Source organism: Streptomyces sp. NPDC101152, from assembly GCF_044768275.1.
Classification (GTDB): Bacteria; Actinomycetota; Actinomycetes; order Streptomycetales; family Streptomycetaceae; genus Streptomyces.
Genome location: NZ_JBIWPO010000004.1, coordinates 57,672 through 114,147 on the forward strand (window position 1 = coordinate 57,672; position 56,476 = coordinate 114,147).

Below are 56,476 nucleotides of genomic sequence, written 5' to 3' on the forward strand. Positions count from 1 at the left end.
CCCGCCACGAAGAGCATCCCCGCCAGCGCCTCCAGACCCGGCGCGAACAAGAGCGGTGCCGTGGTCACCGCCATCGCGCCGACGCCGAGCAGCAGCCGCCGGGTGAGCGCCCCCCGCGGCCCGATCGCGCCGAAGACCGTGCCCGCCACGCCCGAGCCGAGTGCGTACACACCCAGCAGCAGGCCGGAGAGCGCCTTGTGGTGGTGTGCCCCGGCGAACGCCACCGTCGCGACGTCCACCGAACCATAGGACGCGCCCACCGACGTCAGCGCCAGCACCAGCAGGACGAGTCCCGGAGTGCGCAGCGCCGAGCCCCTGGCGCGCCTCGGCCCGGGGCACACCGGCGGTTCCGTGCGCCGCTGGCCGGCGAACAGCAGGACGCCGACGGCGAGCAGGACCGCGGCGGCCAGCGGCCCGGCCCCGGCACGGACACCGGTGGACAGCGTGATCGCCAGGATCGGGCCGACGACGTAGATCACCTCGTCGAGCACCGACTCCAGCGAGTACGCGGTGTGCAGCAGCCGTGGTGAATCCCGGTGGATCTGCGCCCAGCGGGACCTGACGAGCGCGCCCATGCTGGGCATGCAGCCCGCGACCGCCGCCGTGACGTACAGCGTCCAGTCCGGAGCCGCGTACCGGGCGCACAGCAGCAGCGCACAGATGGCGGCGACCGTCACGGCCGTCGCCGGGAGGACGACGCGGCGCTGACCGTGACGGTCGACGAGCCGGGAGATCCGCGGTCCGATCGCCGCGCTGGCGAGCGCCTGCGTGGCGGAGACCGAGCCGGCGAGCCGGTACTCGGCGCCGAGCTGCGACAGCATGGTGACGATGCCGACGCCGATCATCGCCAGGGGAAGGCGCGAGATGAAGCCCGCGGCAGAGAAGAGCAGACTCCCTGCGGGAGAGAAGATCCGGCGGTAGTCGGAGAGCATGAGACTCCACGCTCCGTCAGGAGCCGGTCGTCGCTGGAGGATCCGGTCCGGTTTCCGCTCCCGCCATTCTCGCGCAGGGCACGGTGACACGCGACGCGAAAGGGCGTCCGTCCATCTCTCCGTGCACGTGCGTGAAATGGCGAGCCGGGTTAGCTTGATGAAGGACACGTCGATGTCTCGGCGAGAAGGAGCCCGCACCGATCGGCCGCGCGCATACCGGTGCCCGTGTTCACCGGCGAGGCATGCCGATATCCCGACTCGGAGAATGCTCGCCAGCCGGTCCCGCGGGTTTCCCCGCCGTAGCCCGGTGCCGTTCGCCCAGCTCCGTCCGCCCGACAAGTGTTTTTCTGGGAGGTGAGTTGGGGTGAACCCGCGATTGCGAAGCCAGACCGCGATGGCCGTGGTCAGCGCTTGTATCGTCGTACTGACCGCGTTCTACTACGCATTTCCGGACCAGCGGATGATCTTCGTCGCCATGGGGGCGACCGGCGTCATCGGCATTCTTCTTGGTGTCTTTCTCAACAATCCGACGCATCGACTCCCCTGGCTGCTGCTCGCCACGGGAAACTTCTCCTTCGCCGCGGGCGAGGCCACCCAGATCATCCTCATCCAACTCAGACAGACCGCGTTCCCGTCGATAGCGGACGGCTTCTATCTCGCGGCATATCCCCTCTACGCGGCCGGACTCCTGGGCTTCGTCCACTGGCGCACCGGGAGGCGCGACCGCGGGAGCCTCGTCGACGCACTGACGCTGACCGTGGGCCTGGCACTGCTGTCGTGGCTCTTCCTCATCGAGCCGTACGCCCACGCGCCCGGTCTCACCTGGGTGCAGAAGGCGTTCTCCATGGCCTATCCGCTCGGCGACATCCTCGTCCTGGCGATGCTGCTGCGCCTGCTCGCCGACCGTGGCGGCAAGAGCCCCTCGCTCATGCTCCTCACCGTGGGCACCGTCGGTCTGCTGAGCGCCGACGTGGCCTACGGCCTGATTCAGCTGCACGGGACGTGGCGCACGGGCACCGCGGTCGAACTCGGCTGGGTCGTCCTGTACGGCGCGTGGGCGGCCGCCGCACTCCATCCGTCCATGCGCTCGGTGACACAACTCGTGCCATGGCGCGCCGAGAGCGGTATGGGCGGCCGGCTGAGCCTGCTCACCCTGGCATCGCTCATCGCGCCGGCCCTCCTCCTGGTCGAGGCGGTGCGCGGGGAGAGCTCCAACACCGGCGTCATCGGCGCGTTCTCCGCAGTGCTCTTCATTCTCGTGCTCTACCGCCTGGCGGGCGTGGCGTCGACCCACCGGCAAGCGGTCGGCCGGGAGAAGGTGCTGCGCATCACGGTGTCGTCGCTGGGCGGAGCGAACGATCTGAGCGATGTGGCAGCCGCCGTCCACTCCGCGGTGACGGAACTCGTGCCGCACGGTCCGCCGCGTTCCGCCCTCGTCATCGTGCCGGACAACGCCCTCTGGGTGAACGGGACTCACAGCGCAGGCGAGCCCGTGTCCGAGCAGGTGACCGCGACCGTACGGGAACTGGGCGCGTCCGGTGAAAGCCGCCTGGTGGCCCTCGACGGGGTGGGACCCGATCTCGCCGCCCGCCTCACGGGCCGGCACGAGCAGCAACCCCACACGGGCCCCGCGCTCGTCTGCCCGCTCATCTCGCAGGACCACCCCTCGGGCGAGCCGCTGATCGGGGCGCTGATCCTGGCCGGGCACGAGCAGGACCTGATCGTGGTCCGCCAGACGCTGGCGACCCTCGCCGCGCAGGCGGCACTCGCCGTGGCACGGATCGCCCTTGCCGAGGAGGTCGATCAGCGCAACAGCGAAGCGTACTTCCGAACGCTGGTGCAGAACGCCTCCGACGTCATCCTGATCCTCGACGACGAGGACCGGGTCCGTTACGCCAGTCCCTCCGCCGACCAGATACTCGGTGTCCCGGACCTGGAGGGCACCCACCTCATCGATCTGGTGCCGCCGCAGGACAGTCACAGGGTGGTCGAGACGCTCGGCCGGATACGGAGCGGCGAGTACCAGAACAGGCGAGAGCACTGGCGCATGGCCCGCGTCGACCGGGCGTCCATCGAGGTCGAGGTGAGGTGGAGCGACCTGCGCGAGGAGGCCACCGTCGGCGGTGTGGTGCTCACCCTGCGGGACGTGACCGAACAGCGCAAGCTCGAACGCCAGCTCACCCATCAGGCGTTCCACGACTCGCTCACCGGCCTGGCCAACCGCGTGCTCTTCCAGGAGCGGGTCAACCACGCCCTGGTGCAGGCTCAGCGCGAAGGCACGGTGGTCGGCGTGCTCTTCATCGACGTGGACGACTTCAAGGTCGTCAACGACATACACGGCCACGGTGTGGGCGACGAACTCCTGGTCGCGCTGTCACTCCGGCTGCAGACCGCCGTCCGTGTCTCCGACACCGCCGCGCGCATCGGCGGCGACGAGTTCGCGCTCCTGGTGGAGGGTTCCGCCACCCAGGACGGCGTGGAACGGCTGACCGAGAACCTGATGAGGGTGTTCGCCGAGCCGTTCCGGCTCAGCGTGGGGCCGGTGAGCTCGTACGCCAGCGTCGGCGTCGCGACCACGGAGGACAGCGTCGACTCGGTCGAACTGCTCACCCACGCCGATCTCGCACTGTACGCGGCGAAGACGGCGGGCAAGCGTCAGTGGCGCCGCTATCGCCCGGAACTGCAGAGCGGCATGGCCGAACGTGCCAAGTTGCAGGAAGGGCTGGACAGTTCGTCGATCGAGACGTCGTTCCTGGTGCTCTACCAGCCCATCGTGGAGCTGATCAGCGGTCGGATCAGCGGCTTCGAGGCACTCGTCCGATGGCCCCACTCGCCGCACGGCATGGTGCTGCCGGAGCAGTTCATCACGCTGGCCGAGGAGAGTGGGCAGATCGTCCCGCTCGGTGCCTGGGTGCTCGGGCAGGCCGCGGGCGAGGCCGTCCGCTGGCGGAGCTCCGTGCGACGCGAAGTGACGGACGGCCACAAGGCACCTTACGTCAGTGTGAATGTGTCGCCGCGTCAGTTCCGGGACGAGAAGTTCTACGACGTGATCCGGCGCGCTCTGGATGTCTCCGGCATCGAACCGTCGTCCCTCGTACTGGAACTGACCGAGAGTGTGCTGCTGTACAACGACGAACGTATCCTGAGGGAGATGAGTTCGCTCACCGACCTCGGGATCCGCATCGCGATTGACGACTTCGGAACGGGCTACTCGTCACTGAGCTATCTGCGTGAGTTCCCGATCTCGATTCTCAAGATCGACAAGTCGTTCGTCGACGAACTCGGGCGCTCGCCCGAACAGTTCGCCCTGGTCGAGGGCATCACGCATCTTGCGGACACGCTCGGCCTCACGGTGATCGCCGAAGGAGTGGAGGACGTGAGACAGCAGGAGTTGCTGATCTCCATGGGCTGCCCGCTCGGCCAGGGGTATCTCTTCGCCGAGCCGGTCAGCGCCGAGGAGGCGGAACAGCTCATCCTCGCGCCGCCGCTCGGCCGTCTGGCCGCACTGCCCGCGATGCCCGAGGAACAGAAGCCGTGACGGCCGAGGCCGTCTCCCGCGCGAGGCGCAGGTCGTGCTCCGCAGAACGTCGCGCCAGGCAGGAGGCCCGAGGTGATGGGACCTGAGCACCCGTCGGCAGAGTCGGCCGCACCGTGTGTCGTGCTGCGCAACGACGAGGACCAGTATGCGATGTGGCCCGCCGAGCGCCAGACTCCGGCCGGGTGGTGCCAGGTCGGCGGGCCGGCGTCCACCGCGACGTGTGGGCGCCTGGTCGACCGCCTGTGGACCGACATGCGGCCGGCAAGCGCCCGCGCCGAGCGGCGGCCCCCGGGCTCTGGGCCGCCTACCGTGCCCGAGCTGGTCCGGGATCGGGCACGGCGCGACCCGTCCGCTCTCGCGGTGCTCGCGGACGAGGACTCGCTCACCTACGCCGAGCTGACCGGCCGCGCCGACCGACTGGCCCACGAGCTCAGGGAGTCGGGCGTCGGCCCGGAGGCCGTGGTCACCGTGTGCCTCGACCGTGTGCCCGAGCTGATCGTCGCGCTGCTGGCGGTGCTGAACTCCGGCGGCGCGTTCCTGCCCCTCGACCCGGCGACTCCACGGCAACGGATCGCCGGACTGGTCGGGGAGACCCGTTCACGCCTCATCGTCACGAGCCACGAGCACACTCCCCTCTTCACCGAGTGCGAGGCGCGGATCCTCCACGCCGGGGCCGCCGGGGAACCGGCCACGAAGACGGAGCGACCACGGCCTGCCTCCGGCCCCCGGCCGGACGACCTCGCCTACGTGATCTACACCTCCGGATCCACCGGACCTCCCAAGGGTGTGATGATCACCCACCGGTCGCTCGCCCACTCCCTCACCGCGGTGGCCCGGGCATACGGACTGACGTCCGCGGACCGGGTGTTGCACGCCGCGGCGCTCGGCTTCGACACCTCTGTGGAGCAGATCTTCGCCACGCTGATCAGCGGCGCGACGCTGGTCCTCGCGGGACCGGGGACGTGGGCGCCCACCGACCTGCTGCACCGCCTCCCGGAGCGCGGGATCACGGTCGCCGACCTGACCCCCTCCTACTGGCAGCAGACCGTCTCCGCCGCCGGCCGTGGCGAGAGCCTCGCGTCGCTGAGGCTCGCCATCGTCGGTGGTGAGATCGTCACCACGAAGGACTGCCGCGCCGTTCTGCGCCGGATCCCCGGCGCGCGGCTCGTCAATGCCTACGGGCTCACCGAGACCACCATCACCTCCACGCTCTGCGAGCTGAACGAGGAGGTGCTCACCGCGCCGGACACCGCCGTCGCCCCGGTCGGCAAACCCCTGGAGGGGACTCATGTCCACCTGCTCGACGCCGAACTGCACCCCGTCCGGCCGGGCGAGCGCGGCGAGATCTACCTCGGCGGCCCTGGACTGGCGCGCGGTGTCTGGCGGAAACCCGCCCTGACGGCACAGCAGTTCCTGCCCGACCCGAGCGGCTCCGCGCCGGGTGACCGGATGTACCGCACCGGGGACCTGGGCCGGCTGCGCACCGACGGCAACCTGGAAGTACTGGGCCGGGTCGACGACCAGATGAAGATCCGCGGGTTCCGGGTCGACCCGGCCGAGGTCGAGGCAGCGCTCGTCTCCCGCCCGGAGATCGGCCAGGCGATGGTGGTGGCCCGAACGCGCGACAACGGCGACCGGGACCTCGTCGCGTACTACACGCCGGCCTCGCCATCGGCCGGCGGCGAGACGGCGCTGCCCGCACGCCTGCGGTCGGCACTCGCCGAGGTCCTGCCGGGCTACATGATCCCGGCAGCCTTCCATGCGATGGAACGGCTGCCCGTCGCGCCCAGCGGAAAGCTCGACCGCAAGGCCGTGCCGCAACCCGGGACGGCGGCGACCACGGGCGGCGACGCCGACGAACGTCCGGTGCCTCAGGGAATGGCCCAGTTGTGGGGTCAGATCCTCGGAGTGGACTACGTCCGTCCGCACGACGACTTCTTCGAGTTGGGCGGCAACTCGCTGCTGGCCATGGAGATGCTCGCCCGGACCCGCGTCATCTTCGGCATCGGCGTCACCCAGATCCGCGACCTGACCCGGTCGTTGCTACGGCAACCGGTGCTCTCCGCGTTCGCCGAGTCGGTGCGCCAGGCACGTGCCGGCACGCTGGCCCACCCGGAGGGCGGGAGCGTCGACTTCGCCGCCGAGACCGATCGGCCCCTTCCGACGGTCGGCCGCGACGGGCCGGCTCCGCGCTCCCAGCCCCCCGGGGACGTCCTGCTCACCGGCGCGACGGGCTTCTGCGGCGCGCACATGATAGACGAGCTGCTCCGCAGGGCGACGGGACGGATCCTCTGCCTGGTCAGGGCATCCGACGAGCGGCAGGGCATGGAGCGGATCCGTGCCAGCCACCGGCGGTACGTCCTCAGCGATGTGTCCAGCACGCGTGTCCAGGCGGTCGTCGGCGACCTCGGCAAGCCCGGACTGGGACTGTCTCCTGGCCGGTTCGAGGAGCTGGCATCGAGTGTTGACGCCGTCTACCACTTCGGTGGCCAGGTCAACTTCATCTACCCGTACCACGAGTTGCGCGCGGCCAACGTCGACGGCACCTACGAGGTCATCCGGCTCGCGGCCGGCCGGGCCGTCCCCGTTCACTTCGCCTCCAGCATGGCCGTGCTCGCCGGATTCGGGCCGGCCGGGGTGCGCGAGGTCACGGAGAGCACCCCCCTGCGGTTTCCCGAATATCTGTCGGTGGGTTACGTGGAGACCAAGTGGGTCGGCGAGGCGCTGCTGAAGGCGGCGGCCGACGCGGGCCTGCCGGTCGCCGTCTACCGCCTGATGGACGTCACAGGCAACAGCGGAACCGGCGTGATGAACCCCAGCAGCGAGATGGCCGCCCTCATCGACTTCATCGCGCGAACCGGGCTGTGCCCCGACATCCGCTTGCCGCTGGACTTCCTGCCCGCCGACTGCCTCGCCCGTGCCATCGGACACATCTCCACCCACCATCCCGCTCGCGGCGAGGTCTACCACCTCACCAACCCCCGTTCCACGCTGCTGGACTCGCTCGCCGAGCGCCTGCGCCTGCGGGGCTACCCGATCCAGAAGATCCCGTACGCCGAGTGGATCGCCATGCTGGTGAGGTATGCGGCCGGGCACCCCACCGACCCGATGACCGCGTTCGTCCCGCTCTTCGTCGACCGGTGCGCGCGCGCCGACATCACCGTGAGCGAGATGTACTTCCAGGGCGTTTTCCCGGAGTTCTCCCGCAGCAACGCGGAACGTGCCCTCACGGGCGCCGGGATCGACATTCCTCCGGTGGACGCGGAGATGTTGGACCGCTCCATCGACTTCCTCCAGCACGACGACGCCCCACCGGTGAAGCGGCGAGATCGCGGAGGGAGGGGGTGGTGAGCCGATGCCCTGACTGGGAGTCGCTGGACGTGCTGAAGGCAGCGCCCGACGGTCCGGTGGCGTTCTCCGCCGACCTCAGCCCCGCCGGCCTCCTGGCGGCCTACCGCGCCGGGGTCTATCCGTTCCCGGCAGCCGACGAATACACCCGCGCCCTCAACGAGATGGTGTTCGCCGATCAGGTCCAGGCGGGCCGCATACGGCTCGTCGGGGAGGAATCAGCCGATCCCTACGCCGTTTCCTGGTGGTCTCCCGATCCCAGGCCGGTGCTGCCCGTCTCGGCCACCCACCTCGGCCGGAGCCTCGCCCGGCGGGTGCGCAACCGGCTGCCGTGGTCGACCAGCCTGGACCGGTGCTTCGAGCGGGTCGTTCGCGAATGCCGCACCGGCCGCGCCCCCCTGTGGCTCACCGACGAGCTGATCGAGAGCCTGGTCCGCCTGCACGATCTGGGTCATGCGCACAGCGTGGAGATGTGGGAGGACGGTGAACTGATCGGCGGCGTCTTCGGCCTTCAGATCGGATCGGTCTTCAGCATGGACTCCATGTTCCACCACCGTCCCGATGCCTCTAAGGTCGCGGTGACCGACCTCGCGGCGCGCTTCGCGCAGGCCGGCGGCGCGCTGCTCGACGCACAGCGGGACGGCCCGCACGTCCGCGGCCTGGGCGGCGTTCTCGTACCGCGAGAGCAGTACCTGCGACACCTCCGCCGCACCGGGAGCGACCGCTTCCCGATGTCCACCGCCACCTTGCCCGTCAGCCGCCTCGCCCAGCAGACGGGATCGCGCTGACCGCATTGACCCGAACGAGGGATGCAAACTCATCCGATATGGGCCATGCCCGCACCCAGCCGTGCCACCCGCGCACGCCGGCGCGTTACCGATGCATGGATGACAACGTCACCACCGGATGTCTCTTCCTCGAGTGGGGCGAACAGCCGCCGTACCGGGAACGGCCCCTGGCGGGCCAGGAAGACCCACCCATCTACGCCGCCCTGGCCAGGGAGTGGCGTGCCCGTGGCCAGATGGTCCCGGGCACGTGGGACGCCCGGTGGAGCGCCCTGGTCTCCGCGCATTCCGCGACCGGGCGGCACCGGCGCTCGATCAGCGTTCCCCCTCCGGTCCTGTGGGTGGGTGGCGCCGAGCTACCTCTCGTGAGTCGCGGCGAGATGGTACCCACCCCCTGATCGGCACGCCGGAAGACGACACCCTCGCCGACGTCAGCGGGCCCGTCCGGCGGTGCGGTTCGAAGCCAGGGTGACGGGCGAGTCGCAGGTAGGGCAACGCCGCTTGGTGCCGGCCTGTTCGGCACACCTTCCCAGCGCCTGTTGCAGGGCCAGGTCCACGGCCGCGGGGACGAACAGCGAGCCGGCGTCGTCTGGCGGGACCAGCCAGCGCAGTCGCCCTGCCGTCCGGTGCGGTGGGGGCACCGTGATCCACGCACCCTGGCCCAGGTACCGGATGCCGGATCCGATCCAGCGGCCCTCCGGATCAGGCGGGAGGAAGAAGCCCACCCTCCGCGAGGCGGCGTCCGCCAACGTGGGCCCGGGCGGCCGGGGGAGGCTCAACAGGGTGTCCAGGGCCGGTACGCCGAGTTCCTCCGGGACGCTCAGCACGTCCCAGAACCGTCCGCAGGCCAGCACGGCGATCCCGGTGTCGCCATGCCACTGCCGCTTGCACGCCCTCGGGTCGATGGCGGCGGCTGCGAGCCACTCCATCGCCTGCTGCGTGACAGTCCGCATGCGTTCCTCCCCGATCCGACGACCCTCGACACAGAGCGGCAATCTCGCCTCCCGCCAAAGGACGCTCGTACCTGACAGATGCATGGTGTTGTACATATCCACGTTAGGGAAGGGGTGGCGAACCGTGGCGATTAACTCCGCGGTGTTCGGCGACAGGACAGATGTTCTCCATGTACAACCCGAATATCGCATCAGCGCCGACCCCGATCATCAACTTGTCCAGAAATCCCACCACCGCGTCAGGACCAGCATTCCGATGATTCCGATGTGCAGCAGCGGCAGCACCGATGCGGATTCACCGAGGAACGCCCGCAACGGGCCCGGCGCAGGCAGGAACGAGTTCCGCACATTGAACGCAATCACGTACCAGAACACGAGGATCGTGGCGACCCACGCCAGAACGCACCACAGGCACAGCGCGCCGATGCGGTACAGCGACTGGAACTGCAGCCACGACACGAACCCGATCCCGAACAGACATCCCGCGTTGAAGCTCAGCCAGTACCAGCGGGGGAACTCCGCGCCGGCCAGCAGGCTCACGCCCACGCAGATCACGATGCCGTAGGCCACCAGGCCCAGCATCGGGTTGGGAAATCCGAAGACCGAGGCCTGGGCACTCTTCATGACGGAGCCGCAGGACACCACGGGGTTCAGACTGCAGCCCGGCGTGAAGTTCGGGTTCTGTAGCAGCTTGAACTTGTCGATCGTGATGGCCCATGAGGCCGTCAGCCCGCCCGCCCCCGTGAGCACCAGCAGGAGAGCGAACCCCCGGCCGGCACCGATGGTTCTCGCCATCAGCCGCGCAGGCTCCTGGCCGGCACAACGATGTGCGCCGCCTCTTGGAGGGTCTCCTCGGCGCCCGCGAACGCGGCCAGCGCCCCGGCGTCCACGGGTTTGCCCGGCGCCGCCGCGGGCCAGGCGCGGGTGGTGAACACGAGGTAGGCGAAGCCGCGTTCGGCAACCGCCTCCAGCCACTCGGGCGGCGCGGCGCACTGGGCGTTGAACTGCTGCAGACTGACGACCGCCTGGTTGGCCTCGACCAGCAGGCCGACCGGCAGGTTCGGCCTCGTGGCACCGTCGACGAGGTCGCCGCCCACCGGGAGGCCGCTGCTCTCCAGCCACTGCCGCACGGCGGCGGAGGAGGCCTCGGGACCGTCCGCGGCATCACCGAGGGGGTAGACGAGCAGGTAGGGCATGGCACCGTCCGGAGCCTCGCCACTCCAGGCCAGTACGACCAGAGTGCCCAGGTCGGCAAGGCGGAAAGGGCGGGTTTCGCCGAGGGTTGAGGTCACTGCTCGACCTTATCCGCGCCGCACGGACGGCCCGGCGTCCTCTCACCCGGCCGGACGACAGCCCGAAGTCGGTCCACACGAACGAGGGACGCCTCTCGACGCCCCTCGCGCACCGTCCCGGACAGGGCCGGTGCCGAGCGGCATCACGTCGTTTTCCCGACCAGCCCCTTCCCATCGGCAGACCGCGGCAGGAAGAAGACAGCCGTTGCGTCGGCAGGGAGATTCCGGCGCAACGGCTGTGGGGCCGCTGTCCGGGTCGGCTTACGTGGTGGGCACCATCGGCGCCGGTAGAGCGGGCAGACTCGGGGTGGGCAGGCCGGACGGGGTGGGAGTGGGCAGCATGGCGGCCAGGTAGTTGGTGAGGGCCGTCACCACGTCGGTGACCGCCGCGGTCACCTGGCTGGGATCCCCGGAGATGACGGCCTTCTGGAGGGCGTCCAGCGCCTTCTGCAGGGCGGCGAGGGCGTCACTCGCGGCGTCCTTGGCCTGCGGGTCCGCAGCAGCCCTCGGAGTCATGTCGGCAACGGCCCGTTTCGCGGCATGGACGAGTCGGGCCGCCTGGGCAGCGGGGAGTTGGCCGTTGTCGGCCTTGAGTGCCGTGTCGAGCAGGTGGGCGACAGGGGTGAACGCACCGCCGAAGTCGCCAAGGCTCTTGACCCGCGCGAGGAGTGCGTCCGCACCAGGAGCCTGCGCTGGGGACGCAGCATGGCTGCGCCCCGGGATGGAATCTGCCGCCATGACGGCCGGGCCGGTGACACCGGCCAGGAGAGCAGCGCAGAGTGCGGTGGTCGCGACACGTCGCTTGGACAGACCTCGCATGGAAGTTCCTTTCGATGGTGCGTCGGATCTTGTGCCCACCCTTCAGCCGCCCATCTCCCTCTGCAACCGATCAGGCACGCGACGCAACCATCCGTCTCGTGCAGCGTTGCTGGTGAGATCCCTCGTTGTGGGCCGACCCGGTGACAGGGCGGTCCGCCCGTCCATTCGGGGCACCGCGAGCGCGCCCGAGAACACGCGAACCGGCCGTCCTTCCGTGCGGAAGGACGGCCGGCAATGAAGTGCGCCGCGACGTCAGTGGTTGGTGCAGGTGTTGCCAGACGCCGGGTTCAGCAGACCGATGACGCTGACGGTGTTCCCGCAGGCGTTGACCGGCACGTGAACGGGGACCTGGACCACGTTGCCCGACAGGACGCCCGGGGAGTCGGTGGCGGTGCCGTTCGCGCCACTGTCGGCGGCGGCGAAGCCGGCGGTGCCGACGGCGACCGCGGCGGCGACGGAGGTAAGGACCAGGCCCTTCGCGATACGCGACATGGAGAGGTGCTCCTTGGGGGTTGAAATAAACATCCGGGCGGATGCCCGACACTGTGTCAACGCGTGGCTCCTGTGAGGGTTGTGCCGCCAATGGAGTGATCTGCCAGAGGACCGGCCTTCACAGGAGCAGGACCGAACCGAATGCGGGCCCCGTACATCACCGACGGACTGCGACGGGGGTACGCGGATCTCGCTCACGGATCTCTTCACGACCGACCGACTGCGGGTGCCGGGCGCCATGGCGTCCGGCACCCGGGTGTCAGCGGCGGCCCGCTACTCGACCGCGCCGGTAGAGGATCAGCCCGCCCGCGATCATCACGGCACTGACGGCCGAGCTCGCCAGCATGGCCTCACTGCCGGTGTGCGCCAGGCTGGGACGTGCACCGACGACGGCAGCAGGCTCGGCCTTCAGCGCCTGGGGGGCCACGTCGTGCTGCGACTGGACGGCGGGGGCCCCGGACTGCTGCCCGCGGGTGGGCGCGGGCGACTGCGGAGCCGGAGTGCGGCCGACTTCCGGGGTGTGCGCGGGCGACACGGGAGCCGGAGTGCGGCCGACTTCCGGGGTGTGCGTGGCGATCACCGGGGAAGGCGTCTGCCCTGGCACCCTGGGCGTCTGCGACGAACCGGTGTCGCCGGAGCCCGCCTGCCGTGGGATGTCCGGCGTGACTTGCCTGACCGGATTCGACTGGACGTCGCAGGAGTTGCCGAACGCGGGGTTCAGCAGGGCAAGGACATCGACGGTGTTACCGCAGACGTTGACCGGTACGTTGATCGGTGCCTGCACGGTGTTTCCGGAGAGGACGCCGGGCGAGTTGCTGGTGGCACCGTCGGCGTTCGAGTCGGCGAGCGCGGGGCTGCCGCACAGGGAGAGAACGCTCGTCGCGGCGGCGGCCACGACAACTCCTCTACTCAGGGTCTGTCGCAATCTCGTTGTTCTTCCTGCTTGTACAAGTGGGAGAAGCCGGCCCTGGAACGAGAAAGTGGGTGTCCAAGGCCGGCCATGACGCGGCTGAGCGGCTGGTGTGTCAGGCCGTCAGTGGTTGGTGCACGAGGAGCCGAACGCCGGGTTCAGCAGGGCAAGGACATTGACGGTGTTACCGCACAGGTTGACGGGAACGTGCACGGGGACCTGGACCACGTTGCCGGAGAGGACTCCCGGAGACCCGACGGCGGAACCGGTGGCGCCGGCGTCGGCGAAGGCCGGACCGGCCACGCCCAGGGCCATGATTGCGCCGGCGACGACTGCAGCGCTCTTCTTCATGAACTTTCCCTTCTCTCCGGTCATGCCTCTATGGCGGATGAAACCGAGCGAGCACAGCTTGACGGGCTCGCACCATGACCGGCAGTTGTAGAACGAGGAATAGACATCCGGGAAACTGTGGAACGCGAACCGCCGAGGAATTCACTCGAACGCTCCGGCAGCGGCAGTTCATCAGGCCGGACCGTTCAAGGCCCGGACAGGCGTGGAACGGCAGAGTCCGGAGACGTGTTCCGGCGATTTTCCGATGTGGGCCGGTGGAGTGAATCGGAGGAACCAGGCGTGCCCGGGGCAGTTGAGCAGAACGCTCCGGTGGACGGGGTTTTCGGAAGGGAACTGCAAGTGATCAAGAAGGTACTGGCAACCACCGCGGTCGCCGCTTCGGTCGCAGGCGCCTCCGCCACCGCCGCGCCCCAGGCGCTGGCCATCGGCAACGACACCGGAACGACCTCCACCAGCGGAACGGGCGCTACCCAGACGTTCGGCAACACCGCCACGTACGGCACCATGAGCCCTCAGATGGCGCTCATCCAGGGTTCGTTGAACAAGCCCTGCATCGGCCTGCCGGCCAAGGTCAACGCCGGTTCGCTGGTCGGCGTCGTGCCGGTCACGGTCCAGGACATCCCGGTCCTGTCCGCCCCGCAGAACCAGCAGTGCGTCGAGACCTCGACCCAGGCCAAGGGCGACGAACCCCTGTCGCACATCCTGGACGACATCTCGGCCCTGTCCGCCAACGGCACCAACAACGGCTGATCCGTCCCTGTACCGCCTCGGCGCGCACGCCGCCTGCACGGCGTGCCGTTTGACCGTGAGGGACGGCGTCAGCTCTCCGTTGGCCTAGGACACCACGTCCTTGCGGGCGAAACCCCGGAAGGCCAGGGCGAACAGGACCAGCGCGTACGTTATGGAGATGGCCGTGCCCTGGATCATGCCGGACCACTCCGCGTGCGGCTGGACGGCGTCCGCCCAGGCGTACTGCCAGTGCGCGGGCAGGAAGTCGCGCCAGTGGCCGAGGGCCGTCACCGCGTCCAGGACGTTGCCGACGATGGTCAGGCCGACCGCGCCGCCGACCGCGCCGAGGGGCGCGTCGGTCTTCGTCGACAGCCAGAACGCCAGCCCCGCGGTGACCAGTTGGGACACGAAGATGTACGCCACGACCACCAGCAGGCGCTGGGTCGCCGTGCCGGTGCCCAGCTCGCCGCCGGTGGGGATCTGCAGCGGACCCCAGCCGTAGGCGGCCGTGCCGACGGCGACGGCGACGACCGGCAGCAGGATCATCGCGGCGAGGCTGAGGCCGAGCCCGACGACGAGCTTGGACCACAGCAGGCGGGCCCGGGGCACGGGAGCCGCGAGCAGGTAGCGCAGGGAGGACCAGCCGGCCTCCGAGGCGACCGTGTCCCCGCAGAACAGGGCGACCGGGATCACCAGCAGGAAGCCCGCCGACACGAACAGGTTGACGGCGGCGAAGTTGGCGCCCGACGCCGTCGCCGTGTCCATCAGTGTCACCTGGCCGTTGCGGTCGCTCGGGTTGCCGCCGATCGCGAACGCGATCAGCAGCACGAACGGCAGCACGGCGAGGATCCCGCCCATGACGAGCGTGCGGCGGCGCTTCAACTGCCGTACCAGCTCCACCCGCAGGGGCAGGGTACGGCCCGCCCGGTAGCCGGAGGCGGTCTCGGTGCGCTCGACGAGCGTGCTCATGCGGAACCTCCGATCAGGGTGAGGAAGGCGTCCTCGAGCCGGCGGTGCGGGCCCACCGACTGGACGGGCACCTCGAGCCGGACCAGCTCGACGACCAGGCGCCGGGTGCTGCCGTCGGGGTCGAGCCGGACCAGGAGGCCGCCCTCGGCGGACACCGCCGAGGCGACGCCCGGCAGGGCGGCGACCTTCTCGACGACCGGCTCCTCCACGGGCGCGGCGGTGCCGACGAGCACGGTGTCGCCCGAGCCGACGATCTCGCCGACCGGGCCCGCCTGCACGAGCCGGCCCCGGTCCATGACGACCAGGTGCGTGCAGGTCTGCTCGACCTCCGCGAGGAGGTGGCTGGAGACGATGACCGTGCGGCCGGCGGCCGCGTAGCGGATCATCACCTCGCGCATCTCGCGGATCTGCGGCGGGTCGAGGCCGTTGGTCGGTTCGTCGAGGATGAGCAGGTCGGGCAGGCCGAGCATGGCCTGGGCGATGGCCAGTCGCTGGCGCATGCCCTGGGAGTAGGTGCGCACGGCGCGGGCGAGCGCGTCGCCGAGGCCGGCGATCTCCAGCGCCTCCTCCAGGTGGGCGTCCTCGGGCGGCCGGCCCGTCGCCTGCCAGTACAGCTCCAGGTTCTCCCGGCCGGACAGGTGCGGGAGGAAGCCCGCGCCCTCCACGAAGGCACCGACCCGGGAGAGCACCGGGGAGCCGGGGCGGATGGCGTGGCCGAAGACGCGGATCTCGCCGCCGTCCGGCTTGATCAGGCCCATCAGCATGCGCAGGGTGGTCGTCTTGCCCGCGCCGTTCGGCCCCAGCAGGCCCAGGACCTGGCCCTTCTCGACGCGGAACGACAGGTCCCGGACCGCGTAGCGGTCGGCCGAGCCGGCGTACCGCTTGCTCAGGTCGGTGATCTGGAGCGGTACCTCGGCGAGTTCCGGTGCGGGCGGCGGCGCGGTGGTGGTGCGGCGGCGGCTGGTCAGCAGGAGGGCGAGGGCGATCACCGCGCCGGCCAGCGGGAGCCACCACACCCAGGACGGCAGCGGGGCGGCCGCGGTCCTGACGCCGGGGGCGGTCGGCACCTTCAGGTCGCCCTTCAGGGAGACGGTGTACGTCGCCGGGGCGGACGGGGAGGCGTACCCGAGGTCGGTGGAGGCGAGGACCAGGCGCAGGCGGTGGCCCTGCTCGACCGCGTGGTCGATCGCCGGGAGGGTGATCGTGACGTCCTTGCCGGCCCTGGCGCCCTCGACGCGGACCGGGGTGACCAGCTGGGAGGGCAGCACGGGGGTACCGCGGCCGGGTCCGACGTCGTACACCTTGGCGAACAGGACGGCGTCGTCGCTCGTCGACTGCACGTGCACGGTCACCGTCGGCGACCCGGTGATGCGCAGGGAGGTGGTGAGGGGGGCCGAGTCGAAGTGCGCGTACTGGCCCGGGAAGTCCAGTGAGATCCCGACGCCGAGGGAGGACAGCTGGGCGAGGCCGCCCGCGCCGCCGATGCCGGGCAGGGCGGAGACGCCGGGCGGGGTGGCGCCGGGCGGGTTGTCGAAGCGCTGCTGTGTGCCGCGCAGGGCGACCGGGTGCTCGCCGCTCCGCAGGCCCGGGTACGTGGTGTCGGTGGCGCCCCGCAGCCGGGCTGCGCCGCTGGTGGTGTCGACGCCTCCGGTGCGGGTGACGCGGAAGGCCGGCCCGGTGTCGGTGCCCTTGTGGCCCTTCAGGTACCGGTCGAACCAGGCACGCACGCGTGCCTGCGTACGGCTGGTCTCCATGTCGCCGCCGTCGTGCCCGCCGGCGATCCAGTCGACGTCGACGGGGGCGCCGTTCGCGCGGATGGCCTGGGCGGCGGCGTCGGACTGGCCGAGCGGGAACAGGGAGTCGGTCTGGCCCTGCATCAGGAGGGTGGGCACCTTGATGCGGTCGCCGACGGCGGACGGGGAGCGAGCCTCGAGGAGTGCGCGTGCCTGGGGGTCCGGCTTGCCCGACTGGGCGACCCGCTCATACATCTGGCACAGCTGCGGTTCGAACTTGGCGCAGCCCCCGCCGGAGTTGACGAAGATGCCGGCCCACAGCTTCTTGAACACGCCGTTCGGGAACAGCGCGTCCGCGAGGTTCCAGTACGTGATCTCCGGGGCGATGGCGTCCACGCGGTGGTCGTGACCGGCGGCGAGCAGGGAGATCGCGCCGCCGTACGAGGCGCCGGCGACTCCCACGCGCGGGTCGCCGGGCTTGTCGAGCTGCACCTCGGGCTGCTGGGCGAGCCAGTCGATCAGCTTGGAGACGTCGGCGACCTCGCCCTGGGGGTCGTTGAGGCCGATCCTGCCGGTCGACCTGCCGAAACCCCGGGCGGACCAGGTCAGGACCGCGTAGCCGTCTCTGGCCAGTTCCTGGGCCTGCCCGCGGACGTCCTGCTTGCTGCCGCCGAAGCCGTGCGCGAGCAGTACGGCGGGCCTGCGGCCGGCCGGGCCGGAGGTGAAGAACGAGGTGTCGACGCGGACGCCGTCGATGGCCATGATGCGGTCGGTCTCGTGCACCTTGGGCTTGCTGTCCGAGGCGACGGCCGTCCACGTTCCCGCGCCCGCGAGTACGACGACGGCGGCCCCGGCGGCCAGTAGCCGTCGGGGCCTCCGCAGCAGCCCTCGCGGGTGGGGCAGTCGAAGATCCATGACTTCAACGGTACGGGGCGTTTCCGACAGTGGGGGCAGCCCCTGGGGGGAACTGTGGATGACGACGTACCGCAGTTGGTGTACGGCTACCAGCTCGATCGGTCCTGTGGTCTGCCGGGTGCGGGGTCATGGGGGGTTGGTCGCGCGCACGCGGCGGTAGCCGCATATCGATACAGCCCCGCGCCCCTGGAACGCCCCTTCGGGGCGCTCAGGGCTGTGCGTCCTCCGGGATCGACACGAGCCACCTCGTCTCCCTGCGCGGGCGCAGGTACAGCGCCCAGTACAGGGTCGCGGCCGCCGTGATGCCGCCTGTCCAGAGGAGGTAGCTGGTTTCCTGCTGGGTCAGGATGTAGGCGAGGACGGCGATGAGCAGGATCGGCATCGCGGGCCACAGGGGCATGCGCCAGGCCGGGGTGGCCTTGTGGGCGCCTCGGCGGCTGAGAAGGGCGGCGATCGCGACCAGGAGGTACATGCCGGTCACCGAGACGCCCGTGACGCCGTACAGGGTGTCCAGGTTGACGAAGCAGAGGAGGGCGCCGGGGACGCCCACGGCGAGGGTGGCGACCCAGGGGGAGCCGAAGCGGCCCAGCTTGGAGAAGAGGTTGTTGACGGGCTCGGGCCAGGCCTTGTCGCGGGCCGAGGCGAACAGGACACGGGAGTTCTGGATGACCATGACGATGCCCGCGTTGATGATCGCGAGGGCCACGCAGAGGCTGACGAAGGTGCCGACCGCGGAGTCGGACCAGGCGGTGACCATGGAGCTGATGTCGCCGCCGGTCAGTTCGGAGATGTTCGAGGCGCCCATGGTGATCGCCGCGACCGGCACCAGGATGACCACCGTCGAGATGGCGAGGGTGGCCAGGACCGTACGGGCGACGTTGCGGCGCGGGTTCTCCAGTTCCTCGGAGAGGTAGACGGCCGTCGAGAAGCCCTGGGTGACGAAGAGGGCGATGGCCAGCCCCGACACCACCATCATCGCCGTCACCGTGTCCGCGTGGCCGTGCGCGCCCGCCACCTGCATCGAGGTGAGGCTGCCGAGGCCGCGGTGGCTGTGGGTGAAGCCCAGCAGGGCGACCACGCCGGCCGCGATGACCTCCAGGACCAGGAAGATGCCGGTGATCCAGGCGTTGGCGCGCAGGTCGAGCAGGCCCGCGAGGGTGGCAAGGAGCATCACGCCGGCGCCGGTCATGGCCGGGTCGAGGTGGACGACCGGGGCGAGGTAGTCGGCCGTGCCCATCGCGATCACCGGCGGGACGATCATGACGACGAGCAGGGAGAGGACGAAGACCAGCCAGCCCGCGAGACGGCCGGCCATCGTCGAGACCATGGCGTACTCGCCGCCCGCGCTGGGGATGAGGGTGCCCAGCTCCGAGTAGCAGAACGCCACGGCGATACACAGGAGGGAGCCGATGGCGATGGTCAGGGCGGTGGCGGTGCCCAGCGTGCCGAACAGGTCGGGGACGACCACGAAGAGCGTGGAGGCGGGGGTCACGCAGGAGAGGGTGAGGAGGGTTCCGCCGACGACCCCGATGGAGCGCTTGAGCTTCTGCGGGCCGTGAGGCGCGTCGACGACGGTGTCGACGGGGCGGAGCGTGTCGGTCATGCGCGGTTCCGATCGCCAGGAGCAGGGGATTGCGCTGAATGGAATCCCAACGAAAACCGGCACGTCAATAGTCGTTTACCTACGAAATCCGTAGATCGAAGGGCCCGCTGATCGCGAATACAGCACACTGGTGCGGGAATTCTTCGCCTTTCGCCTGTACGGGAACCGTAGGCCGCGCGCATAAAAAACGGGGCCGTCCGCGATGCGGACGGCCCCCGACGCCTGCGTCAGTGGTTGCGCGGGAAGCCCAGGTCGACGCCGGCGGGGGCGTCGGCCGGGTCGGGCCAGCGGGTGGTGACGACCTTGCCTCGGGTGTAGAAGTGCGTGCCGTCGTTGCCGTAGATGTGGTGGTCGCCGAAGAGGGAGTCCTTCCAGCCGCCGAAGCTGTGGTAGCCGACGGGGACCGGGATCGGGACGTTGACGCCGACCATGCCGGCCTCGATCTCGAGCTGGAAGCGGCGGGCGGCGCCGCCGTCCCGGGTGAAGATCGCGGTGCCGTTGCCGAACGGCGAGGCGTTGATGAGGGCCACGCCCTCCTCGTAGGTGTCCACGCGCAGGACGGTCAGCACCGGGCCGAAGATCTCGTCCTGGTAGGCCTTCGCGGAGGTCGGCACCTTGTCCAGCAGCGAGATGCCGATCCAGTGGCCGTCCTCGAAGCCCTCGACGGTGAAGCCGGTGCCGTCGAGCACGACCTCGGCACCCTCCGCGGCGGCACCGGAGACGTAGGAGGCGACCTTGTCGCGGTGGGCGGCGGTGATCAGCGGGCCCATCTCGGAGGCGGGGTCGTTGCCCGGACCGATCTTGATCTTCTCGGCCCGCTCCCGGATCTTCTCCACCAGCTGGTCGCCGATCGAGCCGACCGCGACGACCGCGGAGATGGCCATGCAGCGCTCGCCGGCGGAGCCGTAGGCGGCGGAGACGGCCGCGTCGGCCGCCGCGTCCAGGTCGGCGTCGGGCAGCACCAGCATGTGGTTCTTGGCGCCGCCGAGCGCCTGTACGCGCTTGCCGTTCGCAGAGGCGGTGGTGTGGATGTAGCGGGCGATCGGGGTCGAGCCGACGAAGGAGACGGCCTTGACGTCCGGGTGCTCGAGGAGGCGGTCCACGGCCACCTTGTCGCCGTGGACGACGTTGAAGACGCCGTCCGGCAGGCCCGCCTCGGCCAGCAGCTCGGCGAGCCTGACGGAGGCCGAGGGGTCCTTCTCGGAGGGCTTGAGGACGAAGGTGTTGCCGGTCGCGATCGCGATCGGGAACATCCACATCGGAACCATCGCCGGGAAGTTGAACGGGGTGATGCCCGCGACCACGCCCAGCGGCTGCCGGATCGAGGCCACGTCGACACGGCTGGCCACCTGGGTGGACAGCTCACCCTTGAGCTGCACGTTGATGCCGCAGGCCAGGTCGACGATCTCCAGGCCGCGGGCGACCTCGCCGAGGGCGTCGGAGTGGACCTTGCCGTGCTCGGCGGTGATCAGCTCGGCGATCGCGTCCCGGTTGGCGTCCAGCAGCGCGCGGAACTTGAAGAGGATCTCGGTGCGCTTGGCCAGCGAGGACTGGCCCCAGGTCGCGTAGGCGTCCTTGGCCACGGCCACCGCCGCGTCCACCTCGTCGACCGAGGCGAACGCGACCTTCGTGGTCACCGCGCCGGTCGCCGGGTCGGTGACCGGGCCGTAGTTCCCCGACGTGCCCTCGGCGGTCTTGCCGCCGATCCAGTGGTTGACGATCTTCGTCATGCCCAGTTGCTCCTTCACAGATGGCGGCGTCGGGTCGAGACGTGCCGTTCGTACAGCTCACGTGCCTTGACCGCCGACGGCCTGGTCGCGGTCTCGGCCACAGGTACATCCCACCAGGCCTGCGCGGGAGGCGCCCCCGACACTGTGTCTGCCGTTTCGGTCTCGACGTAGACACATGTGGGCGTGTCGGCGGCGCGGGCCTCGGCGAGCGCCTCGCGCAGGTCCGAGACGGTCTTCGCGCGCAGCACCCGCATGCCCAGGCTGGCGGCGTTCGCGGCCAGGTCCACGGGCAGCGGCGCCCCCGTGTACGTGCCGTCGTCGGACGGGAAGCGGTAGGCGGTGCCGAACCGCTCGCCGCCCACCGACTCGGACAGGCCGCCGATGGAGGCGTACCCGTGGTTCTGGATCAGCAGGACCTTGATCGCGACGCCTTCCTGCACGGCGGTCACGATCTCCGTCGGCATCATCAGGTACGTGCCGTCGCCGACCAGGGCCCAGACGGGCCTGTGAGGTGCGGCCAGCTTCACGCCGATCGCGGCCGGGATCTCGTAGCCCATACAGGAGTAGCCGTACTCCAGGTGGTACTGGTCCCGCGAGCGCGCCCGCCACAGTTTGTGCAGGTCACCGGGGAGGGACCCGGCCGCGTTGATGATCACATCCGTCTCGTCGACGATCGCGTCCAGCGCACCCAGCACCTGTGGCTGCGTGGGCCGCACGTCCGGCTCGTCGGCCTCGTAGCAGGCGTCGACGCGCTGCTCCCAGCGCTCCTTGTCCTCGGTGTACTCGGCGACGTAGGAGGCGGGGACGCGGTGGTCGTGGATCTCCAGGGCCTGGGTCAGCTCCTCGAGGCCCGAGCGCGCGTCGGCGACCAGCGGGGTGCCGGCCAGTTTGTGGCCGTCGAAGGGCGCGATGTTGAGGTTGAGGAAGCGGACGCCGTCGCCGGTGAAGAGGGTTCCGGAGGCGGTGGTGAAGTCGGTGTAGCGGGTGCCGACGCCGATCACCAGGTCGGCGGTGCGGGCGAGTTCGTTGGCGGTGGCCGTGCCGGTGTGGCCGATCCCGCCGACGTCCTGGGGGTGGTCGTGGCGCAGGGAGCCCTTGCCGGCCTGGGTGGAGGCGACCGGTATGCCGGTGGTCTCCGCGAACTCGGCGAGGGCCTCCTCGGCCCGGCTGTGGCGGACCCCGCCGCCGGCGACGACCAGCGGGCGGCGCGCGGACCTGATCGCCCGTACCGCGGCGGCGAGTTCGGCCGGGTCGGCGCCCGGACGCCGGACGGTCCAGGTGCGCTCGGCGAAGAACTCCTCGGGCCAGTCGTACGCCTCGGCCTGGACGTCCTGCGGGAGGGCGAGCGTCACGGCACCGGTGTCGACGGGGTCGGTCAGCACGCGCATCGCCTGCAGAGCCGCCGGTATCAGGGCCTCCGGCCGGGTCACACGGTCGAAGTACCGCGACACCGGGCGCAGGCTGTCGTTGACCGACACGTCACCGGCGTACGGGACCTCGAGCTGCTGGAGGACCGGGTCGGCGGGGCGGGTGGCGAAGACGTCGCCCGGCAGGAGCAGCACCGGGAGGTGGTTGATCGTCGCGAGGGCGGCGCCGGTCACGAGGTTGGTGGCGCCGGGACCGATGGACGTCGTCACCGCGTGCGTGGACAGGCGGCCCGATTGACGCGCGTAGCCCACCGCCGCGTGCACCATGGCCTGTTCGTTGCGGCCCTGGTGGTACGGCATGTCGTCCGCGTACTCGAGGAGCGCCTGGCCGATGCCCGCCACGTTGCCGTGGCCGAAGATGCCCCAGGTGGCCTGGATCAACCGCCGCCGCTCGCCGTCGCGTTCGGTGTACTGGGCGGACAGGAAGCGGACGAGCGCCTGCGCCACGGTCAGCCGGATACTCATCGGTACCCCTCCGTATGGTCCGGGTGGAAGCAGATCCGCCACTCCCGCGTCTCACCCGGTCCCGCCATGACGTTGAGGTAGTACATGTCGTGGCCGGGCTGGGCGATGGACGGGCCGTGCCATCCGTCGGGAACGAGGACGGCGTCGCCGGAGCGGACCTCGGCGAGGACGTCGGATCCGCCCTCACGGGAGGGAGATACGCGCTGATAGCCGAAACCGTTCGGGCCGTCGATCTCGAAGTAGTAGATCTCCTCCAACTCCGCTTCCACGCCCGGCCGGTGCTCGTCGTGCTTGTGCGGCGGGTACGAGGACCAGTTGCCGCCGGGGGTGACGACCTCGACGGCGATGAGCTTGTCGCAGTCGAAGGCGTCTGCGGAGGCGAAGTTGCGCACGTGGCGCAACTGCGTGCCGCTGCCGCGCTCTTCGACGGGGACCTCCGGCGCGGGGCCGTAGCGGGCGGGGAGTCGTCGCTCGCACTTCGCTCCTGCCAGGGCGAAGCGGCCTCCCGCGCCGGAGGCGATCTGGACCCGGGCGTCCAGGGGGGCGTACGCGAAGTCGGTGGCCGACGCGAACACGCTTTCCCTGCCCAGGAGTTGGAACTCTTCGGTGGTGCCTTCGGTGGAGCTTCGCACCGTACATCCGCCCTCCAGCGGAAGCACGATCCACTCGCTGTCTCCGGTGGTGAAGGTGTGCGTACCCCCCGGCGGCAGCTCCACGATCCGCAGGCTGCAGTACGCCCAGCCCGCGCGCTTGGGGTCGACGTCGAACGCGTAGTTCCCGTCGGCGGTGGTACCCCGCGGAATGTACAGTCCGTCGCTGCTCATGCGGCCCTCACAGCAGTCCTACGGCGGTGTCCACGGCGGCGGCCACATCGCCGTCCGCCGGGTACAGCAGCGAACGGCCGACCACCAACCCCCGCACGGTGGGGAGTTGGAGGGCACCGCGCCACTTCTCGTACGCCCCGTCCTGATCGTCGCCGACCTCGCCGCCCAGCAGTACGGCGGGCAGCGTCGAGGTCTGCATGACCTCGGCCATGTCGTCGGGGTTCTCGGTGACGGGGAGCTTCAGCCAGGTGTAGGCCGACGTCCCGCCCAGGCCGGAGGAGATGGCGATCGACCGGGTGACGGCCTCCGCGGAGAGGTCGTTCTTCAGCCTGCCCTCCTCGGTGCGGCGGCTGATGAACGGCTCGACGAAGACCGGGAGTCGGCGCGCGGCCATGTCGTCGATGGCGCGGGCGGTGGACTCCAGGGTGGTCAGGGAGCCCGGGTCGTCGTAGTCGATGCGCAGGAGCAGCTTGCCGGCGTCGAAGTTCAGCCGTTCGATGTCCTCGGGGCGGTGGCCGGTGAAGCGGTCGTCGAGCTCGAAGGCGGCGCCCTGCAGGCCGCCGCGGTTCATGGAGCCCATGACGACCTTGGACTCCAGGGCGCCGAGCAGCAGCAGGTCGTCGAGGATGTCGGCGGTCGCGAGGACGCCGTCCACGCCGGGCCGGGACAGCGCCAGGCAGAGGCGTTCGAGCAGGTCGGCGCGGTTGGCCATGGCCAGCTTGCGGTCGCCGACCCCGAGCGCGCCCCGGGCCGGGTGGTCGGCGGCGACGATCATCAGGCGACCGCTCGCACCCACCAACGGACGCCGGGCACGCCGGGCGGCGGCCTCCGCTATCGCCTCGGGGCGGTGGGTGCGCAGGCGGACCAGCTCCGCCACGTCGACGCTCACAGCACGGCTCCCGCCGTGAGCGCCGCCTCGACCTCGGCCGGGGTCGGCATGGCGGAGGAGCACTCCAGGCGGGAGGCGACGATGGCGCCGGCCGCGTTGGCGTGCCGCATGATCGTCTCCAGGTCCCAGCCGGCCAGCAGACCGTCGCACAGGGAGCCGCCGAAGGCGTCCCCGGCGCCGAGTCCGTTGAGGACGTTGACCGGGAGGGGCGGCACCTCGGCGGACTCGCCCTTGCTGTTGACGGCGAGGACGCCCTTGGGGCCCTGCTTGACGACCGCGAGCTCCACACCCGCGTCCAGCAGCGCCTGCGCGGCGGCCTGCGGTTCGCGCACGCCGGTCGCGACCTCCACCTCGTCCAGGTTGCCTACCGCCACGGTGGTGTGGCGCAGGGCCTCTTTGTAGAAGGGGCGGGCGACTTCGGACGGGTCCTTCCGAGCTGCGTCTTTCCAGAACATGGGGCGCCAGTCGAGGTCGAAGACCGTCGTACCGGACTTGGCGCGGTGGGCGAGGGCCGCGAGGGTCGCCGTGCGGCTGGGCTCCTCGCTCAGACCGGTGCCGGTGACCCAGAAGATGCCGGCCTCGCGGATGGCGTCGAGGTCCAGTTCGTGGGCGTCGATCTCGAGGTCCGGCGCCTTGGGCTGCCGGTAGAAGTACAGCGGGAAGTCGTCCGGCGGGAAGATCTCGCAGAAGGTGACCGGCGTGGGCAGTCCCGGTACCGGGGTCACCCAGCGGTCGTCGACACCGAAGCCCTGGAGGGCCTCGTGCAGGTAGGCGCCGAAGGGGTCGTCGCCGGTGCGGGTGATCACCGCGGTGCGGCGCCCGAGGCGGGCGGCGGCCACCGCGACGTTCGTCGCCGAACCGCCGAGGAACTTGCCGAAGCTCGTCACCTGCGGCAACGGGACGCCGGTCTGGAGCGGATACAGGTCCACACCGATCCGCCCCATGGTGATCAGGTCGTACGCCATCGACTTCCCTTCGTTGCGGCTCTCCCCGCGTTTGTAGTCCCGGGCAAGGAGCCCTGTCAATGTTTTGTCCAGACATTCGGACGACACCTTGACAGCGCTTACCGGCGCCCGGAAGCTGACCGGCATGACCTCGTTGTCCCCCTCCCCCGCCACTTCCGCCCTGTCCCGCATCCGGATCGGATCGGCGCCCGACTCCTGGGGCGTCTGGTTCCCGGACGACCCGCAGCAGGTTCCCTGGCAGCGTTTCCTCGACGAGGTGTCGCAGTCCGGGTACGAGTGGATCGAGCTCGGTCCGTACGGCTACCTGCCGACCGATCCCGCCGTCCTCACCGAGGAGACCGCGCGCCGTGGCCTGAAGGTGTCGGCGGGGACCGTCTTCACGGGACTGCACCACGGCGAGTCCGTGTGGGAGAAGACGTGGGCGCACGTCGCCGACAACGCGGTCCTCGCGCAGGCCATGGGCGCCTCCCACCTGGTCGTCATCCCGTCGTTCTGGCGGGACGACAAGACCGGTGAGGTGCTGGAGCCGGACACGCTGACGGCCGAGCAGTGGCGCAACCTGACCTCGCTGACCGAGCGGCTCGGTCGTGAGGTGCGGGAGCGGTACGGGCTGCGGATCGTCGTCCACCCGCACGCCGACACCCACATCGACAGCGAGGAGAACGTCGTCCGGTTCCTCGACGGGACGGACTCCTCCGTGGTGTCGCTGTGCCTGGACACGGGCCACTACGCGTACTGCGGCGGCGACAGCGTGAAGCTGATCGAGACGTACGGGGAGCGGATCGGGTACCTGCACCTCAAGCAGGTGGACCCGGAGATCCTGGCGGACGTACGGGCCAAGGGCACGCCGTTCGGGCCCGCCGTGGCCCAGGGCGTGATGTGCGAGCCGCCCGCCGGTGTGCCGGCCCTCGGGCCGGTGCTGGAGGCCGCGCAGAAGCTGGACGTCGACCTGTTCGCGATCGTCGAGCAGGACATGTACCCCTGCGAGCCGGACAAGCCGCTGCCGATCGCCCAGCGGACGCGGGCGTTCCTGCGGTCCTGCGGGGCGTAGCAGGACCGGCCGGCACCCTCACGGGAAGTGGGGGTGCCGTCGCCGATGTCAACGCGCCGCGCCCGTGAGCCCGCGTAGGCCTTTGCAGCACTCCTGTCACAAACACCCCCGTGGTGTCACGCATGTCGCGTGTACGCGGGTCCCGCGTCACACCCCGCGCACAGGCCCTGACCCGTCCTCGGCGGGCGTCGTTCACGACACACAGGCTTTGTGATCGCCAGCGCTGCGCCCGGCTCCCCCGACGGCCGCCCCCGGCCGCCCCCGCGGTGCGCGCAGGGAGGTGCGTTTCATGACCGATCGACGGCTCTGGTCGTACAAGGAGATCGCGGCGCACATCAAGGTGCAGCCGGACACCGTGCGGTCCTACCGCAAGCACGGGCTGCTGCCTCCACCGGACCACGTCGAGGGCGGCAAGCCCTTCTGGTACGCCGACACGGTCCGCAGGTGGGTCGCCTCCCGCCCGGGCAACCGCGGCCGCAGGGACGACTGATCCCGGTCGCCCGCCCACCGTGAAAACCACCTGTGCCCCACCCGCCCCGTGGGGCACAGTCGTCCGATGAGCGACTTCTCCGTGAAACCGGTCCTGAGAGGCGAGAAGACCGTCCTGCGCCCCTTCACCGAGGCCGACGCGGACGCCGTCTGGGAGATCGTCCAGGATCCCGAGGTCATCCGCTTCACCTTCGAACCCTCCACCGAACTGACCCTTGAAGGTCTGCGTTCCTGGTACGGGACCCGCGCCGCCGCCCCCGACCGCCTCGACCTGGCGGTCACCGACCCCGCCGACGGCGAGGTCCTGGGCGAGGTCGTCCTGTACGAGTGGGATCCGGCAGCGCGCAGTTGCACGTTCCGCACGCTCCTCGGGCCCCGGGGCCGCGGCCGGGGGATCGGTACCGAGGCCACGCGGCTCGTGGTGGGCTACGGCTTCGAACAACTCACCCTGCATCGCGTCCAGTTGGAGGCGTACGGCCACAACCGGCGGGCCCTGCACGTCTACGAGAAAGTCGGGTTCGTGGTGGAAGGCGTACGCAGAGAGGCGCAGTGGCGGGACGGCCGGTGGGTCGACGAGGTGGTCATGGGGCTCCTCGACCGGGAGTGGGTCGTCCATCGCGGGCGGCCCGCGAGCGTCACTTCCACGGGGCGATGACCGTGACGCCCGCTCCCGGTGCCGTTCCCATCGCCGCCAGGGCGGCCGGGGTCGCGTCCAGGGGGATGGTGGACGTGACCAGGAGGTCGGGGCGCAGGACGCCTGCCCGGACCAGCTCCAGCATCGGCGGATAGGCGTGCGCGGCCATGCCGTGGCTGCCGAGGAGTTCCAGTTCCAGGGCGATGGCGCGGGCCATCGGGACCGGGGTCGTGCCGTCCGGCGAGGGGAGCAGCCCCACCTGGACGTGCCGGCCGCGGCGACGCAGGCCGTTCACGGACGCCACGCAGGTGACGGGGGAACCGAGGGCGTCCAGCGACAGATGGGCGCCGCCCCCGGTCACGTCACGGACCGCCGCCGCCGTGTCCGGCACCCGCGTGGCGTCCACCACCTCCGTCGCCCCGAACGTCCGCGCCAGGTTCAGCGCCGCCGGCGACACGTCGACGGCGACCACCCGCGCCCCGGCCGCCGCCGCGATCATCACCGCGGACAGCCCCACCCCGCCGCAGCCGTGCACGGCGACCCACTCCCCCGCCGCGACCCGCCCCTGCTGCACGACCGCCCGGAACGCCGTCGCGAACCGGCAGCCCAGGGAGGCGGCGGTGGCGTATGACAGGTCGTCCGGGATCGCCACGAGGTTGACGTCGGCATGGTCGAGGGCGACGTACTGCGCGAAGGAACCCCAGTGGGTGAAGCCGGGCTGGGTCTGCCCTTCGCAGACCTGCTGGTCGCCCGCGGCGCAGGCCGCGCAGGTGCCGCAGGCGCACACGAAGGGGACGGTCACCCGGTCACCGGGGCGCCAGGCGCTCACGCGGGGCCCGACCGACTCGACGACACCGGCGAGTTCGTGACCGGGCACGTGCGGCAGCGTGATGTCGGGGTCGTGGCCCTGCCAGCCGTGCCAGTCGCTGCGGCACAGACCGGTGGCCTCCACCCGGACGACCACGCCGTGCTCGGCGGCCACCGGGTCGGCGACCTCCCGCACCTCGGCGGATTCGCCGAACCGTTCGAAGACCACCGCGCGCATGGTTCATCCCCTCGATGTCCTACTTCGATGTCTCACTGACGCTCCCGATCATCCCGAACCTCTCACGGAAGCCGCCGATCCCGGCCGCCCCTTCCTTGGATTCATACCCCCTAGGGGTATAGTGTCAATAACGAGGACCCCACCGTGGGTCACACAGGTCCCCCACGCCTCCACGAGGAGAACGACATGACCGCCCAGTCCGACACCCAGGGTTCCGTCACCGCCGTCTACAAGGTGAGCGGGATGAGCTGCGGACACTGCGAGGGGTCCGTCTCCAGCGAGATCTCGGAGATCCCCGGCGTTACTTCGGTCAAGGCCGTCGCCTCGGCCGGCGAGGTCACCGTCGTCTCCGCGGCCCCGCTGGACGAGGCCGCGGTCGCCGCCGCCGTCGACGAGGCGGGCTTCGAACTCGTCGGCCGGGCCTGACGGGCAGCGCAGGAGGCAGGACATGACCGCCACCACGCAGACGCCCATAGCCGACACGGCCGAAGTCGAGCTGCTCATCGGCGGCATGACCTGCGCCTCCTGCGCGGCCCGCGTCGAGAAGAAGCTCAACCGCATGGACGGCGTCACCGCCACGGTGAACCTCGCGACCGAGAAGGCCAAGGTCAGCTATCCCGCGGGCATCCAGGTCGCCGACCTGATCGCCACCGTCGTCAAGACGGGGTACACCGCCGAGGAGCCCGCGCCGCCCCGGCCGGCCGAGGACGAGCCGACGGCGGCCGAGGACGACCCCGAACTCGCCTCCCTGCGGCAGCGCCTCACCGTTTCCGTCCTGCTCGCGGTCCCGGTCGTCCTGCTGTCGATGATCCCGGTACTGCAGTTCGACGACTGGCAGTGGCTGGCGCTCACCCTCGCCGCCCCCGTCGTCGTCTGGGGCGGCCTGCCCTTCCATCGGGCCGCCTGGACCAACGCCCGGCACGGCGCGGCGACCATGGACACGCTGGTGTCGGTCGGCACGCTCGCCGCGTTCGGCTGGTCGCTGTGGGCGCTGTTCTTCGGCGACGCGGGCATGCCGGGCATGCACGACGAGTTCCGGTTCACCGTCTCGCGCGCCGACGGCGCCTCCGCGATCTACCTGGAGGTCGCCGCCGGAGTCGTCGCGCTCATCCTGCTGGGCCGCTGTCTGGAGGCCCGCTCCAAGCGGCGCGCGGGGGCCGCGCTCAGGGCGCTGATGGAGCTGGGCGCCAGGGAGGTCTCCGTCCTGCGGGACGGGCGCGAGGTCCGCGTCCCGGTGTCCCGCCTCGCCGTCGGGGACCGTTTCGTCGTCCGGCCCGGCGAGAAGATCGCCACCGACGGCACCGTCGTCGAGGGCGCCTCCGCGGTGGACGCGTCCATGCTGACCGGCGAGTCGGCGCCGGTGGACGTGGGCGTCGGCAGCGCGGTCACCGGGGCCACCGTCAACGCCGGTGGCCGCCTGGTCGTCCGGGCCACGCGCGTGGGCGCCGACACCCAGCTCGCGCGGATGGCGCGGCTGGTGGAGGACGCGCAGAACGGCAAGGCGCGGGTGCAGCGGCTCGCCGACCGGATCTCGGCGGTCTTCGTGCCGGCCGTGATCCTGCTCGCCGTCGGCACCTTCGGGGGGTGGCTCGGCGTCACCGGCGACACCGCCGCCGCGTTCACCGCGGCCGTCGCGGTCCTGATCATCGCCTGCCCGTGCGCGCTGGGCCTCGCGACACCGACCGCGCTGATGGTCGGCACGGGGCGCGGCGCCCAGCTCGGCATCCTGATCAAGGGTCCCGAGGTGCTGGAGTCCACGCGCCGCGTCGACACCGTCGTCCTCGACAAGACCGGCACGGTCACCACGGGCCGCATGACCCTCCAGGACGTGTACGTCGCCGACGGCACCGACGAGAAGGAGGTCCTGCGGCTCGCGGGCGCCGTCGAGCACGCCTCCGAACACCCGGTCGCCCGTGCGGTCACCGCGGGCGCCGAGGAGCGGCTCGGCCGGCTGCCGGAGGTCACCGACTTCGAGAACGTGCCCGGCCGCGGCGTGCGGGGCCGGGTGGAGGGCCGCGAGGTGGCCGTGGGGCGCCTCTACGACACGCTGCCCGAGGAACTGTCCCGGGCCAGGTCCGAGGCCGAGAGGGACGGCCGTACGGCCGTCGTGGTCGGCTGGGGCGGGGTGGCACGCGGTGTCGTCGCGGTCGCGGACACGGTGAAGCCGTCCAGCGCCGAGGCGGTGCGCGAGCTGCGCGCTCTGGGGCTCACGCCGGTGCTGCTGACCGGGGACAACCGGGCGGTCGCCGAGGCGGTGGCGCGGGAGGTCGGCATCGACCAGGTGGTCGCGGAGGCCCTGCCCGAGGACAAGGTGGCCGCCGTACGGCGCCTGCAGGGCGAGGGACGGGTCGTCGCGATGGTCGGCGACGGGGTCAACGACGCGGCCGCGCTCGCCGCCGCCGATCTGGGGCTCGCGATGGGCACCGGCACGGACGCGGCGATCGAGGCCGGCGATCTGACGCTGGTGCGCGGGGACCTGCGGGTGGCGGCGGACGCGATCCGGCTGTCGCGCAGGACGCTCGCCACGATCAAGGGAAACCTCGTCTGGGCGTTCGGCTACAACGTCGCCGCGCTGCCGCTCGCCGCCGCGGGGCTGCTGAATCCGATGATCGCCGGGGCCGCGATGGCTTTCTCATCCGTCTTCGTGGTCACCAACAGTCTCAGACTGCGGACGTTTCACTGAACTTCGGCCAAGTTACTGCGGGTTACCGGCAGGAGAAGTAAGAGCACCCCTAGAGTCCGGCCTCGGGCTCACATAAGCTCTTCACAAGGCTCGCGCATCATCCTTACGCTTGAGCCCCGATCAACGCATCGGGGCTCTTGCGCATCAAACGGACAAATGCAAGAGATGCAGATCACAGTGATGTGAACGTAACCATCGAAGGGGTTCGAAGGTCTAAGTTGACGATGTCAGGGAGCGTCTTGGGGGGCGCGAACTGGCATCTGAGGATGTCTTGGGGGACTTCCTCAGAGATGCGTTGCCGGGACACGTGCGTCGGGAAGCTTTGAGCGGCCCTCCCGAGCGTGCGCTGTCCCGGCAGATCGCACACCAGGAGTACGGCGAGTTTTGCTCATTCTGCTCAACCCGCCGTACCCACCAGCGATTCAGGCGCTGTCCTCACAGACGCCCGGCCGGATCCCGTGGGGGGAATCCGCACCGGGACATGGGAAGGCGCCCTGGACGTCGGCCCGTGGGGGGACCGCCGCCAGGGCGCCTTCCGCTTTGTTCAGTTACTGCTTCTCCGCAGTTGCGTTCGCCTTCCGAGGCTCGCCGACTGCAGCGCCGGTAAGGGGCGCGGGGCTGTATCGATGTGCGGCTCCGCCGCGTGGGCGCGACCGGCCACACTCGGCCGGCAGCCGCCCACGCACCCCCAGTGGCAACCCTCTAGGCGCCCCCGCACCCCGCCGGCAGGCTACCGCTGCTCGACCGGCACGAAGTCCCGCTCGACAACACCCGTGTAGATCTGCCGCGGCCGCCCGATCCGAGACCCCGGCTCCTTGATCATCTCGTGCCACTGCGCGATCCACCCCGGCAGCCGGCCGAGCGCGAACAGCACCGTGAACATCTCGGTCGGGAAGCCCATGGCCCGGTAGATCAGACCGGTGTAGAAGTCCACGTTCGGGTAGAGGCTGCGCGAGACGAAGTAGTCGTCGGAGAGCGCGTGCTCCTCCAGCTTCAGCGCGATGTCCAGCAGCTCGTCGGACTTGCCGAGCGCGGACAGCACGTCGTGGGCCGCCGCCTTGATGATCTTCGCGCGCGGGTCGAAGTTCTTGTAGACCCGGTGGCCGAAGCCCATCAGCCGGACGCCGTCCTCCTTGTTCTTCACCTTGCGGATGAAGGAGTCGACGTCGCCGCCGGAGTTCTGGATGCCCTCGAGCATCTCCAGCACCGATTGGTTGGCACCGCCGTGCAGCGGGCCCCACAGGGCGTTGATACCGGCCGAGATCGACGCGAACATGTTCGCCTGCGAGGAGCCGACCAGGCGGACCGTCGACGTCGAACAGTTCTGCTCGTGGTCGGCGTGCAGGATCAGCAGCTTGTCGAGCGCGGCGACGACGACCGGGTCGGGGTCGTACTCCTGGGCCGGCACCGAGAAGGTCATCCGCAGGAAGTTCTCGACGTAGCCGAGGTCGTTGCGCGGGTAGACGAACGGGTGACCGATCGACTTCTTGTACGCGTACGCGGCGATCGTGGGAAGCTTGGCGAGCAGGCGGATCGTCGAGAGGTTGCGCTGCTTCTCGTCGAACGGGTTGTGGCTGTCCTGGTAGAACGTGGACAGCGCGGAGACGACCGACGACAGCATGGCCATCGGGTGGGCGTCGCGCGGGAAGCCCTTGTAGAAGTTCTTGACGTCCTCGTGCAGCAGGGTGTGCTGCGTGATGTCGTTCTTGAACGAGGAGAGCTCGTCGACGGTCGGCAGCTCGCCGTTGATCAGCAGGTAGGCGACCTCCAGGAACGTCGAGCGCTCGGCGAGCTGCTCGATCGGGTAGCCGCGGTACCGGAGGATGCCCGCCTCGCCGTCGAGGTAGGTGATGGCGGATTTATAGGCAGCGGTGTTCCCGTAGCCGCTGTCCAGGGTGACCAGCCCGGTCTGGGCGCGGAGCTTCCCGATGTCGAAGCCCTTGTCGCCGACGGTGCTGTCGATCACCGGGTAGGTGTACTCGCCGTCGCCGTACCGCAGTACTACAGAGTTGTCGCTCACGTCTTCCCTCACCGACGTAGTGCCTCATCTTCGAGGTTGCCCTGACTGTCTCTACCTTCCCCCAATTGGCTCAGGAGAGTGCACTCGGGGTCGACCATCGGGCCTATCGGCGGCACTGAGTGCCGCCAACTTGCCCATCCTGCCCCCTGTCTTCGCCATCCGGAAGGGCTCTGTGACCTTCACGACTCATTTGATCGATCATTTTTCGAGATGTCGAGACGAGTCCTCAAGACGAGTCCTCGACATGAGCCCTTGAGACGAGTCGGAAGTCCAGCGCCGTACAGCGCCGCCCCGCCGACACCGTGCGCACCGCCTGTCCGATCGCCTTGCGCGACCCGACCAGCACCACCAGCTGCTTGGCCCGGGTGACGGCCGTGTAGAGAAGGTTCCGCTGGAGCATCATCCAGGCCCCGGTGGTGACCGGGATCACCACGGCGGGATATTCACTCCCCTGCGAGCGGTGAATGGTCACCGCGTACGCGTGGGCCAGCTCGTCCAGTTCGTCGAACTCGTACGCGACCTCCTCGTCCTCGTCCGTGAGCACCGTCAGGCGCTGGTCGACCGGGTCGAGCGAGGTGACAACGCCCACGGTGCCGTTGAAGACACCGTTCTTGCCCTTCTCGTAATTGTTGCGAATCTGGGTGACCTTGTCGCCGACACGGAAGACCCGCCCACCGAACCGCTTCTCCGGCACGTCCGGGCGGCCGGGGGTGATGGCCTGCTGCAGCAGGCCATTGAGGGTGCCGGCCCCCGCAGGCCCCCGATGCATCGGCGCCAGCACCTGCACGTCCCGCCGCGGATCCAGCCCGAACTTGGCCGGAAGCCGACGGGCGGCCACGTCCACGGTCAACCGCCCGGCCTCCTCCGTGTCGTCCTCGACGAAGAGGAAGAAGTCCTTCATGCCGTCGGTGACGGGGTGCTGCCCGGCGTTGATCCGGTGGGCGTTGGTCACCACCCCCGACTGCTGCGCCTGCCGGAACACGCGCGTCAGGCGCACCGCCGGAATCGGGCTGCCGTCGGCCAGCAGATCCCGCAGCACCTCACCCGCGCCGACGCTGGGCAGCTGGTCCACGTCCCCCACGAACAGCAGATGCGCCCCCGGCGGTACGGCCTTCACCAGCTTGTTGGCGAGCAGCAGGTCCAGCATCGACGCCTCGTCGACCACCACCAGGTCGGCCGGGAGCGGCCGGTCCCTGTCGTACGCCGCGTCGCCACCCGGCTTCAGCTCTAGCAGCCGGTGCACGGTGGACGCCTCCGCGCCGGTGAGCTCCGCCAGCCGCTTGGCGGCCCGCCCGGTAGGAGCGGCCAGCACCACCCGCGCCTTCTTCGCCCTGGCCAGCTCGACGATCGACCGCACCGTGAAGGACTTGCCGCAGCCGGGACCACCGGTCAGCACAGCGACCTTCTTCGTCAGCGCCAGCTTGACGGCCGCCTCCTGCTCGGGCGCGAGCTCGGCTCCGGTCCGCCCCTTCAGCCAGGCGAGCGCCTTGTCCCAGGCCACGTCCAGGAACCCGGGCATCCGGTCCTCGTCGGTACGCAGCAGCCGCAACAGCTGGGCGGAGAGGGCGAGTTCGGCACGGTGGAAGGGGACGAGGTAGATCGCGGTGATCTCCTCACCGTGCTCCCCGGGGACCTTCTCCCGTACGACCCCGGGGTCCCCACCGTCCTCGGGCACCTCCGCCAGCTCCGCGAGGCACTCGATGACGAGCCCGGTGTCGACCTGCAGCAGCTTCACCGCGTCCGCGATCAGCCGCTCCTCGGGGAGGTAGCAGTTGCCCTGGTCGGTGGCCTGGGACAGCGCGTACTGCAGGCCCGCCTTCACCCGCTCCGGGCTGTCGTGCGGGATCCCGACGGACTGGGCGATCTTGTCGGCGGTCAGGAACCCGATGCCCCAGACGTCGGCGGCGAGCCGGTACGGCTGGTTCTTGACGACGGAGATCGATGCGTCGCCGTACTTCTTGTAGATCCGGACCGCGATCGAGGTCGACACCTCCACGGTCTGCAGGAAGAGCATGACCTCCTTGATCGCCTTCTGCTCCTCCCAGGCGTCGGCGATCTTCTTCGTCCGCTTCGGCCCGAGCCCGGGCACCTCGATGAGCCGCTTGGGCTCCTCCTCGATGATCTGCAGGGTGTCCAGGCCGAAGTGCTGGGTGATGCGGTCCGCGAACACCGGCCCGATGCCCTTGACGAGCCCCGATCCCAGGTAACGCCGGATGCCCTGGACGGTGGCCGGCAGCACGGTCGTGTAGTTCTCCACGGTGAACTGCTTGCCGTACTGGGGGTGCGACCCCCACCGCCCCTCCATCCGCAGCGACTCCCCCACCTGCGCTCCGAGCAGCGCGCCGACGACCGTGAGCAGATCGCCGCCGCCTCTGCCGGTGTCGACGCGGGCGACCGTGTAGCCGTTCTCCTCGTTGGCGTACGTGATGCGCTCCAGCACGCCTTCGAGTACGGCGAGCCGTCGTTCACCCGTGGGATTCCCCGCCTGTTGCGCCATGATCCGACGGTACCGGTGCGGTCTGACACAGGGGGACGGCATCCTCGGGAGTGGCCAGGGCCGCGGCGGCGACGAGGTGCCCCAGGCGCAGGCCGGCCTCGGGGCCGCGGCCTTCGAGGAGGGCCGCCAGGTAACCGGCGGCGAAGGCGTCACCGGCGCCCACCCGTTCCACGATCCGGGTGGCCGGTGCGGGCACGAAGACCTCGGTGCCGTCGGCGCCGTACGCCGTCGCGCCGTACCCCGCGTCCTTGACGACGAGGGTCCGGCCGGGGCCTCGCGGGCCGAGCAGGTCGCTGACGGCCGCGGCGGTGCAAGTGCCCCACAGCGTCTCGGCCTCGTCGCGGCCGACGAACACCAGGTCGGCCGCGCGGGCCAGGTCGAGGAGCACGGGGGCCGCGTCGTGCGGTCGGTCCCGCCACAGGGACGGGCGGTGGTTGACGTCGAAGGAGATCAACGGTCCGGGTACGGCGCGGCGGACGACGAGGCGCGTGACGAGCGCCGCGCAACTGGCCGAGAGGGCGGGGGTGATGCCGGAGAGGTGGAGGACCCGGGCCCGCTGGAGGAACGGCAGGTCGGCCAGGGCCGGGTCCATGGCGGAGGCGGCCGAGCCGCGCCGGTAGTAGTGGACGCCGGTGCCGTCGGGGCCGGGATCCTTGAAGTAGAGGCCGGTCGGTCGCCTCGGGTCCGTGCGGGCGGCGGAGACGTCCACGCCCCGGTCGGCCAGGTCGTCGAGCACGCGCCGGCCGAGCGGATCGTCGCCGACCCTGCCGAGCCAGGCCGCGCGGTGGCCGAGGGCGACCAGGGCGCAGGCGACGTTGGACTCGGCACCGCCCACGGAGAGGGTCAGGGTCCTCTGCCGGGCGAGGGGACGGGCGGTGTCGGCCGGGGCGAGGACGGCCATGGTCTCGCCGATGCAGACCACGTCCGCGTGATCATCCCTCACGTGTCCAGGACCCGGTGCAGGAACCGCTGGGTGCGCTGCTCGGCCGGGTTGCCGAACACCTGCTCCGGAGGCCCCTGTTCGAGGACGACGCCGCCGTCCATGAAGACGACGCGGTCGGCGGTGTCCTTGGCGAAGCGCATCTCGTGCGTGACGACGACCATGGTCATGCCGTCCTCGGCGAGGGAGCGCATGACGCCGGTGACCTCGCCGACGAGTTCGGGGTCGAGGGCGGAGGTCGGCTCGTCGAAGAACATGATCGCGGGGTCCATGGCGAGCGCGCGGGCGATGGCGACGCGCTGCTGCTGGCCGCCGGAGAGCTGGGCGGGGTAGGCGTCGGCCTTCTCGGACAGCCCGACCCGCTCCAGGGCTGCCCGGCCGCGCTCCTCGGCCTCCGCGCGCGAGAGCTTGCGTACCTTCAGCAGGGCGAGGGTGACGTTGCCGAGGGCCGTCTTGTGCGGGAAGAGGTTGAACTGCTGGAAGACCATGCCCACATGACCGAAGATCTCGGGGGCGCGCTTGCGGTCGTGCAGGGGTACACCGTTCACCCACACCTCGCCGTCGTCGGCCCGCTCCAGATCGCACATGATGCGCAGCAGCGTGGACTTGCCGGAGCCGCTGGCGCCGATGAGGACGACGACCTCGCCCGGCTCCACGTCGATGTCGACGCCCTTGAGGACCTCCAGGTCGCCGAAGCGCTTGTGCACACCGGAGAGGGAGATGCGAGCGGGGGCCGCCGCCTGCTGCGGTGCGGCGGGATCGGTGATCATCATGCGGTGACGGCCTTTCGCTCCATGCGCCGCACGAGCAGCGACAGCGGGTAGCAGATGACGAAGTAGAGGGCGGCGACGGCGATGTAGGAGGTCGCCGGGGAGCCCACGCGGTCGATGACGGCCTGGCCCTGGCGGACCAGTTCGACGTACCCGATGACCACGGCGATGGAGGTGTCCTTGATCAGGGAGAGGTACTGGCCGACCAGTGGTGGCAGCACGATCGCGCGGGTCTGGGGCAGTACGACGCTCACGAACGTCCGCCCCCGGCCCAGGCCCAGTACCCGCGCCGCCTCCCACTGGCCGCGCGGCACCGCCTCGATGCCGGCCCGGAAGATCTCGGCGATGTAGGCGCCCTGGTAGAGGGTGAGGGCGAACAGCGCGGCGCCGAAGATGGTGACGCCGAACCCGGTCAGGTAGGTGGCGCCGAAGTAGATGAACAGCATCTGGATGAGCAGCGGGGTGCCGCGGAAGACCTCCAGGTAGCCGCGGGCGAGCTGGGCCAGCACCGGTATGCGGCTGGTGCGGATCGCGGCGACGACCAGGCCGAGGAGGGTGCTGGTGGCGATCGCGGCGAGCGAGAGCTGGACGGTGGACCACAGACCCGACACGTACAGCTCGCGGTTGGACCAGATGAGGGACCAGTCCATCTCAGGCCTCCTTCGGGGCGGGCCGGGCGGTCACCAGACGTCGTACGGCGCTCAGCACACGCGGCCGGGCGGCGGGCCGTAGCGGGGGCTTGAAGGCGACGCGCCCGACGAGCCCGGCCACCAGGACCACCGCGTTGGTGAGGACCAGGTAGAGCACGGCGGCGATGCCGAAGACCTGGACGGTCAGCAGGGTGCGGGAGTTGACGACCATGGCGGTGCCGGTGAGTTCGGGCACCGAGATGGCGGACAGCAGGGACGAGCCGAGGATGATCTGCACCAGCTGGTTGACGACGGCCGGGTAGACGTTGCGCAGTGCCTGCGGCAGGACGACGTGTGCGAAGGTGCGGGCCGGGGTCAGGGCGAGCACCCGGGCGGCCTCGCGCTGGCCGCGCGGGACGGCCTGGATGCCGGCGCGGAAGATCTCGGTGAGGTACGCACCGACGTTCACGCCGAGGGCGAGCACGCCCGCCTGCACCGGGCTCAGCCGGAGCCCCGCCGACGGGAGGGCGAAGTAGGCGACGAACATCTGCAGCAGCACGGGGGTGTTGCGGATGACCTCGACGTAGACCGCGGCGGGCGCGCGCAGCACGAGGAGACGGGATCCGCGGGCGAGCGCGCCGAGCAGGCCGAGGGCGAAGGCGAGCACGAAGGCTTCCAGCGACAGCCGCAGGGACAGCCAGGCGGCGTCCACGTAGGTGGGCCAGTCCCGGAGGGCGTAGCTCCAGTCGACGAACATGGGACTCCTCCCGGGGCGGCGGGAAGGACCCCGCCGCCCGGCCGGGACTCAGTAGGACGGGTTGAGCGGGTAGGGGCGGCTGACGCCGAACCACTTCTTGTAGAGGTCGGCGGCCTGTCCCGAGGTGTTGAACTCCCGCAGCCAGGTGTTGACCCACTGCAGCCAGGTGGCGTCGCCGAGCGGGACGCCGATGCCGTTGTACTCCAGCGGGACGACGGAGTCCTTGGTGACCTTCAGCGAAGGGTCCTGCTTAGCCTGGTAGTTGAGGAAGTTGGAGTCCTCGACCATCGCGTCGGCCTGGCCCTGCTTCACCGCGAGGACGGCGGCGGAGGAGGTGTCGTACTCCTGGATCTTCGCCTGGGAGTTGCCGGCCTTGACCGCGTCGCCGTTGGTGGAGCCCTTGGTGACGGCGACCGTCTTGCCGGTGAGGTCCTTGAGGGTGTTGATGCCGCTGGACTTCTTCACCAGCAGCACCTCGCCCGCGACGATGTACGGGTCGCTGAAGGCGACCTGCTTCGCCCGCTCGGCGGTGGTGGTGAAGTTGCAGACCACCGCGTCGACCTTCTTGGTCTGCAGGTTGGGGATGCGGTTGGCGGAGGTGGTGTCGACGATGTGCACCTTGACGCCGAGCGCGGTGGCCATCGCGGTGGCCACGTCCACGTCGAAGCCCTGCGGCTTGTTGTTCTTGTCCATCGAGCCGAACGGCGGGAACGTCAGGCAACTGGCCACGTTGAGGGTGCCGCGCTTGATGACGTCCTGCAGGGTCGAGGACTGCCCGCCGGAACCCGAACCGGTGGGGCCGGCGGAGGCGGAGGTGCAGGCGGACAGGGATGCGACGGCGGTCACACCGATACAAATCGCCATCAGATTGCGGTTACCGTGACGAAGTCTCATCACTTGCGTTCCGTTCCGGGAGGGTGCGAGGGGCGAGGGGAGGCGGGGGCCGGGGGGAGCCCGAAGAAGAAGCACCAAGTCGTTCTGCAGTGCAAAACGTTGTTTCGCATTGCGTTGCGGAGAAGCTAGCCCGGACCCCCGAAGCCGTCAACGGTGATTTCAAGATGTAACATTCAATTTTGCAATGCAGTACGGTAAGGTGCCCGGTGTGACCCCAGACGCCACCGACGCCCTCGAACCCCGCCGCAACTCCTCGTCCTCCCTGCGGCGCGCGCTGAGCATCCTGATGTACCTGGCCGAGGACGGCGGCCACCCGCACGGCATGTCGTTGACCGACCTCGCGACCGGCCTCCAGCTCAGCAAGAGCACGGTTCTACGACTCCTCGCACCCCTCCGCGACGCCCGCCTGGTCGACCAGGACCCGGAGACCGGCCACTACCGGCTCGGCCCGCAGAACGCCCTGCTCGGGCAGGTCTACCTGGAACGCCTCGACATCCGCCGCACGGCGTCTCCCCTGCTGCACCGGCTCGCCCAGGACGCGCGCGAGGCCGTGCACCTGGTCAGCTTCGACCCGCCGGAGATCGTCTACATCGACAAGGTGGAGAGCCCGCAGGCCGTGCGCATGCACTCCCGGGTCGGCGGCCGCCAGCCCGCGTACTGCACGGCGACCGGCAAGGCGTTCCTCGCGCACTCGGGCGACGAGGTCCTCGACCTGGTGCTCGCGGCCGGCCTCCCCGCCCGCACGCCGGCCACGATCACGTCCCCCGACCACCTCCGCGCCGACCTCGCGGTCATCCGCGAACGCGGTTACGCCATCGACGACGTGGAGAACGAACTCGACATCCGCTGCGTGGCCGCACCGGCCTTCAACCACGCCGGCACGGTCGTCACGGCGATCAGCATCTCGGGCCCGGCGTCCCGGGTGACACATGAACGACTCCCGGAGATCGGACGCCGGGTGACGGAGACGGCACGGGAACTCACGGCACTGCTGGGCGGGGTGGCGCCGACGCCTTGACCCCCGTCAGGAGTTGGGGTGAGGGGACTTCTTCAGGACTTCGAGAAAGGCGGCGAAGGCCGGAGCGGCGAAGGTGAGGGTGGCTCGGGTGGGGGCCTTGGAGTCGCGGAGGGATGTGTGGGTGGGGGTGGTGGCCAGCTCTACGCATTCGTTGCCGTCGCCTGGGCCCGAGTAGGACGACTTCCGCCAGGCAGGTTGCTTGAGGTCGTCCATGAAGGCGCTGAAAGCCCCGGTACGGAAGATGAGGACCGCCGCGGCGGGGGCCTTGGAGTCGCGAACGGCTATCAGGGTGGAGGAGTTCGCTATCTCCACGCAGGCGTTACCGTCGTCGGGGCCTGAGTAGGACGACTTCCGCCAGTTGTCCATGGGGTTGCCTCACAGCTCTTTCGCCAGCCGGTGGATGAAGTCACGCGAACGCTCGAAGTCGAGCGACACGGCTTCCACCTTACGGAAACGCGTTCGAAAGGCACTGAGCTGTGCTTCGGAGTCGATGAAGGCCGAGCCGTGGGGCACGTCGCGCACGACAGTGTCCAGTTTGGGAAGGGGGCCACCGACGTACGTCATGGTGCTGGCAGCCCTGCCAAAATCGTCCAGGTCGAACGGGATGACCCGCACGGTGATGTTGTCCGCTTCGGAGAGTTCGACGAGTCTCAGAAGTTGCGCTCGGGCAGCCGCTCGGTTGCTGACCCTGATACGCAGGGCGCACTCATGGATCACCAACTCGTAAGGGAAGATGAACTGCTGACGTCGCAAGCGGTGGCGTAGGCGCAGCTCGAGCTCCCCGTGGGTGAGCTCGGGAACCCGGGAGGCGAAGACACCGCGGGCGTACTCCTCGGTCTGCAGCAGGCCGGGAACGTACAGGATCGCCACCTCGCGCATGAATGTGGCGTGGTGCTCCAGTTCCGCCAGATCCAGGAACGACGTGGGCAGCAGGCCCCGGTACTCCTCCCACCAACCGCGTGTCCGATCGGTGGCCAGAGCGACCAGGGCATCAACGAACTCCCCGTCCGTACAGGCGTAATGGGACGCGAGGCGCCGCAGCCGCTCCTCGCTCACACCGGCGAGTCCGGATTCGATGTGGCTCATCTGTGCGCGATTGGCCCCGAGCAGCGCGGCCGCCTCGACGGCGGTGAGCCCCGCGGCCTCACGGAGCCTGCGCAGTTCGACGCCCAAGCGCATCTGACGTGCCGTTGCTTCGCGCCTCACGGGCATCAATTGGGAAGACGGGCGACGTCATGGTCGTCAGGGGTGTCCGCCCGGGTCTTGCACTTGCCGACGGCATCAAATCTGACGTGCCGCGCCGGGCGACGACCGTCTCAAGGGCGGTGCCCTGGGAACAGTCCACGCCCATGAACGACGTGGAGTGGTCCTACCTGCAGGGTCTGAGCCTTCAGGCGTTGAAGGTAAAGGAGTTACGTGGGCGGATGTGTTCCGGCGGGCTCTCTGGAAGCATGCCGAGGGCGGGGCGTGGGCAACTCTCTGGTCCGCGCCGGCGCACAGTTCGAGAACGGCGTCCTGGTTGAACGCGAGGAACAAGCCGCATGAACGTCCACGACATCCTGCAGAATCCGGACGAGCACGTCCGCTTCGCGGCCTATCTCTCCAAGCTGGGGGACGTTGTCGACTCGGACGAGGTCAACCTGGTCAGCCGCGTGCTCACTGACCCGGACCAGACGATGGCCCAGTCCGCCGTGCTTCAGCACCTGGACCGTCGGGCCACCGACCTCTACTCGGGTCCCTCTTACGATGGATGGGCACAGGCGATGACCCGGGCCACGATCGACCACCTCTTCCTGGCCCAGCGCCTGCACGAGTGGTCACTCTTCCGCGCCGTAACGCTCAAGCTGCCCTGGCAGCGACACGACCTGCTCGCGTCATCCAACTGGCTCCAGCTCAAGACCGCCGCCGGCCCGAGCGGCGAGGCCGTCAAGATCCTCGCCGAACTCGGCCGCACCAAACGGATCCGCAACACGGCAAGGAACAATCTCAACCGCTGCGGCGAGAACTGAACCGCTCACCCACAGCTCTCGAACTGGTCAGGTTCGGTCGTTCTCGTATTCCTGGTAGCCGTCTTGCAGGCCGATGGAGATGTCGCGCAGGCGCAGCCAGCCCTGGGCGATGAACTCGCTGTCCCGTAGCTTTTCGATGAAGTAGTAGTAGGTCTTGATGTCCTCGGTCTCGACGAACAGGAAGTCGGAGTAGTCCGTGGCGAACGCCTCGGCGTCGAAGTGACGGACCGACAACTTGTCGGCGAACGGTCCGACGATCTCCTTCTGGAAGACCTCCCGTTTCGCGCCGCGCTGCTCGCGGCTCAGTTGCAGCCAGGAGGCGTCGAATTCGTAGCGGATGACGATGCCGTACTTCGCGGGTCAACTCCTGCCGTAGCGCGTGCGGCGGCGCGGCTGTCCGTGCCGCCGCCTGTCCTGGGGCTGCGTTGTTCAGTTGGTGAAGTAGAAGTACTGCCAGGCACCGTACGTCGTGGTGTTCACGTTGTCGCCGGAGGCGGGATCGATGTACGACGTGCGGACCCGGGCGCGGACGCCCGCCGTTCCGGGGTGGCCGAGATTGACGATGCACTTGCCGTCCGTACCGAGGGCGAAGTACTCCGAGTCCGTCGTGTACCACTTGCCGTCGGAGTAGACCTGGAGGTCCAGGCGTTCCTTGCGGCCCGTGTAGTACGTCATCGTGGTGGTCAGGATCGCGTCGGTCTTCTTGTGGTAGTAGCGGTAGGGGGTCGAACCGATCGTTCCCGTGCGGTAGTACTTGGACAGCGAGCTGGCCGTCCTCACCTGCGCGTAGGCGGCGGACTTGACGTTTCGCGGGCTGTAGCGGGCATCGCCCTTGAAGACGGCGGTCACCGCGGTGTCGCGGGACATGTTGACGGTCGCCGTCAGGTTGCCGTGCGCATCCACCTTGCCGCTCTTGATCAGCTTGTTGGGCTTGTCGGCGCCGTAGGGATCGGCCCAGATCTCCACCGTGCGGTTGGCGTAGGTGGCGCCGAGGTGGGCGGTGAAGACGACGTTCTTTCCGTAGTCGTACGTCTTCAGGTTGTTGGTGAGCGTCAGGACGGGCGTGGGTCGGGAGACGGTGACGGTGTCCGAGGCGGTCGCCGGGGTGCGCGCACCGTCCCCGGGATACGTGACGGTGTAGCGAACCGTGCCGCCTGCCGGTGGCGCGTCGGTGAAGGAGAACGCGCCGTTGGAGCCCAGCTTCGTGGTACCCAGGGACTTGCCCGTCGGGGAGAGCAGGTCGGTGCGCACCACGTTCACCGGTGTCCCGGCCGGGGGTACGAGACCGGCGGTGAGGGTGCCACTGACGGTGAGCGTCTTCGCGCGCGGGGCGGTGGCCGGGGCGTTGAGGGCGAGTTTGGTGACGTACTTGCGTGGTTCGTTCACCATGTGGAACTGCATGGAACCGGACGATCCGGTCAGCACGAACAGGCTGGTGCCGTCTGCGGACCAGGCTGTGGAATGCCCGCCCCAAGGCATCCAGGCGTCCGACAGGTTACGGACGCTGGCCGGGGCGTCGGCGCCGCCGGGGAAGACATAGGTGTCGCCGGTGTTGTCGGTGTCCAGCGTGGTCGCGGCGATGGTGCCGTCCGGGGCGACGGTGACGGTCTCCGGCTCGCCCTTGACCGGGTACTCGCGCACCTCGGCCAGGTCGGAGAGCCGGTACTCGGTGACCGCTCGGTAGCCCTGTCCGACCACGACGATCGACTGCCCGCCGGGGGTGAGCGCGGCGTCCTGGTAGAAGCCGTTCTCGTTCACGCTGACGCGGATGGTCGGCGTGCCGGAGGAGACGTCGTAGACGACGATCGGCCCGGTGCTGATCCCGCCGTCCAGAGCGACCAGGGTGTCCGGGTTCGCCGGGTCGGCGTACAGCATCGGTGTGCTGGCGAAGTCGTGGCCGCCGGCGAGGTCGAGCTTCACGCTCGCCGGACTCGTGGTCAGGTCGACCTCGCCGAGCCCGGAATCCCACTGGTCGCCGTAGCCGAACCAGATCCGGCCCTGTGTCAGGGCGATGTGGCGCGGCGCCGTCTTTGCGCCGGTCGGGTACTCGGCGGTCTGCGTGAGCGTCGCCGTGTCGAAGGCGACGATCTTGTCGGCGCCGGTGACCGCGGCGTACAAGGTGCCGCCGTCCGGGCTCAGTTGGAGGTCCGACACCTCGGGCAGGCCGGTGAGTGTCTGGACCACCTTGCCTGTGTAGTCGACGACGGCGATCTCGCTGTCGCCGCTGATGTACAGGTGCTGGTGGGCACCGTCGACGACGGTGTCGCGGACGTCGCTGACTCCGATCGGCACGCTGATGTCGGCAGCCGCGGGTCCGGCGCCGAGCAGTACGGAACCGAAGAGGGCTGCCGTCATGACGGCAGCCAGAAGTGTGCGGATACGCACGGGAATTGACCCCCCAAGGGTGCGGCCGGGATGCGGCCGTGCCGGCCCTGTGACCGGTGGGTGAAGCGTAGGGCAAAGCTCCGACACACCCTGCGGCGCCTATCGACACCACCTGCTCATCGCCCTCAACCACACATGAGGACCAGGGAGACTCGCCCGGTGCCGGCAGCACCGGTTCGACATCGGGTCGCCGTGGGCTTTGGTTCACGTGGTCGTCCGCCGGGAAGTCTGGAAAGCGGCATACCCGGGCTTCGAACTGGCAGACAGCCTGACTGCCGCCCGAGCGGGCTCCGTGATCGGTGGAGGCGTTTTCGGGTCGCGGGCCGGCCCCCAGGGGAGGGGATCATGAATGCATTGCCATATCCGGTCACCGAGGCGGAGATGAACCGGTTCCGGGAAACTCTGGAGAACTCGCCGGAGCGCTTCGTGGAGTGCAGCCACGGTCACCCGATCGACGCCTTCCGGTGGCCCTGGAATATGAACAACGTCTACGTGATGCACGGCGTCCCGCTGGTGCGCTTCGCGTGCGACGAGTTCAGCTGCCCTTCCTGCGGGGTCTACGACAGCACGGCTCCGTGCCAGAGCTTCGGATACATCGGTGTGCCCCGCGACTCCGGCACCGTCGTGGCGCGCGGTTACCCGCGGCACACATCAGACGAATGGCGGGCCGGCGCCAAGGTGATGCCGCGACTGGACGGGGTCTACAGCCGTCCCGGTACGCGTGGCGAGTTCATCATCGGCATGCCTACCGAAGACGTGGACAGGTGCCTGTACTTCACTGATGGTGGCGAGGTGTTCGAATTCACGGTGAGTTACCGTCACGGCTTCGGCTCCGCACGGAGATTCCACGAAGCCACGCAGGCCGCACTACGCGGCTTCGACAACTCAAGAGCCACCAATGTACGGGGCCTGTACACCGTCACCGGTAATCAACTGGTCTGCCACATGCTCACGCCCACCGACAAGTTCTATCGGTACCACGCCAAGTTGAAGGGCTCCGTGAACGAGTTGAAAATGGTGCGGACGGACGGGCAGGGAAAGCGGCTCGGGAAGGCCGAGTTCTCGTACCGCAAGCCTCGGTAGGCCACATCTTCCGCCAATCCGCGACGCGCACATCCGTCGAGGTGGCCGGGAAGATCCGGCGGCACCCCCCGGTTGCCACCGGTGTACGGCTGTCCCGCACACCGACCGGAGGGAAACGTCACTCATGACCGGCAACGTGAAGGAAACCGTCGGACGGTACGGCATCTGGAGCACCGCCCTGCACTCCGGGGACCCGTCCCGCAACGCTGAACTCGCCGAAGCAGCCGTGGAGTTGGAGGAACTGGGCTACGGCGCGCTCTGGCTCGGCGGCAACTCCTCCGCCCGCGACGCCGCCCCGCTGATCGAGGCGACCTCCCGGATCGTGGTCGGCACCAGCATCCAGAGCATCTGGGAGCACGAGGCCGCCGACGCCGCCGCGAGCTTCGCGGAGCTGGACTCCGCCCATCCCGGCCGCTTCGTCCTGGGCCTCGGCGTCAGCCACGCCAAGTTCGCGGAGCAGTACCGGCGCCCCTACTCGGCCCTGGTGTCCTACCTGGACGCCCTGGACGAGGCCGGCCAACCCGCCGACCGTCGCCTCCTCGCGGCCCTCGGCCCCAAGACCATCGACCTCGCCCGGGAACGCGCCGCCGGCTCCATCCCGTACCTGGTCACCGCCGACCAGACGGCCAGGTCCCGCGAGCGCCTGGGCGACGGCCCGCTGCTGGCCCCGGAGCTGAAGGTCGTCCTGGAGTCGGACCCCGCCCGGGCCCGCACCCTGGCCCGCGACTACCTCGCCATGTACCTGGCCCTCCCCAACTACACCAACAACTTCCTCCGCAACGGCTTCACGGAGGACGACCTGGCGAACGGCGGCAGCGACCGCCTCATCGACGCGGTCTACGCCTGGGGCGACGAGGCACGGATCCGCGCCCGCATCGACGAGTACATCGCCGCGGGGGCGGACCACGTGGCCCTCCAGCTCGTGCACGGCAGCACACCGACGCGAGAGTTCCTCCCGAGGGAGGGCTGGAGCAGGCTCGCTTCTCTACTGACCTGAGCCGATGCTTCTCGACGGCTGCCACTCACGCCTGATCAGCCCGTAGACCCACGAGTCGGAGACCTCGCCGTTGACGACACAGTCCTCCCGCAACGTCCCTTCCCGCACGAAGCCGAGCTTCTCCAGCACCCGGGCCGAGGCCACGTTGCGGGTGTCGGCCTCGGCCTGGACGCGGTTGAGGTCCAGCGTGTCGAACGCCCACCGCAGCAGAGCGTGCGCGGCCTCGGTCGCGTAGCCGTGGCCCCACGCCGCGTCGTCGTAGCAGTAGCCGAGCGCCGCGCTGCGGTAGCCCGGGTTCCACCTGCTCAGGCTGCACCAGCCGATGAACGCCCCGTCGGAGACACGCTCTACGGCCAGCCGCGCCCCCGTGCCCTCCTCTGCCATCTGCCGGCAGGCGGTGATGAACTTCTCGGCGCGGCCGCGTTCGCTCCACGGTGGTGAGTCCCAGTAGCGCAGCACGTGGGCGCTGCTGTGCAGGGCGAAGAGGTCGTCCGCATCCGCGTCTGCGAAGGCACGCAGCCGAAGGCGAGCGGTGTGCAACGAGGGGGTGGGCAGCGGCGTCCTCAAGTTCCCTCCCTGATCAGGGGCCGCTCCATGAGACGTCCGATGCGGGTCGATCGCAACCGGTTTTCTCGGCGGCGGGCCTTCGAACGACGTGGGGGAATTCCCCTTGCGGTCAAGGGTGGTGACCGCCCTACGGTTGCTCCCCGTGACAATCGAGATGCCCTATCAACCACTTCCGATCGACCAGTCGGACGTGCGCTACCTCCACGGACCCGATTCCGCTCCACAGCCGGGCGTGCCCACCGGCGAGACGGTCGCGTTCGAGTGGAGGGGCAGCGAGGTCTACCCCGGAACGTTCCGGAAGTTCTGGGTGCATGTGCCCGCACAGTACGACCCGGCGGAACCGGCGTCCTTGATGGTGTTCCAGGACGGATGGTGGTACCTGGACCCCGCAGGGGAGGTACGCGGCGCGATCGTCCTGGACAACCTCATCCACCGCGGCGACATACCCGTCACGATCGGCCTGTTCGTCGATCCCGGCGTCTTCCCCGACGCGGAGAACCCCGAGAACTCCAACAACTCCAAGAACCGCAACAACGAATACGACGCCTTCGACGATCGATACGTCACCTTCCTCCTTACGGAGATCATCCCGCTGGTTGCGGAGCGCTGTTCCCTCGCCGAGGCACCCGAGAGGTGGGGCATCTGCGGCGGGAGCAGCGGCGGCAACTGCGCCTTCACCGCGGCGTGGTTGCGCCCCGACAGGTTCCGCCGTGTCATCGGATACCTGTCGAGCTTCGCGCAGATGCCGGGCGGCAATCCCTACCCGGACCTCGTCTCCCGCGCTCCCCGCAAGCCGCTGCGCATCTTCATGCAGGCCGGCCACCGCGACCTGCACTGGAACGAGCCAGAACAGAACTGGCTCGCCGAGAACCTGCGCGTGGCCGCCGCTCTTGGCGAAGCGGGCTACGACTTCCGCCTCGTCCTCGGAGACGGCGGCCACAGCACCAACCACGGCGGCGTCCTCCTGCCGGACGCCCTGAGGTGGCTGTGGAGGCCCACCGATGATTGATCGACACCTGCTCATCCGACCTGGCGCCGGCGCCCAAGGCCTGCCAGAGCTCCGACCGCACAGGCTCGCCGTCGCGTCGTAGAGCGGCACTACAGTTGCACGATGACCTCCCTGCCGCCGGAAGACCCGCTGTCCCCCATCGGCGAAGACGACCGTGACACGGCCGTGAACCGCCTGCAGGAGGCATACGCCGAAGGGCACATCTCGCACGAGGAGATGGACGAACGCCTCCATCAGGTGCTCACCGTCACGACGCGCGGCGAACTCGTGTCGGCCATCGCCTCGCTCCCGGCGCAGAAGCCTGCCACCACGTCCACGATCGCCGTCGCCAGCGGGTGGATCCGGCGACGCGGCGCGTGGCGGGTGCCGCGGTTCCTCAAGGTCGAGTCCGCGTACGGAAAGGTGGCGCTTGACCTGTCTCGGGCCGTCATCGAGCACCCTGTCGTCGACATCGAGCTGCAACTCCCTTACGGCAGGGCCAGGATCACGGTGCCGCGCGACGCGATCGTCGAGTTCGAGGATCTGCGCACCGAGTGGAAGGACCCGAGATACAAGCCCAGGCAGCGCTCCTCTCCGGGCGGGCCGCGGATCCGGATCTCCGGGGTCATGGGGTACGGACGGCTGAAGGTCCGCCACGCACGGCGTTGACGCAGTCATCGGCGGCGCCTCGCTCCTCGGCGGCACCGGCAAGGCGCCCGGCACGCTCCTCGGAGCGCTGATCCTGGCGGTGCTCCGCAACGGCTGAACCTGCTCAACGCGTCCGCCTTCCGGCAGCAGGGCGTCATCGCCGCCAACGACGAGACGGCCCTCGGCGCGATCAAGGCGCTCGGCTCCAAGGCCGGAAAGGCGGTCCAGGTCGTCGGGTTCGACAGCACCCCGGACGGCCTGAAGGCGGTCCAAGGGGGCACGTTGTACGCGTCCGTGGCACAACAGCCCTCGCAACTTGGCAGGATCGCCGTGGACAACGCGCTGAAGGCGCTACAAGGCAAGAAAGTCGAGGAGACGGTGAAGGTGCCGGTGAAGGTGGTCACCCAGCAGAACGTGGTCGGCTTCAGCGGCTGACGGTTGACAACGGCCGACGGTCTTCACGGCCGACGGCGGGGAACGGGCGGGCGGTCAGGGGAGACCGTCCGCCCGGATCGCTCATCTGGATCGCGTATCTGGGTCACTCATCCTGGGGAGTCTTATTCATGTACGACTACGACCTACTGGTCGTGGGATCGGCCAACGCCGACCTCGTGATCGGCGTCGAGCGGCGGCCGGGACCCGGCGAGACCGTGCTCGGCTCCGACCTGGCCGTCCACCCGGGCGGCAAGGGCGCCAACCAGGCCGTCGCGGCCGCCCGGCTCGGCGCCCGTACGACGCTGCTGGCCCGGGTCGGCGACGACGCGTACGGCCGGCTGCTGCTGGACTCGCAGCGGGCGGCCGGGGTGGACACGGTGGGGGTGCTGGTGGGCGGGGCGCCGACGGGGGTCGCGCTGATCACCGTCGATCCGTCCGGGGACAACAGCATCGTGGTGTCGCCGGGTGCGAACGGCCGGCTGGCGCCGGGGGACGTCAAGGCCGCCGCGTGTCTCTTCCAGGCCGCGCGGGTGGTGTCGGCGCAGCTGGAGATCCCGCTGGAGACGGTCGTGGAGGTCGTGCGCAGTCTGACTCCCGACAACCGTTTCGTGCTGAACCCGTCGCCGCCGCGACCGCTGCCGGCCGAGGTGATGGCGGCCTGCGACCCGCTGATCGTCAACGAGCACGAGGCGAGGGTGATCCTCGGTGACTCCGCGGTCGGTGACCGCCCCGAGGACTGGGCCCGCATCCTGCTGGCCCGCGGCCCGCGCTCCGTGGTGGTCACCCTGGGGGCGGAGGGAGCGCTGGTGGCCTCCTCGGAGGGGGTGACACGGGTGCCGTCGGTGAAGGTGGACGCGGTGGACACGACCGGCGCGGGGGACGCCTTCACGGCGGCGCTGGCGTTCCGGCTGGGGGCGGGCGCGTCGCTCGCCGAGGCCGCGGCGTACGCGGCGCGGGTCGGGGCGGCCGCGGTCACCCGGGAGGGCGCGCAGGTGTCCTTCCCGACGGCCGAGGAGGTCGAGGCCCTGTGAAGAAGGCAGGAATCCTCAACCGCCACCTCTCCGGTGCGCTCGCCGAGCTGGGCCACGGGGACGGGGTGCTGATCTGCGACGCCGGCATGCCGATACCGAACGGACCCCGGGTCGTCGACCTCGCGTTCCGTGCCGGGGTGCCGTCCTTCGCGGTGGTGCTGGACGGGCTGCTGGCCGAGCTGGTGGTGGAGGGCGCCACCGCAGCCAAGGAGATCCAGGGCGCCAATCCCGCGGTGTCGGCGCTGCTGGAGAACGAGTTCCCCGACCTGGAACTGGTCTCCCACGAGCGTCTCAAGGAACTCTCGGCGGACGCCCGCCTGGTGGTCCGCACGGGCGAGGCACGACCGTACGCGAACGTGCTGCTCAGGTGCGGGGTGTTCTTCTAGCCCCGCGTGATCACCCACACGGTCACCCGCACGGTGACGAACACGGTGACAAATTCGAGGGGGCCCGATCCGTCGACCGGGCCCCCTCGGCTTTTCCCCTCCACCATCAGAACCCCCGCGATCCCCCCAGATCCCCCTCCAAGAGTCCTGACGCCAAGTACGACCGGCGAGGTGGGAGAAGGGTTGTACGGCGTTCCGGGAATTTTTTTCCGGCTCGGGCTCAGGAGATCGCGTGCTGCACGAACCGCCGGGCCGTCTCCTCCAGCACCTCCCGTCCGTCCCGTGCCCACAGCCCGTCGTTGAAGAGCTCGACCTCGATGGGGCCGGTGTAGCCGGCCGCCTCCATGTGGCCCTTCCACTCCCGCATGTCGATCGAGCCGTCCCCGATCTGTCCGCGGCCGTTGAGGACGCCCTCCGGGAGCGGGGTGGTCCAGTCGGCCAGCTGGAAGGTGTGGATACGGCCGCCGGCGCCGGCCCGGGCGATCTGCGCGGGCGCGTTGTCGTCCCACCAGATGTGGTACGTGTCCACCGTGACGCCGACCTGGTGGGCGGGGAAGCGTTCGGCGAGGTCGAGGGCCTGGGCGAGGGTGGAGACCACGCAACGGTCGGCGGCGTACATCGGGTGGAGCGGTTCGATGGCGAGGCGCACGCCGTGCTGCTCGGCGTACGGGCCCAGTTCGGCGAGGGCGTCGGCGATGCGTTCCCGCGCGCCGTGCAGGTCCTTGGAGCCGGCGGGGAGGCCGCCGGACACCAGGACCAGCACCTCGGTGCCCAGCGTGGCCGCCTCGTCGATCGCGCGGCGGTTGTCGTCCAGGGCGGCCGCCCGCTCGGCCGGGTCGATCGCCGTGAAGAAGCCGCCCCGGCACAGGGTGGTGACCGCCAGGCCGGCGTCGCGGACCAGCTTGGCGGTCGCCTCCACGCCGTACGACTGGACGGGCTCGCGCCAGAGGCCGACGCCGGGGACACCCAACTGCAGGCAGGCGTCCACCAGTTCGGGCATCGACAACTGCTTCACCGTCATCTGGTTGATGGAGAAGCGGGACAGGTCGAGCTGGGTCACTGGTTCACCCCGTACAGCGAGAGCAGGTTCTTCATCCGTTCCTCCGCGAGCTTCGGGTCGGGGAACAGGCCCAGGCCGTCGGCGAGTTCGTAGGCGCGGGCCAGGTGCGGCAGGGAGCGGGCCGACTGGAGGCCGCCGACCATGGTGAAGTGCGACTGGTGGCCGGCCAGCCAGGCCAGGAGGACGACGCCCGTCTTGTAGAAGCGGGTCGGGGTCTGGAAGAGGTGCCGGGAGAGCTCGACGGTCGGGTCCAGCAGCTCACGGAAGCCCGCCGTGTTCCCGGTGTCCAGTACCCGTACCGCCTCCGCCGCCAGCGGACCCAGCGGGTCGAAGATGCCGAGCAGGGCGTGGCTGAAGCCCTTCTCGTCCCCGGCGATCAGCTCGGGGTAGTTGAAGTCGTCGCCCGTGTAGCAGCGCACCCCCTGCGGGAGGCGGCGGCGGATGTCGATCTCGCGCTGCGCCTCCAGCAGCGACACCTTGATGCCGTCCACCTTGTCGGGGTGCGCGGCGATGACCTCCAGGAAGGTGTCGGTGGCCGCGTCCAGGTCGGACGAGCCCCAGTAGCCCTCCAGCGCCGGGTCGAACATCGGGCCGAGCCAGTGCAGGACGACCGGTTCGGTGGCCTGGCGCAGGAGGTGGCCGTAGACCTCCAGGTAGTCCTCGGGGCCGCGGGCGGCGGCGGCGAGGGCGCGGGAGGCCATCAGGATCGCCTGGGCGCCGGACTCCTCGACGAGCGCGAGCTGCTCCTCGTAGGCCGCCCGGACCTCCGCGAGGGACCCGGCGGTGATCTGGTCGGTGCCGACCCCGCAGGCGATGCGGCCGCCGACCGCCTTCGCCTCGGCGGCGCTGCGGCGGATCAGCTCGGCCGCGCCCGCCCAGTCCAGGCCCATTCCGCGCTGGGCGGTGTCCATGGCCTCGGCGACGCCGAGCCCGTGCGACCACAGGTGGCGGCGGAAGGCGAGGGTGGCGTCCCAGTCGACGGCGGCGGGCGAGTCGGGCGACACGTCGGCGTAGGGGTCGGCGACGACGTGGGCCGCCGAGAAGACCGTACGGGAGGTGAGCGGCGCGCCGGGCGTCAGGTCCAGCGGCTCGGAGCGGGGCTCGTACGCCCGCAGTCCGCCCTTGAGGTCGGGGAGTCGGACGGTCACAGCGAGATCTCCGGTACGTCGAGACGGGCGCCCTGGGCCGAGGACTTCAGGCCCAGTTCGGCGAGCTGGACGCCGCGGGCGCCGGCGAGGAGGTCCCAGTGGTAGTCGGCACCGGCGTAGACGTGCTTGAGGAACAGCTCCCACTGGGCCTTGAAGCCGTTGTCGAACTCCTCGTTGTCCGGGACCTCCTGCCACTGGTCGCGGAAGGAGTAGGTGGCGGGGATGTCGGGGTTCCAGACCGGCTTGGGGGTCAGGGAGCGGTGCTGGACGCGGCAGTTGCGCAGGCCCGCGACGGCCGAGCCCTCGGTGCCGTCGACCTGGAACTCCACCAGCTCGTCGCGGCCCACGCGGACGGCCCAGGAGGAGTTGATCTGGGCGATCGCTCCGCCGTCGAGTTCGAAGATGCCGTACGCGGCGTCGTCGGCCGTCGCGTCGTAGGGCTTGCCGTTCTCGTCCCAGCGCTGCGGGATGTGGGTGGTGGCGATGGCCTGGACGGACTTCACGCGGCCGAACAGCTCGTGCAGGACGTACTCCCAGTGCGGGAACATGTCGACGACGATGCCGCCGCCGTCCTCGGCGCGGTAGTTCCAGGACGGGCGCTGAGCCGTCTGCCAGTCGCCCTCGAAGACCCAGTAGCCGAACTCGCCGCGCACGGACAGGATCCGGCCGAAGAAGCCTCCGTCGATGAGACGCTTGAGCTTGAGCAGGCCGGGGAGGAAGAGCTTGTCCTGGACGACGCCGTGCTTGATGCCCGCGTCCTTGGCGAGGCGGGCCAGCTCCAGGGCGCCCTCGATGCCGGTCGCGGTGGGCTTCTCGGTGTAGATGTGCTTTCCGGCCGCGATCGCCTTCTTGATCGCGTCCTCGCGCGCCGAGGTCACCTGGGCGTCGAAGTAGATGTCGACGGTCGGGTCGGCGAGGACCTCGTCGACGTCCGTGGAGACGTGCTCCAGGCCGTGCTGTTCGGCGAGCGCCCGCAGTACGTGCTCGCGGCGGCCGACCAGGATCGGCTCGGGCCACAGCACGGTGCCGTCGCCGAGGTCGAGGCCGCCCTGTTCCCGGATGGCCAGGATCGAGCGGACCAGATGCTGGCGGTAACCCATGCGGCCGGTCACGCCGTTCATGGCGATGCGCACCGTCTTGCGTGTCACGTCATTCCCTCCGTACGCGGTGTCCGCGCCGCGTACGCCCTGTCTCCTACAGGTGAGCGTCACAGCAAGCGCTTTCTATCACCTAAGAAGCTAGCCTCTGAACGTGGTCTGGACAAGACCGTGACGTAGTCGAGTTGTTCGAGGGGGCGAACAACGGAGAGCCTGACCCGTAAGGTCGGCTCGAAAACATTCGGAACCATGGCCGCTCACGGCCCTGTCTACGAGCACGTACGGGCACGCACGTGGACGTACGAGGATGCGCGACCGGAGGACGACGAGATGACGGTGACCCTGGCGGACGTGGCGGCGCGCGCGCAGGTCTCGCCCGCGACGGTGTCGCGCGTGCTGAACGGGAACTATCCCGTGGCGGCATCCACCCGCGAGCGGGTGCTGAAGGCGGTCGACGAGCTGGACTACGTACTCAACGGCCCGGCGAGCGCGCTGGCGGCGGCGACCTCCGACCTGGTCGGGATCCTGGTCAACGACATCGCGGACCCCTTCTTCGGGATCATGGCGAGCGCGATCCAGTCGGAGATCGGCGGGCCCGGGGGCCGGGCGGGCGGCGAGCGGCTGGCGGTGGTCTGCAACACCGGGGGTTCGCCGGAACGCGAGTTGACGTACCTGACGCTGCTGCAGCGGCAGCGGGCGGCCGCCGTCGTGCTGACCGGCGGGGCCGTCGAGAACCAGCCGCACGCGGCGGCGGTGGCCGCGAAGCTGACGAAACTGACGGACGCCGGGACACGCGTGGTGCTGTGCGGGCGGCCGCCGGCGCCGGACACCGGGGCGATCGCGCTGACCTTCGACAACCGCGGCGGCGGACAGCGGCTGACCGAGCACCTGATCGGGCTCGGGCACCGGCGGCTCGGCTACATCGCGGGCCCGGAGGAGCGGACGACGACCCGGCACCGGCTGGAGGGGCACCGCGCCGCGCTGGCGGCCGCCGGGATCGAGGACGACCCCCGCTGGACGGTCTGGGGGCGCTACGACCGGCAGTCGGGCTACGAGGCGACGCTGGAGCTGCTGCGCCGGGACCCGGGGCTCACGGCCGTGGTCGCCGCCAACGACTCCGTCGCGCTGGGCGCGTGCGCGGCGCTGCGGGAGTCGGGGCTGCGGATCCCGCAGGACGTCTCGGTCGCCGGTTTCGACGACCTGCCCTTCAGCGTGGACGCGGTACCGGCACTGACGACGGTACGGCTGCCGCTGGCGGAGGCGGGGGCCCGAGCGGGACGCATCGCGATGGGGCGGGAGGACGCGCCGCCCGGAGGGATCGCGACGGTCGGTGGGGAGCTGATGGTACGGGGGTCTACCGGGGTGCCTCGGGGGTGAGGGGAGCCGGGGGAGGCTGAGAGGCGGATCGGCCTGGGACGGGGGACCGGCCCTGGACGGCTCGCTCCGGTCCGGTCACTCGGTTTCCGGGTTCCGGTTTCAGTGCCAGGAAGCCGAAGAGGTCCGGAACGCCGTCCGGGGCGCGCGGCGGGGCGGGTGGCATAGCCGG

General features: G+C 70.0%; 51 protein-coding genes and 1 pseudogene (1 of these 52 running past the window's edge). 20 read left to right on the forward strand and 32 right to left on the reverse strand.

Annotated elements, in window-relative coordinates; translation table 11 throughout:
* Nucleotides 1–932: the 5' portion of an MFS transporter gene (locus ACIRVK_RS06580; RefSeq protein ID WP_404244308.1), read on the reverse strand. Its footprint begins 259 nt before the window's first position; 932 of the gene's 1,191 nt are visible here — the first part of the coding sequence; it begins with the start codon at nt 930–932; the stop codon falls past the left edge of the window.
* A gap of 364 nt (nt 933–1,296) precedes the next feature.
* On the opposite strand from ACIRVK_RS06580, the gene ACIRVK_RS06585 reads away from it, so the two are divergent.
* The 4 genes from ACIRVK_RS06585 to ACIRVK_RS06600 all read left to right on the forward strand — a co-directional run bounded on the left by ACIRVK_RS06585 (nt 1,297) and on the right by ACIRVK_RS06600 (nt 9,001).
* Nucleotides 1,297–4,470 carry a putative bifunctional diguanylate cyclase/phosphodiesterase gene (locus ACIRVK_RS06585; RefSeq protein ID WP_404244309.1) on the forward strand — a complete coding sequence of 1,058 codons (3,174 nt, stop codon included), beginning with the start codon at nt 1,297–1,299 and terminating at the stop codon, nt 4,468–4,470.
* 75 nt (nt 4,471–4,545) lie between these two features.
* On the forward strand, nt 4,546–7,821 hold the full coding sequence (locus ACIRVK_RS06590) for an amino acid adenylation domain-containing protein (RefSeq protein ID WP_404244310.1): 3,276 nt from the start codon (nt 4,546–4,548) through the stop codon (nt 7,819–7,821).
* A complete protein-coding gene (locus ACIRVK_RS06595) occupies nt 7,818–8,606 on the forward strand; it encodes a leucyl/phenylalanyl-tRNA--protein transferase (RefSeq protein ID WP_404244311.1) in 789 nt (262 codons plus the stop codon). Before ACIRVK_RS06590 ends, ACIRVK_RS06595 begins: the two co-directional genes overlap by 4 nt.
* A gap of 95 nt (nt 8,607–8,701) precedes the next feature.
* Nucleotides 8,702–9,001, forward strand: a complete 300-nt coding sequence (locus ACIRVK_RS06600; protein WP_404244312.1) for a hypothetical protein — start codon at nt 8,702–8,704, stop codon at nt 8,999–9,001.
* A gap of 33 nt (nt 9,002–9,034) precedes the next feature.
* On the opposite strand, the gene ACIRVK_RS06605 is transcribed toward ACIRVK_RS06600, so the two are convergent.
* From ACIRVK_RS06605 to ACIRVK_RS06635, 7 genes are all read right to left on the reverse strand, one after another.
* Nucleotides 9,035–9,556, reverse strand: a complete 522-nt coding sequence (locus ACIRVK_RS06605; RefSeq protein WP_404244313.1) for a hypothetical protein — start codon at nt 9,554–9,556, stop codon at nt 9,035–9,037.
* A 210-nt stretch (nt 9,557–9,766) separates the two neighbouring features.
* Complete coding sequence (locus ACIRVK_RS06610) at nt 9,767–10,351, reverse strand: vitamin K epoxide reductase family protein (protein WP_404244314.1); 585 nt, start codon at nt 10,349–10,351, stop codon at nt 9,767–9,769.
* On the reverse strand, nt 10,351–10,848 hold the full coding sequence (locus tag ACIRVK_RS06615; RefSeq protein ID WP_404244315.1) for a DUF5949 family protein: 498 nt from the start codon (nt 10,846–10,848) through the stop codon (nt 10,351–10,353). Before ACIRVK_RS06615 ends, ACIRVK_RS06610 begins: the two co-directional genes overlap by 1 nt.
* A 261-nt stretch (nt 10,849–11,109) precedes the next feature.
* Complete coding sequence (locus ACIRVK_RS06620; protein WP_404244317.1) at nt 11,110–11,667, reverse strand: hypothetical protein; 558 nt, start codon at nt 11,665–11,667, stop codon at nt 11,110–11,112.
* A 252-nt stretch (nt 11,668–11,919) separates the two neighbouring features.
* Nucleotides 11,920–12,159, reverse strand: a complete 240-nt coding sequence (locus ACIRVK_RS06625; RefSeq protein ID WP_404244318.1) for a chaplin — start codon at nt 12,157–12,159, stop codon at nt 11,920–11,922.
* A gap of 259 nt (nt 12,160–12,418) precedes the next feature.
* Nucleotides 12,419–13,054, reverse strand: a complete 636-nt coding sequence (locus ACIRVK_RS06630) for a chaplin family protein (protein WP_404244319.1) — start codon at nt 13,052–13,054, stop codon at nt 12,419–12,421.
* 138 nt (nt 13,055–13,192) lie between these two features.
* Nucleotides 13,193–13,420: a chaplin gene (locus tag ACIRVK_RS06635; protein ID WP_404244565.1), complete on the reverse strand. Its 228-nt coding sequence runs from the start codon at nt 13,418–13,420 to the stop codon at nt 13,193–13,195.
* Between the two features lie 339 nt (nt 13,421–13,759).
* Here ACIRVK_RS06635 and ACIRVK_RS06640 point away from each other — a divergent pair, with 339 nt between their 5' ends.
* Complete coding sequence (locus tag ACIRVK_RS06640; RefSeq protein ID WP_404244320.1) at nt 13,760–14,170, forward strand: rodlin; 411 nt, start codon at nt 13,760–13,762, stop codon at nt 14,168–14,170.
* Between the two features lie 84 nt (nt 14,171–14,254).
* Here ACIRVK_RS06640 and ACIRVK_RS06645 read toward each other — a convergent pair whose 3' ends face one another.
* The 8 genes from ACIRVK_RS06645 to iolC all read right to left on the reverse strand — a co-directional run bounded on the left by ACIRVK_RS06645 (nt 14,255) and on the right by iolC (nt 25,669).
* Nucleotides 14,255–15,118, reverse strand: a complete 864-nt coding sequence (locus ACIRVK_RS06645; RefSeq protein ID WP_404244321.1) for an ABC transporter permease — start codon at nt 15,116–15,118, stop codon at nt 14,255–14,257.
* Nucleotides 15,115–17,766 (reverse strand): alpha/beta fold hydrolase, encoded by a 2,652-nt coding sequence (locus tag ACIRVK_RS06650; protein WP_404244322.1) that lies wholly within the window; start codon nt 17,764–17,766, stop codon nt 15,115–15,117. Before ACIRVK_RS06650 ends, ACIRVK_RS06645 begins: the two co-directional genes overlap by 4 nt.
* A 208-nt stretch (nt 17,767–17,974) precedes the next feature.
* Nucleotides 17,975–19,369: an APC family permease gene (locus ACIRVK_RS06655; RefSeq protein ID WP_404244323.1), complete on the reverse strand. Its 1,395-nt coding sequence runs from the start codon at nt 19,367–19,369 to the stop codon at nt 17,975–17,977.
* Nucleotides 19,370–19,596: 227 nt separating this feature from the next.
* Nucleotides 19,597–21,099, reverse strand: coding sequence for a CoA-acylating methylmalonate-semialdehyde dehydrogenase (gene mmsA / locus ACIRVK_RS06660; RefSeq protein ID WP_404244324.1), 1,503 nt, complete (start codon nt 21,097–21,099; stop codon nt 19,597–19,599).
* A gap of 14 nt (nt 21,100–21,113) precedes the next feature.
* Entirely contained in the window at nt 21,114–22,991 is a 1,878-nt protein-coding gene (gene iolD, locus ACIRVK_RS06665; RefSeq protein WP_404244325.1) for a 3D-(3,5/4)-trihydroxycyclohexane-1,2-dione acylhydrolase (decyclizing), read from the reverse strand.
* The gene (gene iolB / locus ACIRVK_RS06670) at nt 22,988–23,815 is read right to left on the reverse strand and encodes a 5-deoxy-glucuronate isomerase (protein ID WP_404244326.1); all 828 of its coding nucleotides are present in this window, start codon (nt 23,813–23,815) and stop codon (nt 22,988–22,990) included. The genes iolD and iolB overlap by 4 nt, the downstream gene beginning before the upstream one ends.
* Nucleotides 23,816–23,822: 7 nt before the next feature.
* A complete protein-coding gene (locus ACIRVK_RS06675; RefSeq protein ID WP_404244327.1) occupies nt 23,823–24,704 on the reverse strand; it encodes a deoxyribose-phosphate aldolase in 882 nt (293 codons plus the stop codon).
* Entirely contained in the window at nt 24,701–25,669 is a 969-nt protein-coding gene (gene iolC, locus ACIRVK_RS06680) for a 5-dehydro-2-deoxygluconokinase (RefSeq protein ID WP_404244328.1), read from the reverse strand. Before iolC ends, ACIRVK_RS06675 begins: the two co-directional genes overlap by 4 nt.
* 124 nt (nt 25,670–25,793) lie before the next feature.
* Between iolC and ACIRVK_RS06685 the strand changes: the two genes are divergently transcribed.
* The 3 genes from ACIRVK_RS06685 to ACIRVK_RS06695 all read left to right on the forward strand — a co-directional run bounded on the left by ACIRVK_RS06685 (nt 25,794) and on the right by ACIRVK_RS06695 (nt 27,864).
* Nucleotides 25,794–26,720: a sugar phosphate isomerase/epimerase family protein gene (locus ACIRVK_RS06685; protein ID WP_404244329.1), complete on the forward strand. Its 927-nt coding sequence runs from the start codon at nt 25,794–25,796 to the stop codon at nt 26,718–26,720.
* A gap of 289 nt (nt 26,721–27,009) precedes the next feature.
* Entirely contained in the window at nt 27,010–27,210 is a 201-nt protein-coding gene (locus ACIRVK_RS06690; protein ID WP_404244330.1) for a helix-turn-helix transcriptional regulator, read from the forward strand.
* Nucleotides 27,211–27,276: 66 nt separating this feature from the next.
* Nucleotides 27,277–27,864: a GNAT family N-acetyltransferase gene (locus ACIRVK_RS06695; RefSeq protein ID WP_404244331.1), complete on the forward strand. Its 588-nt coding sequence runs from the start codon at nt 27,277–27,279 to the stop codon at nt 27,862–27,864.
* Here ACIRVK_RS06695 and ACIRVK_RS06700 read toward each other — a convergent pair.
* Nucleotides 27,845–28,888 (reverse strand): zinc-dependent alcohol dehydrogenase family protein, encoded by a 1,044-nt coding sequence (locus tag ACIRVK_RS06700; RefSeq protein ID WP_404244332.1) that lies wholly within the window; start codon nt 28,886–28,888, stop codon nt 27,845–27,847. The two genes, ACIRVK_RS06695 and ACIRVK_RS06700, sit on opposite strands and share 20 nt — an antisense overlap.
* Nucleotides 28,889–29,074: 186 nt before the next feature.
* On the opposite strand from ACIRVK_RS06700, the gene ACIRVK_RS06705 reads away from it, so the two are divergent.
* Together ACIRVK_RS06705 and ACIRVK_RS06710 are read left to right on the forward strand one after the other, a co-directional pair.
* A complete protein-coding gene (locus ACIRVK_RS06705) occupies nt 29,075–29,314 on the forward strand; it encodes a heavy-metal-associated domain-containing protein (protein ID WP_404244333.1) in 240 nt (79 codons plus the stop codon).
* Nucleotides 29,315–29,336: 22 nt separating this feature from the next.
* Nucleotides 29,337–31,571, forward strand: coding sequence for a heavy metal translocating P-type ATPase (locus ACIRVK_RS06710; RefSeq protein WP_404244334.1), 2,235 nt, complete (start codon nt 29,337–29,339; stop codon nt 31,569–31,571).
* A 730-nt stretch (nt 31,572–32,301) separates the two neighbouring features.
* Here the strand turns inward: ACIRVK_RS06710 and ACIRVK_RS06715 are convergent.
* The 7 genes from ACIRVK_RS06715 to ACIRVK_RS06745 form a co-directional block, all read right to left on the reverse strand.
* Nucleotides 32,302–33,591, reverse strand: coding sequence for a citrate synthase (locus ACIRVK_RS06715; RefSeq protein ID WP_404244335.1), 1,290 nt, complete (start codon nt 33,589–33,591; stop codon nt 32,302–32,304).
* A 226-nt stretch (nt 33,592–33,817) separates the two neighbouring features.
* Nucleotides 33,818–36,088, reverse strand: coding sequence for an ATP-dependent RecD-like DNA helicase (locus tag ACIRVK_RS06720; protein ID WP_404244336.1), 2,271 nt, complete (start codon nt 36,086–36,088; stop codon nt 33,818–33,820).
* Nucleotides 36,057–37,031, reverse strand: coding sequence for a sugar kinase (locus ACIRVK_RS06725; protein WP_404244337.1), 975 nt, complete (start codon nt 37,029–37,031; stop codon nt 36,057–36,059). The genes ACIRVK_RS06720 and ACIRVK_RS06725 overlap by 32 nt, the downstream gene beginning before the upstream one ends.
* A complete protein-coding gene (locus ACIRVK_RS06730; RefSeq protein WP_404244566.1) occupies nt 37,028–37,798 on the reverse strand; it encodes an amino acid ABC transporter ATP-binding protein in 771 nt (256 codons plus the stop codon). The genes ACIRVK_RS06725 and ACIRVK_RS06730 overlap by 4 nt, the downstream gene beginning before the upstream one ends.
* Entirely contained in the window at nt 37,798–38,448 is a 651-nt protein-coding gene (locus ACIRVK_RS06735) for an amino acid ABC transporter permease (protein ID WP_404244338.1), read from the reverse strand. Before ACIRVK_RS06735 ends, ACIRVK_RS06730 begins: the two co-directional genes overlap by 1 nt.
* 1 nt (nt 38,449) lies before the next feature.
* Complete coding sequence (locus tag ACIRVK_RS06740) at nt 38,450–39,184, reverse strand: amino acid ABC transporter permease (protein WP_404244339.1); 735 nt, start codon at nt 39,182–39,184, stop codon at nt 38,450–38,452.
* Between the two features lie 48 nt (nt 39,185–39,232).
* Entirely contained in the window at nt 39,233–40,030 is a 798-nt protein-coding gene (locus tag ACIRVK_RS06745; RefSeq protein ID WP_404244340.1) for a transporter substrate-binding domain-containing protein, read from the reverse strand.
* A 256-nt stretch (nt 40,031–40,286) separates the two neighbouring features.
* On the opposite strand from ACIRVK_RS06745, the gene ACIRVK_RS06750 reads away from it, so the two are divergent.
* A complete protein-coding gene (locus ACIRVK_RS06750; protein WP_404244341.1) occupies nt 40,287–41,096 on the forward strand; it encodes an IclR family transcriptional regulator in 810 nt (269 codons plus the stop codon).
* A gap of 6 nt (nt 41,097–41,102) precedes the next feature.
* Here ACIRVK_RS06750 and ACIRVK_RS06755 read toward each other — a convergent pair whose 3' ends face one another.
* Both ACIRVK_RS06755 and ACIRVK_RS06760 read right to left on the reverse strand, forming a co-directional pair.
* Complete coding sequence (locus ACIRVK_RS06755) at nt 41,103–41,462, reverse strand: DUF397 domain-containing protein (protein WP_404244342.1); 360 nt, start codon at nt 41,460–41,462, stop codon at nt 41,103–41,105.
* Nucleotides 41,463–41,471: 9 nt separating this feature from the next.
* Complete coding sequence (locus ACIRVK_RS06760; RefSeq protein WP_404244343.1) at nt 41,472–42,308, reverse strand: helix-turn-helix domain-containing protein; 837 nt, start codon at nt 42,306–42,308, stop codon at nt 41,472–41,474.
* A 329-nt stretch (nt 42,309–42,637) separates the two neighbouring features.
* Here ACIRVK_RS06760 and ACIRVK_RS06765 point away from each other — a divergent pair, with 329 nt between their 5' ends.
* Entirely contained in the window at nt 42,638–43,105 is a 468-nt protein-coding gene (locus ACIRVK_RS06765; protein ID WP_404244344.1) for a hypothetical protein, read from the forward strand.
* A 27-nt stretch (nt 43,106–43,132) separates the two neighbouring features.
* Here ACIRVK_RS06765 and ACIRVK_RS06770 read toward each other — a convergent pair whose 3' ends face one another.
* Entirely contained in the window at nt 43,133–43,450 is a 318-nt protein-coding gene (locus ACIRVK_RS06770) for a darcynin family protein (protein WP_404244567.1), read from the reverse strand.
* Between the two features lie 84 nt (nt 43,451–43,534).
* A complete protein-coding gene (locus ACIRVK_RS06775) occupies nt 43,535–45,460 on the reverse strand; it encodes a beta-propeller fold lactonase family protein (RefSeq protein ID WP_404244345.1) in 1,926 nt (641 codons plus the stop codon).
* Nucleotides 45,461–45,835: 375 nt separating this feature from the next.
* Here ACIRVK_RS06775 and ACIRVK_RS06780 point away from each other — a divergent pair, with 375 nt between their 5' ends.
* Complete coding sequence (locus ACIRVK_RS06780; protein WP_404244346.1) at nt 45,836–46,573, forward strand: hypothetical protein; 738 nt, start codon at nt 45,836–45,838, stop codon at nt 46,571–46,573.
* Between the two features lie 124 nt (nt 46,574–46,697).
* Nucleotides 46,698–47,570, forward strand: coding sequence for an LLM class F420-dependent oxidoreductase (locus ACIRVK_RS06785; RefSeq protein ID WP_404244347.1), 873 nt, complete (start codon nt 46,698–46,700; stop codon nt 47,568–47,570).
* Here ACIRVK_RS06785 and ACIRVK_RS06790 read toward each other — a convergent pair.
* Nucleotides 47,559–48,137 (reverse strand): GNAT family N-acetyltransferase, encoded by a 579-nt coding sequence (locus ACIRVK_RS06790; protein ID WP_404244348.1) that lies wholly within the window; start codon nt 48,135–48,137, stop codon nt 47,559–47,561. The two genes, ACIRVK_RS06785 and ACIRVK_RS06790, sit on opposite strands and share 12 nt — an antisense overlap.
* A gap of 142 nt (nt 48,138–48,279) precedes the next feature.
* Here ACIRVK_RS06790 and ACIRVK_RS06795 point away from each other — a divergent pair, with 142 nt between their 5' ends.
* The 5 genes and pseudogenes from ACIRVK_RS06795 to rbsD all read left to right on the forward strand — a co-directional run bounded on the left by ACIRVK_RS06795 (nt 48,280) and on the right by rbsD (nt 51,625).
* A complete protein-coding gene (locus ACIRVK_RS06795; RefSeq protein WP_404244349.1) occupies nt 48,280–49,146 on the forward strand; it encodes an alpha/beta hydrolase in 867 nt (288 codons plus the stop codon).
* Between the two features lie 102 nt (nt 49,147–49,248).
* Entirely contained in the window at nt 49,249–49,794 is a 546-nt protein-coding gene (locus ACIRVK_RS06800) for a DUF1707 domain-containing protein (protein ID WP_404244350.1), read from the forward strand.
* A gap of 57 nt (nt 49,795–49,851) precedes the next feature.
* Nucleotides 49,852–50,208 (forward strand): annotated as a pseudogene (locus ACIRVK_RS06805) (substrate-binding domain-containing protein); the annotation flags it as partial.
* Nucleotides 50,209–50,336: 128 nt separating this feature from the next.
* A complete protein-coding gene (locus ACIRVK_RS06810; protein WP_404244351.1) occupies nt 50,337–51,239 on the forward strand; it encodes a ribokinase in 903 nt (300 codons plus the stop codon).
* Nucleotides 51,236–51,625 carry a D-ribose pyranase gene (rbsD, locus tag ACIRVK_RS06815; RefSeq protein ID WP_404244352.1) on the forward strand — a complete coding sequence of 130 codons (390 nt, stop codon included), beginning with the start codon at nt 51,236–51,238 and terminating at the stop codon, nt 51,623–51,625. The genes ACIRVK_RS06810 and rbsD overlap by 4 nt, the downstream gene beginning before the upstream one ends.
* Before the next feature lie 220 nt (nt 51,626–51,845).
* On the opposite strand, the gene ACIRVK_RS06820 is transcribed toward rbsD, so the two are convergent.
* Genes ACIRVK_RS06820 through ACIRVK_RS06830 form a run of 3 tightly spaced genes read right to left on the reverse strand, consistent with a single transcriptional unit; the run spans nt 51,846 to nt 54,981 of the window.
* On the reverse strand, nt 51,846–52,646 hold the full coding sequence (locus tag ACIRVK_RS06820; RefSeq protein ID WP_404244568.1) for a sugar phosphate isomerase/epimerase family protein: 801 nt from the start codon (nt 52,644–52,646) through the stop codon (nt 51,846–51,848).
* Between the two features lie 35 nt (nt 52,647–52,681).
* On the reverse strand, nt 52,682–53,833 hold the full coding sequence (locus ACIRVK_RS06825; protein WP_404244353.1) for a dihydrodipicolinate synthase family protein: 1,152 nt from the start codon (nt 53,831–53,833) through the stop codon (nt 52,682–52,684).
* Complete coding sequence (locus ACIRVK_RS06830; RefSeq protein ID WP_404244354.1) at nt 53,830–54,981, reverse strand: Gfo/Idh/MocA family protein; 1,152 nt, start codon at nt 54,979–54,981, stop codon at nt 53,830–53,832. Before ACIRVK_RS06830 ends, ACIRVK_RS06825 begins: the two co-directional genes overlap by 4 nt.
* A 279-nt stretch (nt 54,982–55,260) precedes the next feature.
* On the opposite strand from ACIRVK_RS06830, the gene ACIRVK_RS06835 reads away from it, so the two are divergent.
* Nucleotides 55,261–56,307, forward strand: coding sequence for a LacI family DNA-binding transcriptional regulator (locus ACIRVK_RS06835; RefSeq protein ID WP_404244569.1), 1,047 nt, complete (start codon nt 55,261–55,263; stop codon nt 56,305–56,307).
* Nucleotides 56,308–56,476 lie beyond the last annotated feature (169 nt).

Excerpts from the sequence above, each read along its gene's own strand:
- iolB (WP_404244326.1), bottom strand. The coding sequence starts at position 23,815 with ATGAGCAGCGACGGACTGTACATTCCGCGGGGTACCACCGCCGACGGG.
- ACIRVK_RS06735 (WP_404244338.1), bottom strand. The coding sequence starts at position 38,448 with ATGGACTGGTCCCTCATCTGGTCCAACCGCGAGCTGTACGTGTCGGGT.
- ACIRVK_RS06785 (WP_404244347.1), top strand. The coding sequence starts at position 46,698 with ATGACCGGCAACGTGAAGGAAACCGTCGGACGGTACGGCATCTGGAGC.
- iolC (WP_404244328.1), bottom strand. The coding sequence starts at position 25,669 with ATGGCGTACGACCTGATCACCATGGGGCGGATCGGTGTGGACCTGTAT.
- ACIRVK_RS06635 (WP_404244565.1), bottom strand. The coding sequence starts at position 13,420 with ATGAAGAAGAGCGCTGCAGTCGTCGCCGGCGCAATCATGGCCCTGGGC.
- ACIRVK_RS06720 (WP_404244336.1), bottom strand. The coding sequence starts at position 36,088 with ATGGCGCAACAGGCGGGGAATCCCACGGGTGAACGACGGCTCGCCGTA.
- ACIRVK_RS06740 (WP_404244339.1), bottom strand. The coding sequence starts at position 39,184 with ATGTTCGTCGACTGGAGCTACGCCCTCCGGGACTGGCCCACCTACGTG.
- ACIRVK_RS06590 (WP_404244310.1), top strand. The coding sequence starts at position 4,546 with ATGGGACCTGAGCACCCGTCGGCAGAGTCGGCCGCACCGTGTGTCGTG.
- ACIRVK_RS06700 (WP_404244332.1), bottom strand. The coding sequence starts at position 28,888 with ATGCGCGCGGTGGTCTTCGAACGGTTCGGCGAATCCGCCGAGGTGCGG.
- ACIRVK_RS06775 (WP_404244345.1), bottom strand. The coding sequence starts at position 45,460 with ATGACGGCAGCCCTCTTCGGTTCCGTACTGCTCGGCGCCGGACCCGCG.
- ACIRVK_RS06755 (WP_404244342.1), bottom strand. The coding sequence starts at position 41,462 with ATGGACAACTGGCGGAAGTCGTCCTACTCAGGCCCCGACGACGGTAAC.
- ACIRVK_RS06650 (WP_404244322.1), bottom strand. The coding sequence starts at position 17,766 with ATGGATCTTCGACTGCCCCACCCGCGAGGGCTGCTGCGGAGGCCCCGA.
- ACIRVK_RS06780 (WP_404244346.1), top strand. The coding sequence starts at position 45,836 with ATGAATGCATTGCCATATCCGGTCACCGAGGCGGAGATGAACCGGTTC.
- ACIRVK_RS06655 (WP_404244323.1), bottom strand. The coding sequence starts at position 19,369 with ATGACCGACACGCTCCGCCCCGTCGACACCGTCGTCGACGCGCCTCAC.
- ACIRVK_RS06820 (WP_404244568.1), bottom strand. The coding sequence starts at position 52,646 with ATGACGGTGAAGCAGTTGTCGATGCCCGAACTGGTGGACGCCTGCCTG.
- ACIRVK_RS06835 (WP_404244569.1), top strand. The coding sequence starts at position 55,261 with ATGACGGTGACCCTGGCGGACGTGGCGGCGCGCGCGCAGGTCTCGCCC.
- ACIRVK_RS06690 (WP_404244330.1), top strand. The coding sequence starts at position 27,010 with ATGACCGATCGACGGCTCTGGTCGTACAAGGAGATCGCGGCGCACATC.
- ACIRVK_RS06730 (WP_404244566.1), bottom strand. The coding sequence starts at position 37,798 with ATGATCACCGATCCCGCCGCACCGCAGCAGGCGGCGGCCCCCGCTCGC.
- ACIRVK_RS06645 (WP_404244321.1), bottom strand. The coding sequence starts at position 15,118 with ATGAGCACGCTCGTCGAGCGCACCGAGACCGCCTCCGGCTACCGGGCG.
- ACIRVK_RS06765 (WP_404244344.1), top strand. The coding sequence starts at position 42,638 with ATGAACGTCCACGACATCCTGCAGAATCCGGACGAGCACGTCCGCTTC.
- ACIRVK_RS06760 (WP_404244343.1), bottom strand. The coding sequence starts at position 42,308 with ATGCCCGTGAGGCGCGAAGCAACGGCACGTCAGATGCGCTTGGGCGTC.
- ACIRVK_RS06705 (WP_404244333.1), top strand. The coding sequence starts at position 29,075 with ATGACCGCCCAGTCCGACACCCAGGGTTCCGTCACCGCCGTCTACAAG.
- iolD (WP_404244325.1), bottom strand. The coding sequence starts at position 22,991 with ATGAGTATCCGGCTGACCGTGGCGCAGGCGCTCGTCCGCTTCCTGTCC.
- ACIRVK_RS06695 (WP_404244331.1), top strand. The coding sequence starts at position 27,277 with ATGAGCGACTTCTCCGTGAAACCGGTCCTGAGAGGCGAGAAGACCGTC.
- ACIRVK_RS06605 (WP_404244313.1), bottom strand. The coding sequence starts at position 9,556 with ATGCGGACTGTCACGCAGCAGGCGATGGAGTGGCTCGCAGCCGCCGCC.
- ACIRVK_RS06600 (WP_404244312.1), top strand. The coding sequence starts at position 8,702 with ATGGATGACAACGTCACCACCGGATGTCTCTTCCTCGAGTGGGGCGAA.
- ACIRVK_RS06710 (WP_404244334.1), top strand. The coding sequence starts at position 29,337 with ATGACCGCCACCACGCAGACGCCCATAGCCGACACGGCCGAAGTCGAG.
- ACIRVK_RS06620 (WP_404244317.1), bottom strand. The coding sequence starts at position 11,667 with ATGCGAGGTCTGTCCAAGCGACGTGTCGCGACCACCGCACTCTGCGCT.
- mmsA (WP_404244324.1), bottom strand. The coding sequence starts at position 21,099 with ATGACGAAGATCGTCAACCACTGGATCGGCGGCAAGACCGCCGAGGGC.
- ACIRVK_RS06810 (WP_404244351.1), top strand. The coding sequence starts at position 50,337 with ATGTACGACTACGACCTACTGGTCGTGGGATCGGCCAACGCCGACCTC.
- ACIRVK_RS06610 (WP_404244314.1), bottom strand. The coding sequence starts at position 10,351 with ATGGCGAGAACCATCGGTGCCGGCCGGGGGTTCGCTCTCCTGCTGGTG.
- ACIRVK_RS06685 (WP_404244329.1), top strand. The coding sequence starts at position 25,794 with ATGACCTCGTTGTCCCCCTCCCCCGCCACTTCCGCCCTGTCCCGCATC.
- ACIRVK_RS06800 (WP_404244350.1), top strand. The coding sequence starts at position 49,249 with ATGACCTCCCTGCCGCCGGAAGACCCGCTGTCCCCCATCGGCGAAGAC.
- ACIRVK_RS06625 (WP_404244318.1), bottom strand. The coding sequence starts at position 12,159 with ATGTCGCGTATCGCGAAGGGCCTGGTCCTTACCTCCGTCGCCGCCGCG.